Origin of the sequence: Pleomorphochaeta sp. DL1XJH-081, from assembly GCF_049310885.1 — a bacterium.
Taxonomy (GTDB): domain Bacteria; phylum Spirochaetota; class Spirochaetia; order Sphaerochaetales; family Sphaerochaetaceae; genus CAYZJV01.
Genome location: NZ_JBMDYO010000001.1, coordinates 517,277 through 574,361, shown reverse-complemented (window position 1 = coordinate 574,361; position 57,085 = coordinate 517,277). Strand labels below are relative to the sequence as shown.

At 47.1% G+C, this 57,085-nt stretch carries 57 protein-coding genes, 3 tRNA genes and 1 pseudogene (2 of these 61 cut by a window edge); 36 read left to right on the top strand and 25 right to left on the bottom strand.

From position 1 onward, the window contains the following. The 4 genes from ACODJP_RS02655 to ACODJP_RS02640 all read left to right on the top strand — a co-directional run. A protein-coding gene (locus ACODJP_RS02655) for a Fic family protein (protein ID WP_422478178.1) crosses the window boundary here: on the top strand, positions 1-17 show its final stretch. It extends 1,042 nt beyond the left edge of the window; the window shows 17 of its 1,059 coding nt (coding positions 1,043-1,059); the start codon falls outside the window, past its left edge; it ends in the stop codon at positions 15-17. 452 nt (positions 18-469) lie between these two features. Beyond that, entirely contained in the window at positions 470-1,429 is a 960-nt protein-coding gene (gene eda / locus ACODJP_RS02650) for a bifunctional 4-hydroxy-2-oxoglutarate aldolase/2-dehydro-3-deoxy-phosphogluconate aldolase (RefSeq protein ID WP_422478176.1), read from the top strand. An 11-nt stretch (positions 1,430-1,440) separates the two neighbouring features. After that, the gene (gene ilvD / locus ACODJP_RS02645) at positions 1,441-3,105 is read left to right on the top strand and encodes a dihydroxy-acid dehydratase (protein WP_422478174.1); all 1,665 of its coding nucleotides are present in this window, start codon (positions 1,441-1,443) and stop codon (positions 3,103-3,105) included. Between the two features lie 215 nt (positions 3,106-3,320). Next, positions 3,321-3,917, top strand: coding sequence for a Crp/Fnr family transcriptional regulator (locus ACODJP_RS02640; protein ID WP_422478172.1), 597 nt, complete (start codon positions 3,321-3,323; stop codon positions 3,915-3,917). Here ACODJP_RS02640 and ACODJP_RS02635 read toward each other — a convergent pair. Then, positions 3,877-4,557 carry a DUF4386 domain-containing protein gene (locus ACODJP_RS02635; RefSeq protein WP_422478170.1) on the bottom strand — a complete coding sequence of 227 codons (681 nt, stop codon included), beginning with the start codon at positions 4,555-4,557 and terminating at the stop codon, positions 3,877-3,879. The two genes, ACODJP_RS02640 and ACODJP_RS02635, sit on opposite strands and share 41 nt — an antisense overlap. 339 nt (positions 4,558-4,896) lie before the next feature. Between ACODJP_RS02635 and ACODJP_RS02630 the strand changes: the two genes are divergently transcribed. The 5 genes and pseudogenes from ACODJP_RS02630 to ACODJP_RS02610 all read left to right on the top strand — a co-directional run bounded on the left by ACODJP_RS02630 (position 4,897) and on the right by ACODJP_RS02610 (position 8,029). Next, positions 4,897-5,355 (top strand): hypothetical protein, encoded by a 459-nt coding sequence (locus tag ACODJP_RS02630; RefSeq protein WP_422478168.1) that lies wholly within the window; start codon positions 4,897-4,899, stop codon positions 5,353-5,355. Between the two features lie 62 nt (positions 5,356-5,417). Then, a pseudogene (locus tag ACODJP_RS02625) lies at positions 5,418-5,789 on the top strand (2-oxo acid dehydrogenase subunit E2); the annotation flags it as partial. 170 nt (positions 5,790-5,959) lie between these two features. Next, positions 5,960-6,211 carry a 2-oxo acid dehydrogenase subunit E2 gene (locus ACODJP_RS02620; RefSeq protein ID WP_422478841.1) on the top strand — a complete coding sequence of 84 codons (252 nt, stop codon included), beginning with the start codon at positions 5,960-5,962 and terminating at the stop codon, positions 6,209-6,211. A gap of 177 nt (positions 6,212-6,388) precedes the next feature. Then, entirely contained in the window at positions 6,389-7,516 is a 1,128-nt protein-coding gene (locus ACODJP_RS02615) for a hypothetical protein (RefSeq protein WP_422478166.1), read from the top strand. Positions 7,517-7,660: 144 nt separating this feature from the next. Further along, the gene (locus ACODJP_RS02610; protein ID WP_422478164.1) at positions 7,661-8,029 is read left to right on the top strand and encodes a YkvA family protein; all 369 of its coding nucleotides are present in this window, start codon (positions 7,661-7,663) and stop codon (positions 8,027-8,029) included. Positions 8,030-8,061: 32 nt separating this feature from the next. Here ACODJP_RS02610 and ACODJP_RS02605 read toward each other — a convergent pair whose 3' ends face one another. The 4 genes from ACODJP_RS02605 to ACODJP_RS02590 form a co-directional block, all read right to left on the bottom strand. Next, positions 8,062-9,336: an SLC13 family permease gene (locus ACODJP_RS02605; RefSeq protein WP_422478162.1), complete on the bottom strand. Its 1,275-nt coding sequence runs from the start codon at positions 9,334-9,336 to the stop codon at positions 8,062-8,064. Then, complete coding sequence (locus ACODJP_RS02600) at positions 9,336-10,238, bottom strand: PTS sugar transporter subunit IIA (RefSeq protein ID WP_422478160.1); 903 nt, start codon at positions 10,236-10,238, stop codon at positions 9,336-9,338. Before ACODJP_RS02600 ends, ACODJP_RS02605 begins: the two co-directional genes overlap by 1 nt. Further along, entirely contained in the window at positions 10,225-10,683 is a 459-nt protein-coding gene (locus ACODJP_RS02595; protein WP_422478158.1) for a hypothetical protein, read from the bottom strand. The genes ACODJP_RS02600 and ACODJP_RS02595 overlap by 14 nt, the downstream gene beginning before the upstream one ends. A 61-nt stretch (positions 10,684-10,744) precedes the next feature. Continuing rightward, entirely contained in the window at positions 10,745-11,107 is a 363-nt protein-coding gene (locus ACODJP_RS02590) for a hypothetical protein (RefSeq protein WP_422478156.1), read from the bottom strand. A gap of 66 nt (positions 11,108-11,173) precedes the next feature. On the opposite strand from ACODJP_RS02590, the gene ACODJP_RS02585 reads away from it, so the two are divergent. The 3 genes from ACODJP_RS02585 (at position 11,174) to ACODJP_RS02575 (ending at position 13,921) form a co-directional block, all read left to right on the top strand. After that, the gene (locus ACODJP_RS02585; protein WP_422478154.1) at positions 11,174-11,734 is read left to right on the top strand and encodes a hypothetical protein; all 561 of its coding nucleotides are present in this window, start codon (positions 11,174-11,176) and stop codon (positions 11,732-11,734) included. A 441-nt stretch (positions 11,735-12,175) separates the two neighbouring features. After that, complete coding sequence (gene trxA, locus ACODJP_RS02580) at positions 12,176-12,532, top strand: thioredoxin (RefSeq protein WP_422478152.1); 357 nt, start codon at positions 12,176-12,178, stop codon at positions 12,530-12,532. 840 nt (positions 12,533-13,372) lie between these two features. Next, positions 13,373-13,921 carry a hypothetical protein gene (locus tag ACODJP_RS02575; protein ID WP_422478150.1) on the top strand — a complete coding sequence of 183 codons (549 nt, stop codon included), beginning with the start codon at positions 13,373-13,375 and terminating at the stop codon, positions 13,919-13,921. A gap of 216 nt (positions 13,922-14,137) precedes the next feature. Here ACODJP_RS02575 and ACODJP_RS02570 read toward each other — a convergent pair whose 3' ends face one another. Both ACODJP_RS02570 and ACODJP_RS02565 read right to left on the bottom strand, forming a co-directional pair. Then, entirely contained in the window at positions 14,138-14,908 is a 771-nt protein-coding gene (locus ACODJP_RS02570; protein WP_422478148.1) for a hypothetical protein, read from the bottom strand. Between the two features lie 17 nt (positions 14,909-14,925). Then, on the bottom strand, positions 14,926-17,076 hold the full coding sequence (locus tag ACODJP_RS02565; RefSeq protein ID WP_422478146.1) for a sodium-translocating pyrophosphatase: 2,151 nt from the start codon (positions 17,074-17,076) through the stop codon (positions 14,926-14,928). 250 nt (positions 17,077-17,326) lie between these two features. On the opposite strand from ACODJP_RS02565, the gene ACODJP_RS02560 reads away from it, so the two are divergent. Both ACODJP_RS02560 and ACODJP_RS02555 read left to right on the top strand, forming a co-directional pair. Next, positions 17,327-17,806: a hypothetical protein gene (locus ACODJP_RS02560; RefSeq protein ID WP_422478144.1), complete on the top strand. Its 480-nt coding sequence runs from the start codon at positions 17,327-17,329 to the stop codon at positions 17,804-17,806. Positions 17,807-17,879: 73 nt separating this feature from the next. After that, complete coding sequence (locus ACODJP_RS02555; RefSeq protein WP_422478142.1) at positions 17,880-18,428, top strand: GNAT family N-acetyltransferase; 549 nt, start codon at positions 17,880-17,882, stop codon at positions 18,426-18,428. A gap of 126 nt (positions 18,429-18,554) precedes the next feature. Here the strand turns inward: ACODJP_RS02555 and ACODJP_RS02550 are convergent, their stop codons facing one another. Together ACODJP_RS02550 and ACODJP_RS02545 are read right to left on the bottom strand one after the other, a co-directional pair. Further along, on the bottom strand, positions 18,555-19,109 hold the full coding sequence (locus tag ACODJP_RS02550) for a GNAT family N-acetyltransferase (RefSeq protein ID WP_422478140.1): 555 nt from the start codon (positions 19,107-19,109) through the stop codon (positions 18,555-18,557). A 557-nt stretch (positions 19,110-19,666) separates the two neighbouring features. Then, positions 19,667-19,739 (bottom strand) — tRNA-Met (locus tag ACODJP_RS02545). A 438-nt stretch (positions 19,740-20,177) separates the two neighbouring features. Here ACODJP_RS02545 and ACODJP_RS02540 point away from each other — a divergent pair. The 4 genes from ACODJP_RS02540 (at position 20,178) to ACODJP_RS02525 (ending at position 23,480) form a co-directional block, all read left to right on the top strand. Then, positions 20,178-20,621, top strand: coding sequence for an Hsp20/alpha crystallin family protein (locus tag ACODJP_RS02540; protein ID WP_422478138.1), 444 nt, complete (start codon positions 20,178-20,180; stop codon positions 20,619-20,621). Between the two features lie 156 nt (positions 20,622-20,777). Beyond that, positions 20,778-21,119 carry an encapsulin-associated ferritin-like protein gene (locus tag ACODJP_RS02535; RefSeq protein ID WP_422478136.1) on the top strand — a complete coding sequence of 114 codons (342 nt, stop codon included), beginning with the start codon at positions 20,778-20,780 and terminating at the stop codon, positions 21,117-21,119. A 16-nt stretch (positions 21,120-21,135) separates the two neighbouring features. Next, the gene (locus ACODJP_RS02530; RefSeq protein WP_422478134.1) at positions 21,136-21,927 is read left to right on the top strand and encodes a family 1 encapsulin nanocompartment shell protein; all 792 of its coding nucleotides are present in this window, start codon (positions 21,136-21,138) and stop codon (positions 21,925-21,927) included. A gap of 113 nt (positions 21,928-22,040) precedes the next feature. Next, positions 22,041-23,480, top strand: coding sequence for an MATE family efflux transporter (locus ACODJP_RS02525; protein ID WP_422478132.1), 1,440 nt, complete (start codon positions 22,041-22,043; stop codon positions 23,478-23,480). On the opposite strand, the gene ACODJP_RS02520 is transcribed toward ACODJP_RS02525, so the two are convergent. Both ACODJP_RS02520 and ACODJP_RS02515 read right to left on the bottom strand, forming a co-directional pair. Next, entirely contained in the window at positions 23,467-23,808 is a 342-nt protein-coding gene (locus tag ACODJP_RS02520) for a cupin domain-containing protein (RefSeq protein ID WP_422478130.1), read from the bottom strand. The two genes, ACODJP_RS02525 and ACODJP_RS02520, sit on opposite strands and share 14 nt — an antisense overlap. Before the next feature lie 29 nt (positions 23,809-23,837). Beyond that, on the bottom strand, positions 23,838-24,608 hold the full coding sequence (locus ACODJP_RS02515; RefSeq protein WP_422478128.1) for a hypothetical protein: 771 nt from the start codon (positions 24,606-24,608) through the stop codon (positions 23,838-23,840). Positions 24,609-24,803: 195 nt separating this feature from the next. Here ACODJP_RS02515 and ACODJP_RS02510 point away from each other — a divergent pair, with 195 nt between their 5' ends. The 3 genes from ACODJP_RS02510 to ACODJP_RS02500 are packed head-to-tail and all read left to right on the top strand — an operon-like array spanning position 24,804 to position 27,666. Further along, entirely contained in the window at positions 24,804-25,652 is an 849-nt protein-coding gene (locus ACODJP_RS02510) for a sulfide/dihydroorotate dehydrogenase-like FAD/NAD-binding protein (protein WP_422478126.1), read from the top strand. After that, positions 25,649-27,154, top strand: coding sequence for an NADPH-dependent glutamate synthase (gene gltA, locus ACODJP_RS02505; protein ID WP_422478124.1), 1,506 nt, complete (start codon positions 25,649-25,651; stop codon positions 27,152-27,154). Before ACODJP_RS02510 ends, gltA begins: the two co-directional genes overlap by 4 nt. Further along, positions 27,151-27,666 carry a PTS sugar transporter subunit IIA gene (locus ACODJP_RS02500; RefSeq protein ID WP_422478122.1) on the top strand — a complete coding sequence of 172 codons (516 nt, stop codon included), beginning with the start codon at positions 27,151-27,153 and terminating at the stop codon, positions 27,664-27,666. Before gltA ends, ACODJP_RS02500 begins: the two co-directional genes overlap by 4 nt. Before the next feature lie 58 nt (positions 27,667-27,724). Here the strand turns inward: ACODJP_RS02500 and ACODJP_RS02495 are convergent, their stop codons facing one another. After that, positions 27,725-28,306: a 5-formyltetrahydrofolate cyclo-ligase gene (locus tag ACODJP_RS02495; protein WP_422478120.1), complete on the bottom strand. Its 582-nt coding sequence runs from the start codon at positions 28,304-28,306 to the stop codon at positions 27,725-27,727. 84 nt (positions 28,307-28,390) lie between these two features. Between ACODJP_RS02495 and ACODJP_RS02490 the strand changes: the two genes are divergently transcribed. Then, positions 28,391-29,284, top strand: coding sequence for a hypothetical protein (locus ACODJP_RS02490; protein ID WP_422478118.1), 894 nt, complete (start codon positions 28,391-28,393; stop codon positions 29,282-29,284). Here ACODJP_RS02490 and ACODJP_RS02485 read toward each other — a convergent pair. The 3 genes from ACODJP_RS02485 to ACODJP_RS02475 are packed head-to-tail and all read right to left on the bottom strand — an operon-like array spanning position 29,277 to position 31,322. After that, positions 29,277-29,990, bottom strand: a complete 714-nt coding sequence (locus ACODJP_RS02485; RefSeq protein WP_422478116.1) for an energy-coupling factor transporter transmembrane component T family protein — start codon at positions 29,988-29,990, stop codon at positions 29,277-29,279. The two genes, ACODJP_RS02490 and ACODJP_RS02485, sit on opposite strands and share 8 nt — an antisense overlap. Then, positions 29,978-30,736 carry an energy-coupling factor ABC transporter ATP-binding protein gene (locus ACODJP_RS02480; protein ID WP_422478114.1) on the bottom strand — a complete coding sequence of 253 codons (759 nt, stop codon included), beginning with the start codon at positions 30,734-30,736 and terminating at the stop codon, positions 29,978-29,980. Before ACODJP_RS02480 ends, ACODJP_RS02485 begins: the two co-directional genes overlap by 13 nt. Next, positions 30,720-31,322, bottom strand: coding sequence for a biotin transporter BioY (locus ACODJP_RS02475; RefSeq protein ID WP_422478112.1), 603 nt, complete (start codon positions 31,320-31,322; stop codon positions 30,720-30,722). Before ACODJP_RS02475 ends, ACODJP_RS02480 begins: the two co-directional genes overlap by 17 nt. Before the next feature lie 123 nt (positions 31,323-31,445). Between ACODJP_RS02475 and ACODJP_RS02470 the strand changes: the two genes are divergently transcribed. From ACODJP_RS02470 to ACODJP_RS02445, 6 genes are all read left to right on the top strand, one after another. Further along, complete coding sequence (locus ACODJP_RS02470) at positions 31,446-32,423, top strand: biotin--[acetyl-CoA-carboxylase] ligase (protein WP_422478110.1); 978 nt, start codon at positions 31,446-31,448, stop codon at positions 32,421-32,423. 70 nt (positions 32,424-32,493) lie between these two features. Further along, positions 32,494-32,566 (top strand) — tRNA-Phe (locus ACODJP_RS02465). Positions 32,567-32,776: 210 nt separating this feature from the next. Beyond that, positions 32,777-33,742 (top strand): DNA-processing protein DprA, encoded by a 966-nt coding sequence (locus tag ACODJP_RS02460; RefSeq protein WP_422478108.1) that lies wholly within the window; start codon positions 32,777-32,779, stop codon positions 33,740-33,742. Positions 33,743-33,775: 33 nt separating this feature from the next. Further along, positions 33,776-35,560: an alanine--tRNA ligase gene (locus ACODJP_RS02455; protein WP_422478106.1), complete on the top strand. Its 1,785-nt coding sequence runs from the start codon at positions 33,776-33,778 to the stop codon at positions 35,558-35,560. 404 nt (positions 35,561-35,964) lie between these two features. Beyond that, on the top strand, positions 35,965-37,122 hold the full coding sequence (locus tag ACODJP_RS02450; protein ID WP_422478104.1) for a vWA domain-containing protein: 1,158 nt from the start codon (positions 35,965-35,967) through the stop codon (positions 37,120-37,122). 208 nt (positions 37,123-37,330) lie between these two features. After that, positions 37,331-37,798, top strand: coding sequence for a hypothetical protein (locus ACODJP_RS02445; RefSeq protein WP_422478102.1), 468 nt, complete (start codon positions 37,331-37,333; stop codon positions 37,796-37,798). A gap of 9 nt (positions 37,799-37,807) precedes the next feature. Here ACODJP_RS02445 and ACODJP_RS02440 read toward each other — a convergent pair whose 3' ends face one another. The 3 genes from ACODJP_RS02440 to ACODJP_RS02430 are packed head-to-tail and all read right to left on the bottom strand — an operon-like array spanning position 37,808 to position 41,108. After that, entirely contained in the window at positions 37,808-38,404 is a 597-nt protein-coding gene (locus ACODJP_RS02440) for an NUDIX domain-containing protein (protein WP_422478839.1), read from the bottom strand. Then, on the bottom strand, positions 38,401-39,453 hold the full coding sequence (rlmN, locus tag ACODJP_RS02435; RefSeq protein ID WP_422478100.1) for a 23S rRNA (adenine(2503)-C(2))-methyltransferase RlmN: 1,053 nt from the start codon (positions 39,451-39,453) through the stop codon (positions 38,401-38,403). The genes ACODJP_RS02440 and rlmN overlap by 4 nt, the downstream gene beginning before the upstream one ends. A 26-nt stretch (positions 39,454-39,479) precedes the next feature. Next, complete coding sequence (locus ACODJP_RS02430; protein ID WP_422478098.1) at positions 39,480-41,108, bottom strand: OPT/YSL family transporter; 1,629 nt, start codon at positions 41,106-41,108, stop codon at positions 39,480-39,482. Positions 41,109-41,305: 197 nt separating this feature from the next. Between ACODJP_RS02430 and ACODJP_RS02425 the strand changes: the two genes are divergently transcribed. Beyond that, a complete protein-coding gene (locus ACODJP_RS02425) occupies positions 41,306-41,773 on the top strand; it encodes a hypothetical protein (protein ID WP_422478096.1) in 468 nt (155 codons plus the stop codon). 145 nt (positions 41,774-41,918) lie between these two features. After that, complete coding sequence (locus ACODJP_RS02420) at positions 41,919-42,749, top strand: FTR1 family iron permease (RefSeq protein ID WP_422478094.1); 831 nt, start codon at positions 41,919-41,921, stop codon at positions 42,747-42,749. 47 nt (positions 42,750-42,796) lie between these two features. Here the strand turns inward: ACODJP_RS02420 and hflX are convergent, their stop codons facing one another. Beyond that, positions 42,797-44,149, bottom strand: coding sequence for a GTPase HflX (gene hflX / locus ACODJP_RS02415; RefSeq protein WP_422478092.1), 1,353 nt, complete (start codon positions 44,147-44,149; stop codon positions 42,797-42,799). Positions 44,150-44,194: 45 nt separating this feature from the next. On the opposite strand from hflX, the gene ychF reads away from it, so the two are divergent. Beyond that, positions 44,195-45,301 carry a redox-regulated ATPase YchF gene (gene ychF, locus ACODJP_RS02410; protein WP_422478090.1) on the top strand — a complete coding sequence of 369 codons (1,107 nt, stop codon included), beginning with the start codon at positions 44,195-44,197 and terminating at the stop codon, positions 45,299-45,301. A 9-nt stretch (positions 45,302-45,310) separates the two neighbouring features. Here the strand turns inward: ychF and ACODJP_RS02405 are convergent, their stop codons facing one another. Genes ACODJP_RS02405 through ACODJP_RS02395 form a run of 3 tightly spaced genes read right to left on the bottom strand, consistent with a single transcriptional unit; the run spans position 45,311 to position 48,491 of the window. Continuing rightward, the gene (locus ACODJP_RS02405; RefSeq protein ID WP_422478088.1) at positions 45,311-46,042 is read right to left on the bottom strand and encodes a hypothetical protein; all 732 of its coding nucleotides are present in this window, start codon (positions 46,040-46,042) and stop codon (positions 45,311-45,313) included. 60 nt (positions 46,043-46,102) lie between these two features. Then, positions 46,103-47,698, bottom strand: coding sequence for a B12-binding domain-containing radical SAM protein (locus ACODJP_RS02400; protein WP_422478086.1), 1,596 nt, complete (start codon positions 47,696-47,698; stop codon positions 46,103-46,105). A 55-nt stretch (positions 47,699-47,753) separates the two neighbouring features. Then, a complete protein-coding gene (locus tag ACODJP_RS02395; protein WP_422478084.1) occupies positions 47,754-48,491 on the bottom strand; it encodes a LiaF transmembrane domain-containing protein in 738 nt (245 codons plus the stop codon). Positions 48,492-48,619: 128 nt separating this feature from the next. Between ACODJP_RS02395 and topA the strand changes: the two genes are divergently transcribed. Next, entirely contained in the window at positions 48,620-51,226 is a 2,607-nt protein-coding gene (topA, locus tag ACODJP_RS02390) for a type I DNA topoisomerase (protein ID WP_422478082.1), read from the top strand. A gap of 91 nt (positions 51,227-51,317) precedes the next feature. On the opposite strand, the gene ACODJP_RS02385 is transcribed toward topA, so the two are convergent. After that, a complete protein-coding gene (locus ACODJP_RS02385) occupies positions 51,318-52,223 on the bottom strand; it encodes a phosphatase PAP2 family protein (protein WP_422478080.1) in 906 nt (301 codons plus the stop codon). Positions 52,224-52,350: 127 nt separating this feature from the next. Between ACODJP_RS02385 and ACODJP_RS02380 the strand changes: the two genes are divergently transcribed. The 3 genes from ACODJP_RS02380 (at position 52,351) to nagB (ending at position 54,512) form a co-directional block, all read left to right on the top strand. Next, positions 52,351-52,424: transfer RNA gene (locus ACODJP_RS02380), tRNA-Asp, on the top strand. A 48-nt stretch (positions 52,425-52,472) separates the two neighbouring features. Beyond that, the gene (gene mnmA, locus ACODJP_RS02375) at positions 52,473-53,582 is read left to right on the top strand and encodes a tRNA 2-thiouridine(34) synthase MnmA (protein ID WP_422478078.1); all 1,110 of its coding nucleotides are present in this window, start codon (positions 52,473-52,475) and stop codon (positions 53,580-53,582) included. 102 nt (positions 53,583-53,684) lie between these two features. Further along, positions 53,685-54,512, top strand: a complete 828-nt coding sequence (nagB, locus tag ACODJP_RS02370) for a glucosamine-6-phosphate deaminase (RefSeq protein WP_422478076.1) — start codon at positions 53,685-53,687, stop codon at positions 54,510-54,512. Between the two features lie 12 nt (positions 54,513-54,524). Here nagB and ACODJP_RS02365 read toward each other — a convergent pair whose 3' ends face one another. Together ACODJP_RS02365 and ACODJP_RS02360 are read right to left on the bottom strand one after the other, a co-directional pair. Then, positions 54,525-55,331: a glycerophosphodiester phosphodiesterase gene (locus tag ACODJP_RS02365; protein ID WP_422478074.1), complete on the bottom strand. Its 807-nt coding sequence runs from the start codon at positions 55,329-55,331 to the stop codon at positions 54,525-54,527. A 9-nt stretch (positions 55,332-55,340) separates the two neighbouring features. After that, complete coding sequence (locus tag ACODJP_RS02360) at positions 55,341-56,087, bottom strand: RNA methyltransferase (RefSeq protein WP_422478072.1); 747 nt, start codon at positions 56,085-56,087, stop codon at positions 55,341-55,343. Between the two features lie 55 nt (positions 56,088-56,142). On the opposite strand from ACODJP_RS02360, the gene ACODJP_RS02355 reads away from it, so the two are divergent. Further along, positions 56,143-57,085 carry the 5' portion of an AI-2E family transporter gene (locus tag ACODJP_RS02355; RefSeq protein WP_422478070.1) on the top strand. 221 nt of this gene lie beyond the right edge of the window, so only the first 943 of its 1,164 coding nucleotides appear in the window; it begins with the start codon at positions 56,143-56,145; its stop codon lies beyond the right edge, outside the window.

The following is a 57,085-nucleotide window of genomic DNA, read 5'->3' as shown; positions in this document are numbered from 1 at the left end:
ATCCTGATCATACCTAATCTCCCACAGATATGATCGTGTGGGAGATTATTGAAGCTCGTGGGAGAAGCCATCAGGCACTAGACTCCATTACCCTGGGAAAATGTCCACTTCACCACGTTACCCTTGAATTTTAGGTACTACAGAGGCTATTTGTGTATATAGTCCGGCAACATGCTCCCACGTGAAGCTGCGATTCACGGCATTTTATGGGGACGTTCTTCGTCTTGATCCTATCGGTACCTCAGCGCCAGTTTCCCTACTCCTATATTGGCGCTGAAACCGCAGGAATGGCCGCATCACGTGGGAATACGAAACACAGCGAAACACATGAATGCCCTCTTCAGGTACTTCATCTGCAGACCAACGTGGTGAAGTGGCAATTCTCCCAGGGAGATATAAATTTTCGGAATATTGTTTCACTTTTTCTCCGACAAGTGCTATAATTTTTGCCATAGGTAAGGAGGCAGCCATGGCTACTGCACAAGAAAAGATTCAATCGGTTGGGGTGGTTCCCGTCATCACCATAGATTCACCGGAACAAGCTCTTCCCTTGGGGAAAGCCCTGCTAGCGGGAGGACTTCCCATCGCAGAGGTGACATTCAGGACCGCAGCGGGAGAAGCAGCGATCCGTATCATGCGGAAAGAATTGGATGACCTGCTCGTTGGAGCGGGAACGATCATAGATGTCGACGGTGCCAAACGCGCGAAGGCAGCCGGAGCACAGTTCATCGTATCACCCGGGTATGATGATGCCGTTGTGGCCTATTGCCAGGAAGAAGGCATGCCGATTTTCCCCGGAGTAAATAGTCCATCACAAATACAAGAGGCATTGCGGAGAGGCCTCTCCATCCTGAAATTCTTCCCGGCTGAAGCATCTGGTGGAATCCCTATGCTCAAAGCCTTGAGTGCACCATTTCCAACAGTGAAGTTCATGCCAACCGGAGGCATCGGCTTGGGAAACTTGGGCAACTATCTACAGGAATCGTGCGTGATCGCCTGCGGTGGAAGCTGGATGGTACCGAAAGCCCTCATTTCCCAAGGCAAGTGGGACGAGATAACACGCCTATGTAAAGAAGCGGTGCATGCGGTCCATGGATTCACGTTCGCCCACTTGGGAATCAACGAAAATTCCAACGAAGAGGCAGCCGCCACAGCAAAGGCTCTTTCCCATCTGTTGCCCCCCATGTCAGAAAAGACCAATTCATATTTTGCCGCCGATGATATTGAAGTGATGAAAGAACCCAATCATGGTACCCATGGTCATATCGGAATTAAAACACGCAATGTGGAACGGGCTTTGCAATACCTGAAACTATTCGGATTCGAGCGGATTCCAGGTTCTGAACGCTATGCGGACAATGGATCGTTGAAATTCATCTATCTCTCCCCGGAAGTCGGTGGGTTTGCCATACATATTATGCAAGGTTAAGGGGGTAGGTTATGATCCGGACATGGAACGAAGAGTCTCTCGACCATAGGAACGCCCTGCTGTATGCAATGGGAATTACTGAGGATGATGCTAAAAGACCGGTAATCGGCATCATGAATGCATGGAATGAGATGAATCCAGGACATTTTCCATTCAAAGATGTCATTGATGAGCTAAAGCAGGAAATCTACGATGCGGGAGCGCTCGCGCTGGAACTCCCCGTGTCGGGTATCTGTGATGGAATTTGTTCCAACACCCCCGGTGACCGTTATACCCTTCCTTCACGGGATCTGGTCGCCTCCGAGATCGAAACCCTCGCAGAGCTGAATATGCTCGAGGGAATGTTGCTCCTCTCTACCTGCGATAAGGTGGTGCCGGGCATGCTCATGGGAGCTATGAGAGTCAATATCCCTACCGTAATGTTCACTGGAGGGTACATGGCGAAGGGTGAACTCGATGGGAAAATGCTCACATTGACGCACACCAAGCAAGCCTATGCAGCCTACCAGGGCGGACAGATATCCCGTCAGGAGTATAAAGCTGTGGTAAGGAATGCTTGTCCGACACCTGGAGCATGTCCCTTTATGGGGACGGCAAATACGATGTGCGCTACCGCCGAGATACTCGGTTTGTCTCCTTTCGGAAACGCGAGTGTACGTAGTCAGACCGAACGGTGGCATGAGTTGGGGAAACAGGCAGCCCGACAGTTGGTTGACTGCGTGAAGCAGGAAATCCGCCCCCTCGATCTGATCACGAAGGACAATTTTGAGAACGTGGTACGCTATATGATGGCAACCGGAGGGTCGACCAATTCCATACTTCATATTCCTGCAATCGCTAGGATGGCCGGTATCGATATCGATCCCGAATTCTTCGACAAGATCAGTAGTGAAGTCCCTTGGATTAGTGCTATTTATCCCAACCATCCCACCTATACGATGGAAGAGTTCGAACACGCCGGTGGTCTGAATGCGGTCGTTGGAGAGATGCTCCGGGAGAACAAGATCATCGGTACGGCGAAAGGGGTGTTCGGTACGACAGAAGAGATGGCTCTTGGAAAGCGATCGAAGGATCCAGAGGTTATCCGAAGCTGCGCCGATCCGATCAATCCCCATGGAGGCTTGGCGGTCCTCAAAGGCAATATTGCTCCCGAAAGCTGTATCGTGAAATTTGCTGCCATTCCCCGCGGACTCTGGAGTTTCAGTGGTCCGGCCAAGGTATATGAATCACAGGATGATGCGTGGCATGCGATGCTCTCTGATGAGATCGTAAGTGGCGATGTGGTAGTGATCAGGTACGAGGGACCGAAGGGTTCTCCAGGTATGCCTCACATGGAGACCTTCATGGCTGCTGTTCTGGGCAAGAATATGGGCTCCGAGATCGCTTTGGTCTCAGATGGTCGTTTCTCGGGTGCTACCGGCGGTCTCGCGATTGGGCATGTCAGCCCCGAGGCTTATGATGGAGGTCCCATAGCGTTCATCCAAAATGGGGACATGATCCACATCGATATCGAGAACAGGTCTTTAATGGTGGATATCGACGAGCAGGAATTTGAGAAGCGCAGGAAGGGGTGGAAGCCGGTCGATAAGCCAGCCCGAGGATATCTTGGTCTGTATAGGAAAATGACTTCCACCACCCACCGTGGTGCATCGATCTATTGGGATCTCTGGGAGTAGGGCAACCGGATAATAAAGTAAAAACTCATGATTTGGTAGGGCAGGGGAAGGTCTTCCCCTCGGCCCTATCGCCTTATCGGCACCTTGTTCCTTGCTCCCATACTGTACGCAAGCCGGTGCCTGCCGATGCGGGCCTACCCCTTCAAATATCATATAGTCAGGTTGACAGAAATCGCCACCGCAGATGATATTATGGGAAAAGGAGATAGGCTACCATGGTCAATAACTTTGTAGTGGAGTTGCTTGAGAAGGTTGAGGGGCTAACGGATGTAGAGAAAGAAACTCTTGCCGAAAATCTTCCTGTAAGGACATTTGAGAAAGGGTATCATCTTCTTCGGCAAGGAGCACCTTATCGTGAATGTTTCCATATCTTCAAAGGATGTGTGAGACAGTACTTCCTAGATGACGAAGGTAATGAGAAGACAGTCGCATTCTTCACAGAAGGCGATACGGCAGCACTCCTTGATACTGCGTATCTGAAAAAACCTTCTCCTTACTTTTGGGAGTGTACTGAAGAGACTACGGTTCTTGTAGGGGATCTTGCCAGTGAATCGGATATTCTTGAACAGTATCCCGCCCTCCAAAAATTGATCAGAGACATGCTCGAAGAGAATTTGGGGAAATCACAGGCGTCCCTTTCTACGTATATATCCTCATCCCCCGAACAACGGTACCTGAATTTGGTTCGTACCCGAGCAGACCTACTTGAGAGAGTTCCCCAGTATCAGATTGCGAGCTTTCTTGGCATAACTGCAGAATCGCTGAGTCGTATCAGGAAACGGCTTTCTTCTTCATTTTCCCTCCCCGAATAATCATCCAGAGTGCGAATATCATCTCTCCTAAGGTCATGGGAATAGTAAGGATCGCTTCTAGACGGGTAGTAAGATCAGAGAACTGGGGAAGAAAATTCTCCATGGTATGTACAAGGAAGTAGGAGGCACCTGCTGCAAGCAGAAGGATGCCAATAATCTTGTTTTCATACCGGAACGATGCAATAGACAGAAAAACCAGATGGATGCCGAATAGCATGAGTCCGAAAGACCATAGTCGGTCGAAACGAGCTAGAAGTAATATGACTTTCTGTGTATTTCCAATCTGGACAGAGGAAGAGACGGCTACGAGTTGGGAAACGGCAACAGTCAAAATCAATGTATAGATCACTCTGAGCCAAGCTGTAATTGCTGAGAGTCTGGAGTTGTCATTCCTAAAATAGTAGAATACTCCCCAACTGACTAACAGATCGGTTATGATGATCACTATCCAGAATACGATTTCGATGTACCATCGTACGCTGTTCGCCCGAAGGTTGTTCATGGTTTGTTCTGCTTGGGACATATCGATGAGCGATGAATGGATCGCCCCGAATGCAATTGCCGCAGCTACAGCCATTATGAACAGCGAAATGCCGATTACGAGAGCATTCATTCGTTTATTTTCTTTATTGAATATCATTTCTAGATCTCCTTCCATTCTCATTATAGGTGACGGCAAGAATTGGTTCATTGACTTTCGTCAATGGATCAGGGAAATTTGAAAAAATCGATCTGTGACTCGATGAGTTCCTCCATGGATACAGAAGTCTTGTAAATCTACACCTATTTGTTATTCAGATAATTACAAAAATATCATCAATCCAATAGTTGGCATTCTCCTAGGCAAAAATTTCCTGATTTTTTCAAATTTTGGCATGTTCGGGTGATGCAATTCCCAGACATGCTTTATAGAATCCGAGGTGATGTGCTTTCAATTTTTCCATCCATCGTAACCTTTGATACAGGAGGAAATAGTATCATGAAATATGTGAAGGTGCTTCTATTCGTATTGCATGTGGTAATCGGAGTTGGAGCCTTAGGCGGTGGGTATGCTTGCATAGTGGAACCTATGGCTCCTCTAGGAGCTCCACTTTCAATGTTGGAAGGTTCTCCTTTCGGTTCCTTCTTCATACCAGGAGTGGTCCTCTTTGGACTTTTTGGCATTGGCAACATCGTTGGGGCAGTGCTATTGGCTAGAAGATTCAAGTGGCATGGATATATCGCTGGAGTACTCGGAGGAGGTATGGTGCTATGGATCGTAATCCAAGTCCTTATCATCAAGACAATCGCATTTTTGCATATTCTGTTCTTCTTTATCGGGATCGTTGAGGCTTCCATAGGGTTTGCCATGTTACTGCAAGCGAATATGTTCCCTGCTCCTCTCCTGCGAAGAATCGTGTCGAGACTGTTTGTGCCCTCGCAAGCTGGACGAGGATGACAATCTTATCTGGATAAAAAATTTATGCTGTCATATCATGTACGAGATATGCAGATGTATATATGGATTTGCGAATGAAACAGGATAAGACACCTATTACCAGAAAACTCTCCATGTACGGATTCGATCTCGTTGCAGGAGCACACACGTACCATGCATTGCTCGATTTCGATATCACGGATCTCAGGTCGATCCTTCGGCAACGCCGAAGGAGTGGAGAGGCGGGATCGCTCCTGTCTTTCTTGTTGAAAGTCATAGGGAGATGCCTGAAAGATGTTCCCGAACTCAATGCCATGATCAATTACCGGAAAATCACCCGGTTCGATAGTGTTGATATCAATATTCCTATAGAGGTTGAATACAGGGGTGAGCTCATACCTAAACAACTTATCATACGCGACATCAACAACAAAACGATGGGGGAGGTCGATGCTATCATCCATGCCTCCAAGCACGACGACCAGGAGACTAGCGGTTATATCTCCTCATCGGCAGCACGTTGGCTACTAGACAAACTACCGAAATGGTTGGTCCTCTTCCTACTTAGGAGAATCCTGGCTAACTACAAGAGAGTCCGTAGGCTCTCAGGGACCGTGTTTGTTACATCGGTAAGTATGTTCTCGAATATTCCAGGCTATGCAGTGCCCTATGCAGGAGGCCCGAATGCTGTCTCTTTTGCGTTTGGCAGCACGGTACGCAAACCAGTGGTGTGGACAATGAAGTGGTAATACGGGAAATCATGCACATCTCGGTGAGCTTCAACCATGATCTGGTTGATGGAGCTCCCGCAGCGCGGTTTCTCAATCGATTCAGGTATTATGTGGAAAAATTTCCACAGATGGTCATGGACGATTGAGATGGTTACAGAAGGTCATTTTGATCTAGACCGCAAGGTTTAAGAAAGTATACCGCCACATTCCAAGTGAGGCGAAAGCTTTACGATTGCCTGTAGTCATTGTAGACTTACCGTATGGTCATGTTCCTTCTACAGGGCAATTCCTCCTAATCCACCTCCTTTTAGGAGGCATTATCTATGAAAAACGCAATACCTATGTCCACCGGCTACGAATGGAGGGAATGCAAATCCTTGAGGGATCTGGCGAATTTTTTGGTGAATGACGTCAATCTGGAAGGGAGGGAAATCGTATCACATGGTCAATCTACCATCGCTTCGGAATTGGTCTTTTCACAAGATAGGCGGTTCAAAGATTATTGGAAAAGTATTCAATGGTCACATAATAAGTGGACGTGTGTCACATGGTTACACATCGATAGAGGCATACTGCTCGTACGATGGCCACCAGGGCTGAATTTTTACCAATTTGTGTGGAACAAGCCATCGGTACTTTGGATTCCCGATATACGGAATGACGACTCACCCTTGGTCGAAGCTTGGCTACGGAGTCTCGATGATGCACAGATCGGTAGGATAACTCAGAGTCGCTATTTCATATCCATCAAACAGGAAGTTGGTCTTATTGTGGATTCGATCTCGCTGCTGCAGGATGATTACAGTCTGTATGCCTTTCCTCTTCGAAAGATTCCTCCGGAGCATCTCCTTGATGACTTGGAGTCAGAAAAGCTCCATGCAGTGGGTATCGATTTTTTTGAGAAGGACTATACCGGTTATCTGGATTTGTACCGTTGTGACCTGTTTGTCCAAGGCCCGTTGTGGCAATTCAGCTGGTTCCCTTGGTTGAAAAGGGAACCAGCGCTAGCTACGATCCCCTATGCCTATGTGCTGCTTGTAGCAGGTAAAGAGATGATGCCTCTTGAGTGTGATGGGAGCGAAACACGTGAATGTTTGTTTTGTGGGGAGTATGAAGGAGCAGTAAGTGATGCGATACATCGATTTATATTCCGCGCCGCATGTTTCAGTGATTGGACAAATGACCCATTTTTCAATCCCCGCGAAGTATGGGACAAGGCCATGGTGGATTGGCGGGTCTTCCTAGCCCATGATGATTGGGAAAGCTTGTTCGAAACACTATGTAGACCGGACTACGAGAACCATACGGTGGATTCGTTTTGGCTTTCTCTGATTAATAAGTCTAACAAGGCAGATTACTGGATGATAAAGCAGGCTCTCCGCTATGTGTACGATTGGGTGGAGTGGATAGTAAAGACTGAGGAGGGCATAACAGTTTATACTTTGTATTAAGGAATAGAGTGAATGTAGAGAATTAGGACAACCAATCCCAACAATCAAGGCGAGTGCACTTGAACTGCGTAAAATGGACTATTATATTCATTGAATAGATATGCAGAAGAAGTTGTGAAGAATGGATATGAAGGGAAAGCGTCCATGAATCTTAAAGAAAGATCGATCAGGCTGAAGAGGGACATTCCAGCCATATATCTTGCATTGAAGAAAAAAGAGACTCCGTTATTGGCAAAGATCTGTGCTTGGGCAACCATCGCATATGCCTTGTCCCCCATTGATCTTATTCCCGACTTCATACCCGTATTAGGCTATTTGGACGATCTGATCATGTTGCCCTTGATGGTGATTTTGACGGTGAAGTTGATACCAAGCGATATCTTCGAGCAATGTAGGCTTGAATCTGAGGGATTTTGGCAAAATGGAAAGCCCGGGAGGTGGTTCTATGCTTTGCCCATTGTTTCAATCTGGCTCTTGGTACTGATTGTCATTGTCAGGGCAATCCGGTTCTAACAGTTTGAGCAATGGGCATGTACGGTGTCTTATCAATAGTACCGCAGGGAGACGTATATATACGAGAGGACCAAGGTAAGCAATGTCAAAGGAATTCCGTATGCCAGATAGCCCTTGAAACTGAGTGGTATGTTGTTTTTCCTCGCAAAACCGAACATGATCACATTCGCTGAGGCCCCTACCAATGTTCCGTTTCCACCGAGACACGAGCCGAGTGCGAGGCTCCACCAGATTGGTTGTATCGCATCGACTGAAGTGGCCTCCCCGATTATCTTGACAACAGGAATGAACGTCGCGACCAGAGGGATATTGTCGAGGATTCCCGACAGGAATCCCGAACCGAACAGCAGTACGGTGCTTGTCTTTTGGAGATTCCCCTTGGTCATGTTTGTCATCAACGCGGCCAGTTTGTCGATAACTCCCGTGAATTGCAGTACACCGACCATGATAAACAGACCGACGAAGAATAAGATCGTATCCCATTCGACTTTTTTCAAGACATCCTCAAGATCCTCTTTTGTCCATAGAACCAATGAAAATGCACCTGCTAGAGCAATCACACTTGGTTCAGTTTCGAGTATTCCGTTGAGAAGGAAGCCAGTGATCACGGCTCCGATAACGATAAGGGATTTCTTCATGAGTTTCGGATTACTGATCATCATCTTCTCGTCCATGGCCATGATACGCTTCTTGTTTAGATCCGACACGACAAGCTGTTTTTTGAACAGGAGAATCAGGATACTCATTGTGATTACCGAGATGACAAGGATAGCCGGAGCAAGATTCACGAGAAAATCCATGAAGCTCAGCCCCGCAGCCGAACCGATCATAATGTTCGGTGGATCTCCGATAAGGGTCGCCGTTCCCCCGATATTCGAGGAGAGAATCACGGTTATCACGAAGGGCAGTGCTCCAATCTCCATCTGTGTGGCGAGCAGGAGAGTGATCGGTGAAATCAACAATACAGTGGTCACATTGTCCAGCGTTGCCGAGAAGAACGCAGTGATTACAAACAATACGGCAAGAAATGCAATGGGATCGGCTTTCACCATCTTGGCACTCTTGATCGCTATGTATTCGAACACACCGCTTTGTTCTGTAATTTTAACTACCATCATCATCCCGATCAGCAGGAAAATTACATTCATATCTATATGCTCGACAGCATTGTCGAATGGAATAAAATGGAACAACAGGTAGAGACAGGCTCCAAGGACAACCGCTACGGCCTTGTTCATCCGTTCTGTGATCAGTAGTGTATATACGACTACAAACACAACTATTGAAATTACCATATATAACGTCATCACGGCCTCAACATCTTGTTGATGATCTCGTTGGGATTGATTACCCCGATCATCTCTCCGTTTTCATCCACTACCAGCAAGTGGCGCCGATTGCCCTTTATCATCATGAAGAAAATTTCTGGATAGGTGATGGAATCCCGGATCAGGTATGAACGATAGTCCCTGAGGTAGGTACCTATCTTCAAGTTGGCTTCATTCTTCCAAAAATAATCGACCGGTTGGAAATCCTTCAACATGGCTAGGTTGTTCAATCTGAACACATATTCGGGAAACCCTGCCTTCAGAAGGTCGAGCAAGTCCAGAACTCCGCAAATCTTGCCATCTTGAGCACTAAACACTGGCAAGAAGTAGATGTTATGCCGTTTCATCTGATCGACTGCAACCGAGAGCGTGTCTGTATCCTTTGCCCTTGGCCAGTAGCGGGCGAGGTCGGCGGCAGTGAGGGGTGCTCCCATGTTGGGACTCGAATCGCTGAGGATATCAAGCACTTCAGCGGAGGTCTGGCAGCTATCCAGTTCTTTCGAACGTTTTCCGATTACCTTTCCTATCCCTTGTAGTATCCCAAGATACAAATCCTGGTTCGATCCCGAAGTCAGGATCGAAAATATGTACTTGACCTGGTTGCCGTCCTCGAGTACAAGCGGGGTATCACATCTGATGAAAATCATTGACACGCCTTTTATTTCAGGACTGTGATTGTGGGGTAACAATGTGCTGTGGCCGATCCATGTCGAACTCAGCTTTTCCCGCTCTTCAAGTAGCTCAAGGACCCGTTCTCGTCCGATTCCCAAATTCTTATTTTTCGAGAATTCTTCGGACAGGAATTCAAGAACCTCCTTCACGGTCTTGAATTCATGGTCTAGGAAGATGCTGTCCTCCGATACATACTTACGAAACTGCATACTCGTTCTCCCTTCCCTGTCGGGGCAGTTTTTTTAACACTTGGGTGTAGCTCATCTCTTGTACCAATCCAAGGTTGTCGTCGATGGATGACTTTTTCGAAAACTTGGATCTGAAGAAACGGGAAATGATATTCGGTAGATCCTGACACAAGGATACATTCGGGTAGCTATCGTGCGCAAGCTTTTTCAGTGGTACGGTCCCTACCGTCGCCAATAGCTGTTCCCATGCGTCTCCATCAGTAAAGAGTATATAGGGAGTAAGGAATTCAAGCACGTCTTGAAGAGTAACAATGCCTTGTACCGTTCCTTTTTCATCAGTAAGGCAATAATGTCCGGCAGTCTCACCATCGTGGACACGATCTATAAGAGATGCAATAGTAGCCTCGTTGTCAATTGCGACACCGCATAGTCGCATGGTATCGAATGTTGAATTTGAATCAATCATAATTTTTCCTTTCTAATTGTATGGATTTCGGGATTTTTCCCGATCATCTGAGCCCAGCTTGTCAGATCAGGACGGGTGGGGCTTTGTTGAAAGGAATAGCGAATTGTGCGTATGTCGAGGTATTGGGAATTTCTCTGTGGTCGAATTGAAAAGCCTGTAGGAATTCGGGTGATGTCGTGACGATTATAGCTGGATTTTCTTTTTGTTCACCATCAGTTCGTTCTTCACGCTTTTCTTCCCGTTTGGAGTTCTCTTGAATCTGTAGATCGCAGGAATTTGATGACGAATCCTCTGAGTTCAAGGAGCTGAAATTCTTCGCACCCCCACCATCGATGTTCCATGGAGAGATATCTGATACCAACTCCATGGGGCCTGCAAAGAGGATCGGCAGGGAGAGCAATAGTATCAACAGAGATTTCTTCATAGCTGGAGTCTAGGTTGAAATTTGGAATTATTCAAGATGGTATATTGGTCTAGTAGAATTACTCACTTGAAATCAATGGCGACGTATGACGTAACGCTCGAAAAATATTTTATTGGAGATCACTTTTATGTATGTTTTCTCAAAAATAACAGTTATATAATCAATCATCTCTACCACTCATGCTCAAAAGGAGAGAATTCCAAAATAAAGAACAAGCTTGTGCTGACTTTGGCTTTGGTTGTTATGCTTACAGCTTTCACAGGATGTGAGCCCCAATTATCCCCACCTGAACTGACCATCAACGAAAGGATGACGATTGTAAAAGGGTACAACGATGAGATCTTTACCTTGATGACATCGACCTTGGATGACTCTTCGCCGTCAGATTTTTCGGAGGGCGATTCCATTCTAGAGGATGAGGAAGGTCTCACCTGTATCGTGACTGCTGCGGATTTGGACGAGATAAACTTGTTCATGAGCTTTGATGGGTGGGTTGCTGACGATGGAGCGGAAATCAATGGGAACATGATTTTGGATGTCGAATACTATACTTCTCCTGTATCATTCAATAGTATCAGGACGGGTATACCTGCCTCTCTCTATTTCGATCGCAGTTCGGTAATTTAGGTAGCGTCGTTCCTCGACGATGATAGTGTTGAAACCACATTCGTCACTGACCTCGAGTATTTTTTCTGCACTTCGTTTATAGCGGATGGAGAAATTCTCATCCTGAATATGTATTTCTAAGAAATTTTGTCTGGTGATTGGTAACTCTCTTCAATTTCACTGACAGAAGGATGTTCCTCTTGTCTGAAGTATCGTTATGTATTTCCATGACGAGGTGATCATTGAAGCTCCGAAAGCAATGGAGTTCGACGAAGTTGGTAGGATCAGGAGCATCGTGCCATCATGGTCTGATAGCTTGATTCTGAATGCGGCGGGGTATGAGGCGGAGTTTTATATAAAGGACAAAGGCAATCAAATAGATCAGACCTTCCGGATGCATTGTGACTTTGTTCCTTTATTATTTTCTTCATCATCCCTATGCTTGGTTTTAAGGAGTTATTGATGGAACTATTAACAAACGAATCATTTAAAGAGAAAGTATTCAACTGGGAAGAGACTCAGGAATGGAAATTCAGAGGTGAACTGCCCTGTATCATAGATTTTTATGCCGACTGGTGTGGTCCCTGCAAAATGGTTGCTCCGATTCTCGAGCAGCTTTCAAAAGAGTATGAGGGGAAGATCAATATCTATAAAGTAGATACCGAAGACCAGCAGGAACTTGCAGGCATGTTCGGTATTCAGAGTATTCCTTCTATTCTTTTCTGCCCCGTGGAAGGTCAGCCTCAGATGGCTATGGGAGCTTTGCCGAAGGCTTCCTTTGAGAGTGCCATCTCGGATGTGCTGAAAGTAACGAAATAACTAAAGAGAACTATCAACCGGACACATCAGCTTCAGCTGGTGTGTCGGAGATTGTCAGGAACGTACACAGACAATGAGTGATACAGATGTATCACTGTGTTTGTGTGAACTCATGTCTCTTATCCCGATTGCGTCACCTATGAGGGTGTGGGATCTACGAAGAAGTGTGAACGCATCGATACATTTTCTGGAAAATTGGTCGAGAATGTTGTGCAGGCGATCAGCCGTGACCTTCTGTGCCATTAGCAAACCGCATCAAAGCTTCCAAAATGTAGAAAACTATTAATTAAAAGTTTGCAAATATTTGGAAGCTATTTGACTTGGACTTGATAGAGAAAACCTTCGACAACCTCAAAAATAGACTGAATATGAAACGGACGTTGGTATCGACTGTGATTAACCTAGAAGGCAAATTCTTCATCCAGTACCTTGCCTTGCACTCGTTTACTTTTCTCAATTTTTTCCTAAAACTTGGTATAATTTTTCGGGAGTTCAGTATTCATTACCGGTGAAGCAAATCTCTATCTACGGTGTTGACAAGAGGAAAGAGGAGAAAACACAGATTTTTCACGATTGTCTTTGGGATATTCCTCTCCGGATAGATGGGGAGAGAAATCGTACTCCCAGTTATTTGGTTATTGGGGAAAAACAATCATAGACCACCTAAAGTAAGGTGTATGTTGCATCCATAAAGACATTATGTATACGAATTATTTAACAAAATCACATATTTATAAGATTAATAATGTATATAAATTTACTTTTAACTTTATTTTGATTAATTATGGGTATATAATGAATCATTAAATCCACATATGCTCATAAGGAGATCATTTCAAAATGAAGAAATCACTAGTGCTCATTCTAGCTTTGGTTGTCATGCTCGTATCTTTCTCGAGTTGTGAATCCGAGCCCTCCCATTCCGAACTAACCATTCCTCAAAGATTGACTACCGTGAAAGCCTATAATAGTGAAATATTTGACTTGGTGGCGTCAAGCTTAGATGGTTCTAGATCGACAAGAGTTGCTACAAGCGAACCAGTAGCGCTTGATGTGGGACTCACCTCTACTACGACCTATATTTATGAGAACAGGGAAAACTTATTCTTGACCTTTGATGAGTGGGTGGCAGCTGACGGCACAGAAATCAGTGGTTACATGGAAATTACTGTCGAGTATTATTCTACTACGCGAGAATCCATAAACATAATCAGGACAAACGACCCCGCTATCCTGTACTTCGACAGTAGCTCGGTTAGTTATGTGGCAGAATCCACCGATAATGATAGTTCGGATTCTGAATTCATCTCTGGGTCCGATAATTTCTTACTCCTTTCTTTGATTGTTGATGGAAAACTCTTAGTGAACAACCCAATAGGATATAAATAGATCGGTGATCGAATATTCTGATACGAACATTTTTGATCGATTTATAAAATAAGTGAGGAAGGATTTTCCTAAATGGTAAATCCTTCCTGCATTCCAGTGATCATAGTTTTTATTCAATGATAGGGTAGAAGATGTTTACCTCTCTACTTTACAAGTGTGATTCCGATATAAGTATCGCATAACTTAACTACTTCACACCCAACAGATTAATTGTGTCTAGAAGAAATTAGCACTCCTTCCCCAATCATAATCTATCTCTTTCAGTTGTTCGGAGGATAGCATGGGATAGAAGAGTATTCCTTTTCCTTTGGCAATATAGAAGCCATTATCAATAATTTGATATGAAAACTTCGTATCAAAAGAACGATCCACGGTTTTGGTAATTTTACCTTTATGGTTTTGCACAACGGAAATACAATCTTTCAAGTGATCAAGGTCCCGTTCATACATGCTACCAATATTGCCAGTATCTTCTTTCTCATTAAAATCGATAATACGTATATCATTGAATATGATTGCAGGAACGGTGATTTTCTTAGTTGCATCATTAATAATATAGTTTGCTAACATATTTGGTTCCAAAGAACTCACTACAAATGGGTGAACAGGACACTGTTCTTTATAGAGTCCGTATCCTCTCCAGTTACTAGGTGTTTTATAAGGAGCCGGTTCCAAACATAGCGTAGAACCATCTTTGTTTACTAAGTAGATATTCTTATAACGATCAAGAGGAATGTGCTCAATCACGCGATAAATCGATAAGTAGAGAGAGTGTTTCACCTCTCCACTTGCATGGGTCACACAGTTTTCTTTTGCATACTCCCAATCGAAATAATCACCAAATCCACCCTCTACCTCCGCAAACATGAGGCGTTCTGCAGAGCCCTTCTTTGATCCTCTGGCCATGTAAGCCCCAAATGCTTTCGGTTCTAACTGACTAGCGATGAGAGCTTCAATCGGTGAGAAGACTACATAGTAAAAATTCATACATACACCCCTTTTGTTTAGTTCCTGAGAAGTGAGAACAAGTTGAACTTACTAAAGATTGATACAGCTATTAAGGAAACAATTGCCATTATCTTAATGAGAATATCGAGAGAAGGGCCGACTGTATCCTTTAGAGGATCTCCTACAGTATCACCAACAACAGCAGCTTTATGAGCATCGGAACCTTTACCGCCGAAGTGTCCTTTCTCTACATATTTCTTTCCGTTATCCCATGCTCCACCGGCATTTGCTGTATAAAGAGCAAGCATTACTGAAGAAAGCGTTGTTCCAATTAATAATCCCCCAACAAATTCAGCGCCGAAGAGAAATCCTGAGAAGAGGGGAGTAAGAACGGCAATAAGAGCGGGAACTTTCATTTCAGCTAGAGCCCCTGCGCTACTGATACTTATACACGTTTTATAATCTGGAAGACTTGTTCCACCTATAATACCAGGATCTGCTTTAAACTGTCTTCTTACCTCTTGAACCATCTTTCGTGCAGCATTCGCGACCGCTCTGATCAAAATTCCACTGAATAGATAGGGAAGAGCTCCACCGACTAAAGCACCAACGAGGGTAAGAGGATTTACCATATTCAAAATCATGTCTGCACCATGAACAGCATTTTCACCTGCTTGTGCATAAAGGTAAGACGAGAAGAGAGAAAGAGCTGCAAGAGTTGCAGATCCGATAGCAAATCCTTTTCCAATAGCTGCAGTTGTATTTCCAACAGCATCTAACTCGTCAGTAATACCACGAACATCTGGATGAAGTTTTGCCATCTCACTGATACCGCCAGCATTGTCAGCAATCGGTCCGTATGTATCAACAGACACGGTAACAGTCACAAAACTGAGCATGCCGATCGCTGCCATGGCTACACCATAAAGGCCAGCTGTAATATTTGCTGCAATAATCGCAACTCCTAAGACCATCACCGGACCAATAACAGAAATCATCCCAACACTCATTCCTTCTGTAATGGTAAGTGCGGCACCTTCTGCGCTACTCGCAGCAATTCTTTGTGTTGGTTTGAAATCATAACTTGTGAAATACTCAGCCATTTGTCCAATAACAATACCACTTACAATCCCAAGAACTGCACATACCCAGGGAGAAAATGCACCAAGGGCGAATCCTATGGTATCCAGAGCTTCATCCGTAAAAATGAAATACGAGATCAACCCAGAAGAGATAATAGTTAATCCAGCGCCAACGAATGTAGCAGTATTAAGTTCTTTATGAGGGTTGGAAGATACTTTCTTTACGAGTAAGTAGAGGATTCCTACCATTGAAGATAGGATCCCTGCAGCGGCAACAAGGAGAGGCACATAAATAAGTTTAGCAACAAGGCTTGCATCTATTCCTCCCCTGGAGAAATAGATATAAGCTGCTAGGATCATTGCCGACACTAATGCTCCCACGTAACTTTCCAACAAGTCAGAACCGAGACCAGCGACATCTCCAACGTTATCTCCAACGTTATCGGCGATAGTGGCTGGGTTTCTTGGGTCATCTTCAGGTATTCCTGCTTCAGTTTTTCCTACTAAGTCAGCTCCCATGTCGGCAGCCTTAGTATAGATTCCACCTCCAACACGGTTAAACATTGCAATGATCGAACAACCTAAAGCATAGGCGCTAATTGTCATAGTAAAAGGAATATCACTAATGCCAAGCCAGTTGGTATGGAATTTAAGGTTTTCAGGAGCAACCTGTTTCAAGAGAACTCCAAATATCAGGTAAACAAGAGCAAGTCCTAGAAGGGCAAACCCACCAACAGAGAGCCCCATGACAGAGCCTCCTCTAAAAGCAACGCGCAATGTTTTTCCTAGACTTTTAGTGTTGCGAGCTTCATTGGAGACTCGTACGTTACTAATTGTTGCAATATTCATACCAATCCACCCTGCACTGGCACTCATTAAAGCACCAAATACAAATGCGATTGCACTCGTGGGAGATACAACTATACCAAGAAGGATCGCAATAAAAATCACAACTTTTAAAATTACAGAATATTCAAGCACTAAGAAAGCTCTCGCCCCTTCCTGAATTGCAGCTGCAATTTGCTGCATTTCCGGTGTCCCTGGATCCTTTCTTTTTACTCCATAATAGTTAATTACAGCAAAGGCTAAAGCAGCGATAGCTGCAATGATGATAAATCCTACCATATGACTCCCTCTTAGAAATAAGTGTAATCTACAATGTACTAGATATCAAAGAAGATATTTTTTACATACTAACCCAAAATACGTCCGTATACCAATATGATGGGGCGAAGGAGAATGTATAAATTCTCTCCCGGTAAAAAATCAAGCTTCACAATCCCAAAGGAACCTACCCCGTATTGATCTCGAAGAAACGGATATAAAAAGGAAACACTTTGTTTCACTAAACTGAAGGAGGAATATGTAAGGTTAGATGTTTGTAGCCTATTTCGGAGGCCTTCAGGATGTCCTTCTTTATCCAAAATACTTTCTAACTGTTCCCTTCAGCACAGCGTGCAAAACTTACTTCAAAATATTGTGCAAGGTAACATCAGGCAGACGGCTCGCATATGTGAAGCCCCGGATCGGTATGAATGCATTCGGTAGTGCTTGTGTCACCTACGAGGGGGTGGGGGGAACCAAGAAATGGGAGCGCATCGAAACCTGTGGTCCAAAAGTGGTGGAAAATCTTTGCCAGAGCATCAGCCGCGACCTATTGTGCCATGCCATGCAGCAGTTAGAGTCCGCGGGGTGTCGCATCGTGATGCACATCCATGACGAGGTGGTCATTGAAGCACCGAAGGCAATGGAGGTCGACGAAGTTGGCAGGATCATGAGCATCGTGCCGTCATGGGCTGATGGCTTGAGGCTGAGTGCAGCGGGGTACGAGGCGGAGTTTTACATGAAGGATTGACTTTGCTATTAAAAGGATTGATTGCAACCAAATAGATCTGGTTGTGAATTGAAATTTGTGAGAAACTTGCTACATGAAGAAAAATCCTCGATTACACCAACTCAAAGACACGAGCGAATTGGTTATACGTTCGCTTGAAAAATCAGATGCTCCCTCAGTAGTTTCTTACATGGCTTCCATTTTTACTGAATCTCCCTTTCTTACCCGCTATAGTGATGAGTGGAAGACTACCATTGAAGATGAAGCAAAAATTTTAGAGACTGCAGAAACGGCCGAAAACAGGCTGATGCTTGGGGGATTCCACGAACAGGATCTGGTGGCTCTGTGTGATTTCGCCCCCTTGGGATCCGTCAACAAGATTGCCCACCGATGCCAAATGGGGATTTCAGTAAGGAAAATACAACAAGGCAAGGGCATAGCATCTGTAATGATGGAAAGTCTGCTCTCGTCAGCAATGCAGGCAGGATTTTATCAGATGGAACTGGAAGTGGTTTCAAGCAACAATCCGGCACTCAAGCTTTACGAAAAGTTTGGGTTTCAACAAATTGGTACAATCCCGCACGGGTTCCAGTATAAAGAAGGGTATCATGAAGACTTGTTGTTAATGATGAAGAGACTCTAATACTCATGATATCTCTACTATAAAAATCCTGGTATTAATTCGGATGCCATACAACCGAGGCGTTGGGGGAAACTAAGGAATTGCCCATCAGTGCAACTGGTGATTTGAACCAGAAACGAGTATCTCTCAGATGTGATTTTGGGAAAGGTTTTGATGGTGTATCAGAGTGCGCATGACCAGACCGTCCCACTGGTTCCCATCACTGGTGGTGAAGAAGTTCTGTATGCGTTGGGTCTCTTCAAATCCCCACCGGGTGTAGATGGCTCTGGCGGCTTTCCATTGTTCCGACACCAGGAGGATGGATGATGTTATTTCATGGGCGACAATGGTGTGATTGATCATTTTTGCAAATGCCCTTTTGCCTCTGATATGCTTTCGAAACTTCGGATCAACTGCGAAACTCGAGATGTAGAGTTCTTTTCCCTGTGGGTCATGATAGGCTTTGGGACTATGTGAAAGCTTGAACCGATCAAATCCGTACTGTGTCTCATAGTGCCATAGCTCGCACCAAAGGAAACCAGCCAAGTCATCACCTGAAAAGATGCCCAAGTTGCCGTTCGGAAAGCTATAAAGACGTTCTTCATATATCGATGCGCTTTCCCATACCGCTTTGTCGAAACAAGCATGCTCGATCTCCATGACACGTGGCAAATGGCTGGTTTCCAAAGGTTTTATCTGCATGGCAAGAGTATCCCATGTGTTGCGGGAAAGCTCAATAGGGTTGGCTATTGCATCATTGGGCAGAATAAAGCCCCTACTTATATGTACAACAGATGGTATCGTAAAATGATACGGCAGGAAGGGAAAGGTAGAACATGCATGGACTACTGGTTCCTGCCTACGAGGGATGAGTTTTTCAGATATACCTACACCTGAAGGATAGGCTGGCAGGCAGTTTTATGAACAGGTATTACTGGAGTTCCTCGGGGAAGTATTTTCGGAACCAGGTTCGGTTTCCACATTTTCCAACATAGTTGTGGATTTAGGTGCTGGAAGCATGATTTCGTGATTTCGAGTGCCAGGAACGGAATCCAAAATATCCCTATTGTTCTTTAGTCTCTCATGGTTTGGTCATTAAGGTTTCGTTAGTGGAAACCCCTTTCAAGATGACAAAAGCACTCTTAGGAGACACTATTTGATCCTTCTCCGTTAATCCGCAACTTGATGAAAGTGCGAAGTGAAGGGTAAAACACAAAACAGCCCACCGTTTGGTGGGCTGGATGACTGATAAGTAAGTATAGCAGGGACAGGACTCGAACCTGCGACCTCCGGGTTATGAGCCCGACGAGCTGCCAACTGCTCTACCCTGCGTCGACAAGAACACACTATATCGAGGTAGGGGAAAAGAGTCAACAGCCTAGAGGATGATTCCTGCAATCTTACTTATGGGACAAATTGACCCATGTGGTATGGAGATTGTATGGGAAGAGTAACGGCATGGGACAAGATTCATCAGAATATAAGACATTTGGATTTAGTTGGGACAAAATGACACATTTAGCAAGAAAAACGGTCAAATTTATAGGAATTATGTAGGTTTTAAAGTGACTGGATTGTAGGGTTTTGTGGAGCTTGGTTTGTTCTAATATAGTCAAAGGATCGTCTAAAAACATATAATAAAAGTAAATATAAATAATTTAAAATTTTTTGGAATTTTTGCGAAAAAACTTGGCACGGTTGTTGCATGTATATGAGTGTCCGGTAAAGGACGAGAGAGAAAAAAGCAATAAAAATTACGGAGGTGTGATTATGAAATACATCGTTAACAGAAACCCAAACAATTTGAGCGTGGCTCGCGATTTTGACAGCTTGTTCAACAGCTTGTGGAACAACTGGGGCATTCCCTCGGCGAAGGTTCCCTCGGTAGATATCTGGGAAGACAAAAAGGCCTACGTGGTTGAAGCTGAACTTCCTGGCTACAGCGAGAAGGATGTTGATGTCCACATTGACAAGCACGTGCTGAAGATCTCTTCATTGTGCGAAGCGGAGACCGAGACCAAGAACGACAAGGAAGAGCCGAACTATCTTATCAGAGAACGTTCTTGCAGGGGCTTCGAGCGGAGCTTCACCCTCCCAGAGGGGATCGATGAGGACAACATCGAAGGTGAATTCAAAAATGGTGTTCTGACCATCACCATTCCGAAAGTACCTGAGAAGCAACCAAAGAAGATCGACGTGAAATTCAAGAAATAATTAAGGGTACATCCACCCCTAAGGCCGCCAGCGATGGCGGCCGATTCTATTTTACTATCTGTTTGCCACAACTAACATTTGCCTGGAAGCCGATGTCTTGGTATACTTGGGGAGAACACAATTGGTATACAAACCAACTATTCAGTAGGAGGAAACATGGCATATTCAGAACCGTATGATGCATTGGACGAAAAGACGCGGGATATTTCACGCGCCATCACCAGTCTCCGCGAGGAGCTCGAAGCCATCGATTGGTACAATCAGCGGGTAGCCACATCCAAGGATGCCTCACTGAAAGAAGTCATGGCGCACAATAGGGATGAAGAAATCGAACATGCAGCTATGACCATCGAATGGTTGAGACGCAATATGGACAAATGGGACGATGAGTTGCGTGACTATCTATTTACCTCCGGTTCATTTATTGCGGTAGAAGAGGGTGGCGCATCCGAAGCAACCGATGAATCGTCCCTCTCCATCGGAACCATGAAATCATAGGAAGGAGTACAACACTATGGATATCTTAAAAAGAGAATTGGCACCACTTTCCACCCATGTGTGGGAAGAGATAGAGAGCCGAGCTGCGGAAATTCTCCGCTCTAGGCTGAGCGCTAGGAAAGTTGTACGGGTCGAAGGTCCGAAAGGCTGGAACTTCACTGCAGTACCAGAAGGACGATTGGATCTGGTTGAAGAATCTGGCGATGTGAAAGCTGGCGTGTATCGCGTGGCACCGTTGTCGGAGGCAAGGGTACGTTTTACCCTCAATCGATGGGAGATGGACAATCTCAATAGGGGAGCGAAGGATATCGATCTCGATTCTCTAGATGCAGCTGCCGAAAAGATTGCCGACTTCGAGGAGAAGGCAATCTACCATGGCTTCAAAGCTGGTGGTATCGTGGGGCTGGCTGAGGCCTCATCCCACAAGCCGGTAGCATTCGGCAAGGATGGATCTTCTATCATGGAATCTATCAGTGTGGCATTGGTGACATTGCGCGCTAGCCATGCCCAAGGTCCCGTTTCTTTAGTAGTAGGTACCAAAGGCTGGCTTGCATTGAACAAAGAGGTTCAGGGAATTCCATTGGTCGAACGTATTGAACGTCTGATCGGGGGGAAAGTAATTCATAGCCTCGCTATCGACCATGCCTACCTGTTACCTTACGATGACGAGAATCTCGAGTTGACTATTGGTCAGGATTTCGCTATTGGGTATGAATCCCACGACACCAAGGATGTGACCTTGTTCATCACAGAATCGTTCACCTTCAGGGTGTTGGATCCGAACCTCATCGTACCCTTTACTGTATAGTACGACGAAGTTCTCTATTCCAGAAAAAACGGGCGTCTTTCGGTATACCGAAGGACGCCTTGTTGCGTTCTCAAGGGTTGCCTACACATAGTACTTGGTGGTAGATTGAGCACATGCAAAACAGCACCCCGAAACAACCTCGACTGAATAAAATGGGCGTGAAACCCGTGGGCTCCCTCCTTTTCTCCATGGGACTGCCAATCATGATCTCCATGATGGTACAAGCACTCTATAATGTTGTCGATTCCATATTCATTGCTCGTATTGGAGAAGAGGCTCTTACTGCCATCTCCTTGGCTTTTCCCCTCCAAATACTCATGATCAGCATGGGTGTAGGGACGAGTATCGGTGTGAATGCACTGCTATCTAGGCGATTAGGCCAACAACGGCATGAAGCGGCCTCTGCGGTAGCTATGCAAGGTCTTTTTCTCGCAGTGGTCATATGGATCTTGTTTGCGCTATTGGGATCGATCCTGTCGATCTTTTTCTTCCAGCTGTTTACCGACAATCCCGCGATTGTATCCATGGGACAGATCTACCTGATCATCACCACAACGTTGTCGTTGGGAATATTCGGTCAGTTCGTATGTGAAAGGATCATGCAGGGTACCGGTGATACCATCCATCCCATGATAACGCAAGCCTCGGGGGCTATCATCAATATCATCCTGGATCCGATCATGATATTCGGATTGTTTGGATTCCCCCGGATGGGAATGGCTGGAGCCGCAGTGGCTACGGTTATTGGACAAATGTCGGCAATGGGAATGGCTCTCTTCTTCATGATCCACAAGACCCATGACCTGAGCTTTAAATTCAAGGGTTTCAGGCCCGATTTTTCTATAATCAAAGAAATCTATAGGGTGGGGTTGCCTTCGATCATTATGCAATCGATCGGTTCGGTTATGACCATAGGGATGAACACGATTCTCATAACATTCTCAGCTACCGCAGTTGCGGTCTTTGGTGTCTACTTCCGTTTGCAAAGTTTCATCTTCATGCCAATATTCGGTCTTGCGACGGCCATGATATCGATAGTTGCATACAACTATGGAGCGAGGAATCGTCATCGGATAACCGGAACTATCCGTTTTGCCGTTCTGATATCGGCTTCGATTATGACCATGGGTCTGCTCATATTCCAATTGGTTCCGCAGGTCTTGCTGGGAATGTTCGATGCATCGCCAGATATGATGCAAATTGGCATGAAAGCGCTACGGATCATCAGTCTCATGTTCCCCTTGGCGGGGGTGGCTATCATACTCAGTTCATCGTTCCAGGCTATGGGCAGGGGGTCATACAGCCTCTTACTCTCGATAACTCGCCAGTTGGTGTTCTTGCTCCCTGCTGCTTATCTGCTTTCGATTATCGGAGGATTAGATACCGTTTGGTATGCTTTCTTGGTATCGGAAGCATCTTCCATCGTCATGAGTCTTGTTTTGTACCATAGAATCTACCATAACAAGATCAAGCATCTGGAGCCGGATGGTGTTATCCAGACTCCAGATGGCAGTACTGAAATGAAACTCGCCAAGGGAATCAGTCGAGAATAATCAAAGCCAAGAATACCAATGGCTCGCTCTTCTCATTTCGAATTGCGTGGCTTGCGCCGTTACCGGTGATCACTAGGTCACCTTTCTTTACGATTTTCTCACCATCGGCTTCGGTCACAATCCCTTCTCCACTAATGATCCAATAGTACTCGGTCTCATTCTCGTGGTTGTGTTCCCCGATCGATGTTCCCTGTTTCATTGTAATGGTACTGAACAGGCGGCAGTGTTTCATCTCTTCTGGCATGAGGAAGTCGAGCGTTTGGCAGAGGCCATCGCCACCGCGCATCTGGCGCTCCCTATAGAGCATTTCATCGGCATGTTTGATCATACGTTTCGGTCTCCTTGTCTTATGGTGCATCAATAGAAATTGGCCGAACGACCCCATTCATAATGATGTTCTCTTATCTCATCCCGGTCAGGCATGGGATAGAAGACGATTCCGTCCTTATACCTAGCAAAATAGATGCCATCGGCAATACTTCGGTAGGTGAAGTGGATATCGGCAGAACGATCGATTGTCTTCGACCGTTTCCCCGGTCCCTTGCGTACCTCGTCGAAACATGAACGCAAGTGTTCCCTCCCCCTATAATCGTACAAATCTTCTCCATTATCCGAGTGTCCAGGATTGTCCAAGTCTATGATTTTTACATCGGCAAAGACAATAGCCGGAACAGAGATATGGTTCGTGGAATCGAGTAGATAACGTGAGAAGGGTTCGGGGGGAAGGCTACTGGCCACGAGCGGGGTAACTGGACACAACTCCTTGTAGAGGGCATAGCCCCTCCAGTGTTCCGGATGTGGTCTATCTCCTGGGGAGAGCTGTAAACTCCTCCCATCCTTAGCCACCAGGAATAGATTGCCCAGATGGGAGAGTGGAACTCGCTCCAATACCCGATAGACGCTCAGATACACCGAGTGCTTGGGCGAGCCGTCGGGATGCGCTCTACATGCCCTATGGGCGTAATCCCAATCGAAATCGCTACCGAATTCTCCAGTGAGTTCAGCGAATATGAGTTGTTCAGAAGTGGTTTTTCGCGGTCCGGTCGCCATATAGGACGCAAAATCGCTACTATCCAACATGGAAGCTATCAAGGCTTCGGTAGGCGACACCATCATATAATAATGCATTGGAGGCCTCCTTCGCACGCTTGTGCACAGAAATTGTACCACATCCTTGACAACTATCAATGGATATGGCAATAGCCCTTACAGGAATTGCCCAAAAGAGGCACATCTGGTACGGTAGAGATATTCGCACGCAGGAAGCTTCACCCGGGATCGTTCGGTTGCTTCATGCATGCCCACAACGGGTAGGAGGTCTGCATGTTTACTATTCTGGATAAGAAGAAACTCTCGGCCGAGGTCTTCAAGATGAAAATCAAGGCTCCAAATATCGCTCGTGAACGGAAAGCCGGTCAATTCATCATCCTTCAACAGGGAGGTGTCTACGCCGAACGTATTCCGCTGACTATCGCCGATGCGGATTCCGACGAAGGATCTATAACCATTGTTTTCCAGGCTGTCGGTGATGCTACACATCGTCTAGGATCACTCGAAATCGGAGATGCCATCGAAAACGTCCTCGGTCCATTGGGGCAACCTACTCATATCGAGAAGTATGGTAAGGTTGTTTGTGTTGGTGGAGGGGTTGGCGTGGCTCCTATGCATCCCATAGCCCAGGCTATGAAACAAGCTGGTAATGAGGTGAAGATCATCATCGGAGCAAGGAACAAGGAACTTGTTATTCTTGAAGAAGAGATGAATAAAATTGCCGATGAATTGATTATCTGTACCGACGATGGAAGCTATGGGCGAAAAGCGCTGGTGACCGAACCTCTTAAAGACTTATGTGAAAATTGGAAACCAGATCTGGTAGTCGCGATCGGTCCTCCGATCATGATGAAATTCTGTACGCTTACTACAAAACCATTCAATGTTCCTACGATCGTTTCATTGAATACTATCATGATTGATGGAACCGGCATGTGCGGGGGATGTAGGGTGAGTATTAACGGTGAGACAAAATTTGTGTGTGTCGATGGTCCGGAATTTGATGCTTTTGCTGTCGACTGGGACAATCTGCTGATGCGTTTGGGAACCTATAAGCCTCAGGAGCAGGAGGCTCACCATCGCTGTCATATTGGTTTGAAGATAAACGAGGGGGAAGCATGATAGCTCATCCAGATAAAGCTGAATTGGACAAGGTGGCCGTAGAGCTGCTTCAGGTATATGGTAACAGGGAACTGAAAGCAAAGGAGCGCCTCGCGATTCCTCCACAGGAGATGCCTTCCCAGGATCCCCATGTACGAGTTTCGAATATGGATGAGGTCGCCACCGGTTATACCGAAGCCCAGGTAAAAGTGGAAGCTCTGCGTTGTCTGCAATGCGCTAACGCTCCCTGTGTGAAGGGTTGCCCGGTAGGTATCGACATTCCCCGTTTCATAGCGAAAGCAGCCGAAGGCGACTATGCCAGTTCGGTCGCTGTGATCAAAGAAAGTTCGATGCTGCCTGCAATTTGTGGTAGGGTCTGTCCCCAAGAGTCGCAGTGCCAACTTCTCTGTACCGTAGGAAAATCACTCAAGAGTATCGACAAGGCGGTCAACATCGGTCGCATAGAACGCTATGTCGCCGATTGGGAATCCCGTGCCGGCAAAAGGAAGAATCCGGAAATTGCTGCATCCACAGGAAAGAAAGTTGGTGTGGTCGGAAGCGGGCCTGCTTCTATGACCGCTGCAGCCGACCTGCGAAGAGCTGGTCACGATGTCGTGATGTTCGAAGCCCTACACAAAGCTGGAGGTGTTTTGGTCTACGGTATTCCCGAGTTCCGTCTGCCAAAAAGTATCGTCCAAGAAGAGCTCGATGCCCTTTCCGCAATGGGAGTCAAGATAGAACATAATTTCCTAGTAGGCAGGACTGCGAAGTTGCATGATCTCATGGAGAGGGAAGGTTTTGATGCCCTCTTTTTGGGGACTGGAGCGGGTCTGCCCAAATTCTTGAATATTGCTGGAGAAAATCTGGTAGGTGTGTTCAGTGCGAACGAATATCTGACCAGAAGCAATCTGATGCGGGCTTATGATCGTCATAAGGCTGGAACTCCTTTGTACAATTCAAAGAAGGTGGCTGTTTTCGGTGGAGGTAATGTTGCCATGGACGCAGCTCGTACCGCTAAGCGGTTGGGTGCGGATGAAGTTACCATTGTGTATCGCCGAACCGATGAAGAAATGCCAGCGAGACGGGAAGAGATTGCCCATGCTAAGGAGGAGGGGGTGAAATTCCTCTACCTGCATGCGCCCCTGCGAATTGTTGGTGATGAGAAGGGAATGGTGAAACAGGTTGAATTGATCACCTGTGAATTAGGAGAGCCCGATGCATCGGGAAGACGTTCTCCTGTAGAGATTCCAGGATCTGAGGCGATGCACGATTTCGATACCGTGATCGTCGCTATCGGTAATGCCTCCAATCCTTTGATCGAGAAGACCACCAAAGGCCTTGACGTAAACAGAAGAGGGAATATCATAGTTGATGAAGAGACCTGCGCCACGAGCATGAAGGGTGTGTATGCGGGAGGCGATATCGTACTCGGAGCTGCAACCGTTATTCTTGCCATGGGACAGGGAAGGCGTGCCGCCAAGGCGATGAACGCTTATCTGGCAGGAACGGGGGAGGTAGAGTGAGCACTCCAATCGATTACGATTCGGTGATCTGCCATATCCAGGCAACCTCCAAAAAGGAGGCGATCGACGAAGTCATCGACAAGTGTTCAATCTTCAGATCCTTGCCCGATTTGAACCGCTTCAGAAGGGCTGTTCACAATCGGGAGGCCATAGAGACCACCGGAATCGGCCATGGTATAGCGATTGCACATGGGAAGATCCGTAACCTTTCCCACGTACAGGTTGCCTTGGGACTGTCCGAGTGTGGTGTGGAGTACGATGCCAAGGACGGCTTGCCGGTCCATTTTCTCTTTGTGATAGCAAGCTGTCCTACAAGACAATTCGAGTATATACGGACCCTCAGCGCATTACTCAGGACGGTACGTAGTCCAGAGGTGAGGGGAGAATTGCTGCAATTAGATGATAATTATGAGTGTCCGGATCCTCTCTCTTCCCAAGGAGATTCACTGATGAAGATGTTGGCGGATCAACATTTCTCTTGGTTATGGAAAGACCAGGAAATGCAGGTTTAAGTTCCAAATGAAGCGAGTGCTGCAAACGAAAGCTTGCTTGCAAATCATGCATTAACTTCTAGTAAAGTGCTGTCTCAGTTACGACCAAATTGACCGATAGGTCATGCTCTTCAGTCGGGAGTTTCGACTCGATTTGCACAGAAAAACAAACACCTACATAGGTTCCACTAGATTTTAGTCTTGACAGATACTGGTCATAGAATCCACCACCTCGGCCTAGACGCCTTCTGTGGGGAGTGTAAGCTAGGGCAGGTACCAATACGAGTATTCGTTCATCTTTGGAAGGGGTGACGATCGATGTACAGTTCGAGTCGGGCTCTCCTACATGAAACTTGTTCATGATGATATGGTCTCGCCAATCAGTGGGCATACGGTAGAATTCCATGGTTGATGTTTCAATGCAACGGGGCAACGCCACAGTTTTACCCATCTCCAATGCCCTGTCATACAACACAGAGAGATCAGGCTCTGTGGCTAACGGCACGAATCCCATGACTATGGTGGCCATCTCGAAGCTAGCTAGCGAGAGAATTCTATTCACGATTGCCGTAGAGTACTCTTTTCGCATCGTAGCGGGGATACCTCCAAGTCGGGTACGCATCGCTTCTCTGGTATGCTGTTTTAATTGGACAATTGTCATAACATTGACTATAGCAAGTGGAGAGACTCTCCATCAAGAGTTTTTTATGACATCCGCTCTATTCGGTATGGTATAGTATTGCCCATGGAGCCGTTGAACCCTTCACCACCAGTGCCATTTCGGCGGATAGAACTGAGAGCTCTCCTGCAGGAACACAAGGGCACTATTGCAAAATTCGTTCCCCGTTGGTTACTCATGTCCTTAGAACGGTTGTTACACCTTCAGGAGATCAATGATCTATTGGAGAAGCACTTTGGAGATGACCCGCTTACCTTTATTCGTTCAGTGAACGAGCTTTTCCAACTGTCACCGGTGATCCATGGCAAAGATCGTCTTGTGTCATCGCTCGATAAGCGTCCTATCATCGTTGCAAACCACCCCCTAGGGGGACCCGAATCATTGGTTCTCATGGAGGTAGTGGGTAACGTGACCAACGATGTCCGTATGGTTGCCAAGGAGGTTTTGACAGCCTTGAAACCTTTAGCACCAGTGCTCACGCCAATTCCGAACCCCAAGAAACGCCAATCCTGTGCAGCCTTCAAACGTGACTTTGCTACAGATATTCCTATTATCGTATTTCCTGCGGGCTATTGTTCACGACCACTCTCCAATGGAACGTTGTTCGACTACCAGTGGTACCCTACGTTTGTAAAGATGGCACGACGTAGTGGGAGGCCTATTCTACCAATCCATATTGATGGCGAGAACTCTAAACGATTCTATCGACTGAGCTCCCTGCGCAGGAATCTCCACGTCAAAACCAGTCTGGAGTCTTTGTTCCTGCCGGACGAGATGTTCAGGCAAAGGGGAAAAGTGATCACTCTTACGGTTGGGGAGTTGATACAAACAGAACTATTGCCCCAGACAAAGAGTGATTGGCATTGGGCAGATATGATCCGTAACCATGTATTTGCCTTGGGTTCATCCTTGGATATGGTGTTCGACCCACACGCCACGGCAATTCTACCACTCAAGTAACGAGGAATAGAAAGCCCAAGAGGGCGAAGGTCACACCGAGTATTACCACATCTACAGTACGATACCCGAATGAACCTCTGTCAGCATCGGGGTTGTAGAGTCGGGCAGTGAGGGCTGCTTCCAGATACTCCGCCCGCTCCAAGAGGAGGGCAAATACGGTCGACCCGAGCGATACGATCTTCGGGATGGGATTACGCCAATACGCTTCACCACGAGCACGTCTTGCCTGCGAGACTTGAAGCGATGCGTCGAAGAGCAGGGGAATGGTAGAAACCGTTAGTTCCAATGTAGCTCCGATCCGGTATCCTTTTACCCCCGGAATCCTTTCCAGGAGAGAGCCGACAGAACGTGCAATATCGTCGGGAGAGCTGGTGTCGGCAAACAGCATTCCCATCGATACGATGGTAGCAAATCGTATGACAGAGAGCGCTATCTGGTCCCATTGCTCTGCTGAGCTCCATCTTGCGAGGGCTATGATGGTTGCCATGAGTATGAAAAACCGCAATTCCCTTCTATACCTGCCAATAGGCAAACGGATAGCAGTAGCAATGATAATGAAAAACAGACTGAGTACCGATGTCTGAAGCAACGTTGTGCGGATCAAAGCGGTAGATATCATCAGCATCGCGATAATTTTACTTATGGGGTTTGCCCTATGGAGAAAGGTATTCCTGTCGTGGTAATGGAAAAGATTTACTTCAACCATGTGAGCTCCCCCACCTCAATGGGAGTGCCCTTGAAGTGTGGCCTACGGATACCATAATCGCCCACAACATCCAAAACCATGGCTGGATTGCCTTGAGCGGCTATGACTCCCTGATCCAAGAGCATCAACGAATCGGCGTGCGCAAGGACCTTCTCTATCTCGTGTGTTGCCACCAAAATCGTGATTCCCTGTTCCTTTAGGGCAACAAGGGATTCGAGAACACTCACAATACCAGGATAGTCGAGGTTAGCGAACGGTTCATCCAACATTAATACATGGGGTTTCATAACCAATACCCCCGCTATCGCCAGTCTCCGGCGTTCTCCTCCAGAGAGGGTTCTTGGTCGTTGGTGTAAGACCGATTGGAGTCCCAAAAGGGAAACCGTGTCGTCTAACCTCGCCGAACGCTCTTGACCGGTTATACCTAGATTGTCCAAACCAAAGAGTATATCGCGTTCTACAGTCTGGCCAACTACTTGGGCATCGGCATCCTGAAATACGAGTCCTACTGAACGGTTACGGGTTTTCGGTTTGCGACTGAGATCCACACCATCTATGAAAATCGTTCCTCCGGAGGGCTGCAATAGGCCTTTAATGATACGCATGAGCATACTCTTCCCTGTTCCATTACGTCCTCCGAGTACGACGAACTCCCCCTTTCCGATACTGAAGGTGATATCCTTGAGAATATGGTGTTCTTTTCCTATGGAGAAAGATAGGTTGTGTAGGTCAAGAGCCGGTTTCATCGGTAAAAGATTCCTCCTGTGGTGCTTTGGTGAGGAATTGGCGCACCCTGAGGGAAAACAGGTTCCCAAGTAGTACGGTAGCCACAAGTTTGAGCAAATCGCCCGGCAGGAATGGAATCAGGCCAATTGCCAAGCTCTTTCCCCAGGAAATGTCGAGCACCGTCTTCAGGTATGGAATACCAATTGCATAGAGTACGATAGTCGCTACTGTAGCTCCAAGGATGATCCACAGGAGCTGACCTTTGGTTACCTTGTCGTCTTGATTTGCTTTCCTGAATCCGATATCGGTACATAATCCTGCAAGGGGAGCCGCAATGAGCCAACTGAGAAGGAACCCTCCCGTGGGACCCGCGAAATGGCCGAATCCACCAACGCCACCACTGAATACTGGAAGCCCGATGGCTCCCAAGGCAAGATAGACGGCGACCGAGGCTGCCCCGATACGTCTTCCCCCGAGTATCCCGGCAAGGAGGACGAACATCGTCTGAAGGGTAATGGGCACCGGTCCAACCGGTATAGCAATATAGGCTCCTGCTACCATGAGGGCTGAGAAGAGCGCAATGATGATGATACGTCGTAGGTCCATGTATTCCTCCACGTCTGTAGCTATATCATAATCGGCATCTTATTGTAAACCATTTTAGATTTCATGTTTACAATTAAGTGGTCATTGGGTACACTAGAGACAGAGGCGCGGGGAGGTGGATATATGGCTTCACGACAGCAGGTATTGTCACTTTTGGAACAGCATAAGGGATCCTTCGTCTCCGGAGAGGAGATAGCCCGCCATGTGCAGATAACGCGAGCTGCCGTATGGAGGGCGATCAGTGATCTACGCTCGGACGGATATGAGATCGAAGCCTCCACGAGAGTCGGGTATCGGTTGGCACAGCATAGCGATAAAATTTCCGCCGAGGGAATACAAATGGCACTCGATCCATCGCTGGTTTTGGATATCCACTATTTCGATGAGATCGATTCTACTAATCGGGAAGCAAAACGGTTGGCAATGGATGGTGCTCCCCAAGGGACCGTGGTTGTCGCAGGGAGGCAGTCCGGTGGTAGAGGTCGGCTAGGGCGCTCATTCTACTCACCCGAATCAAGCGGAATCTATATGAGTATCATCCTCAAACCCGATATGGATAGCTCCCTTGCCTTACGGATCACGAGTGCCGCAGCAGTAGCTGTATGTCGTACGATTGAGCAGTTGTCCGACAGAAAAGCGAAAATAAAATGGGTAAACGATATCTACCTTGATGACTTGAAGGTCTGCGGCATACTTACCGAAGGTATCAGTGGATTCGAAAGCGGCAAGATCGAGAGTGTCATTGTTGGTATCGGGTTGAACCACTCGGTTCCTGAGGAAGGTTTTCCTTCCGATTTGGCTGGAATTGCCGGTGCAGTCTTTCCTGCAGGCGCTCCGGTTGAGGTTCCCAGAAATCGGATGGCTGCTGTCATGCTTGAAAATCTGTTCAATCTGTTTTCCCATGTCCAGGATGTTGCTATCATGAATGAGTATCGGGATAGGAGTCTCGTTCTTGGCCGACAGGTGAAGGTGATTCAAGGAGATTCAAGCTATGAAGCCGATGCAGTCACTATCGCAAATGATGGCTCTTTGGTAGTCCGTCTGTCCGATGGAAGGCAGCAGATCTTGAGCTCGGGAGAGATTTCCATACGGTTGCGCTGACAAAGTTCAGGATTGTTCCGGACAGGGGTTGACAACTACCATTTTTAAAGGGTATAAAAGTGGACGTTGCGCCGCTTTAGCTCAGTTGGTAGAGCAAAGGACTGAAAATCCTTGTGTCCTCGGTTCGATTCCGAGAGGCGGCAAAAACAGAGGCACTTATCCAAAAAAACGGTAGGTGCTTATCTTTTGTCCGAGCTCGGTTCCCACGGGCACGAAGGGCAGTAGCGGGGCATTCCCCGATTTCAATATATTCCCCAAAAGGCGCACGCTCGGTGCGCCTTTGTTGTCTCTTTGCCGGTAAGTTGGGCTATAGACCACTTGCTCCATATGACTGACAAGGATACACTATTTCCATGGACAATCTGGAGCGTACGTTACGCAATATCCAAGAGGCCATCAACTTTGAAACTCTTCTGGCGTGTACTAGACGGTCGCAGTCTTTCGTTGAGCCGTTATTCGATCGAATTGGAGAAGTCGTACCGCTGAAAGACCCCATGACGTTGCATCCCAACACCTATTCTGAGGCTATCGGTATCGACACAAGGGAGATGTTGGATACCCATTCCTTTGTTAAATCAAGGTTCTTCCGATTGGATCATACAGATTTTGTGATAAAGCGGGGCGATCGGTTTTATCCACAGCACGCAGCCGACGTTCAGGACTCTCCCCGTTTTCTTTATGGGCGAGGTAATGTCGAGCTGCTGGGGGAAAAGTGTGTCTGTATAGTCGGGACTCGTAATCCCAGTAATGAAGGGAAGGAGTATGCCAAGAAGACCGTGGAGACGTTAGGTTCCCATGGTGTTGTCATCGTCTCTGGCCTGGCCTTGGGGATAGACGGTATTGCCCATATCTCTGCTTTGGCGACTAAGACACCAACCGTGGCGGTCTTGGGAACTCCGTTGATCGACGTATACCCTCCTGAGCATCGGAATCTGCAGAAGGTCATTGCAGAACACGGATTGGTGATTACCCGATTCTCTCCAGCCGTACAGACCCAAAAATGGCACTTTTTGCTGAGAAACCGGCTGATGAGTTCCCTAGCCGTAGGCAGCGTGGTTGTCGAGGACCGCGATGGGGGTGGAGCCGTAAAGCAAGCAATATATGCTTTGGAACAACAGCGACGCGTCGTCATTTTCCAACATGTGTTGGACAACCGATCACTGCTCTGGCCACGAAGGCTCTCATTGAAGCCTGGGGTGATGGTCGTAAAACAACCCGAATATATCCACGCCCGCCTGTTTGCGAGGCCTAGGGCAGGGGGAGAAGATCCTTCGAAAGTAGCGGCTCCTACCCAGCTTTCGCTATTCGACTTGGCTTGACAATGAGTTGCTCCTTGCATAGTATTCAACCCTATGAAAGCACACGAACTACGCGACAAATACATAGAATTTTTTGTGTCCAAGGACCATACCCAGATATCAGGGGCTTCCCTGATTCCCGAGAACGATCCGACGGTATTGTTCACCACAGCCGGCATGCATCCTCTCGTTCCGTACATCTTAGGACAGGAACATCCTGCTGGGACACGGCTGGTTGACTACCAGAAGTGTATCCGAACCGGTGATATCGATGCTGTGGGAGATCCTCATCACCTCACCTTCTTCGAGATGTTGGGGAATTGGTCATTAGGTGACTATTTCAAGGATGAGGCGATCCATTATAGTTACGAATTTCTCACCAAGTGGTTGGATATCGACCCGGAAAAGCTCTCGGTGACGGTGTTTGCAGGGGATGATGCTGTTCCCAGGGATGACGAGTCGGCCGCTGTCTGGCGCAGCTTAGGCATACCCGATGAACGTATCTATTTCCTTCCCCGCAAGGATAACTGGTGGGGGCCGGCCGGAGAAGCCGGTCCATGTGGTCCCGATACCGAGATGTTCATAGACACCGGACGCGATTCGTGTGGTCCAGACTGCCGTCCTGGCTGCAGTTGTGGTAAATACTTCGAGATATGGAACGATGTCTTTATGGGCTACCGAAAGACCCTCGAGGGAGACTATGTACCTTTGGAACGCAAATGTGTCGATACCGGTATGGGTATCGAAAGGACCATTGCCGTCCTCCAGGGGAAGAAATCGGTCTATGAGACCGAAGTGTTCTCTCAAACCATCGCCGAAATCGAGAATTTGTGCACAGTCGTCTACGGAGATGATGAGGATAAGGATGTGTCGGTACGGATCATCGCCGACCATGTGCGTACCAGTGTCTTCATCCTTGGAGACCAGCGGGGAGTGAAGCCCTCGAATGTCGGCCAAGGGTATATCCTGCGACGACTGATTCGCAGGGCTGTACGACATGGCCGGAAGTTGGGCATTGAGGGTAAATTCCTCTCAGCTTTGGCTGTCGGGGTTATAGGAATGTATAAAGGTGCGTATCCTGAACTCGAGGCAAACCGCGATTTCATTATCACCGAATTGGGCTTGGAAGAGGAGAAGTTCTCCACGACCCTCCAAAAGGGTGAGCACGAATTCGAGAAGATGCTTCCCAACCTCATGAAGGGTAAAAGTAGAGAGATCAATGGAAGGATTGCCTTCAAACTCTACGATACCTACGGATTTCCCATTGAATTGACTGAGGAGTTGGCTGCCGAGCATGGTTTTACTGTCGATAAGAAGGGCTTCGATGCTGCGTTCGAAAAGCACCAGGAGATCTCTCGTGCGGGTGCCGAACAGCAGTTCAAGGGCGGTCTGGCTGACCACAGTGAGCTCACTACAGCCTTGCACACTGCGACCCATCTGCTTCACCAGGCTCTGCGTACCGTACTTGGTGATCATGTAGGACAGAAGGGGTCGAATATCACTGTTGAGCGTCTCAGGTTCGACTTTACCCATGATGCACCTATGACTAAGGAAGAATTACAGCGAGTAGAGGACATGGTGAACGATGTCATCAAGCGTGATCTTCCTGTCTCATTCGAGACCATGACGGTTGAGGAGGCGAAAGCCCAAGGAGCGATCGCCTTCTTCGAGAGCAAATATGGTGAGCAGGTGAAAGTCTATAGTGTCGGAGACTTCTCCAAGGAGGTCTGTGGAGGTCCCCATGTGGAGCGTACCGGGACCATGGGGCATTTCCGGATCAAGAAAGAGCAATCCTCTTCGGCCGGTGTCCGCCGTATCAAGGCTGTGTTGGAAAAATAGCTGGTAGTCATTCACCTCTGAAACGAGAAGTATTGAGATAAGTCCCTGGATGAAAAAGTCCGGGGATTTTTTTGTTGTGTGGTTCGTGTTTCGCACACAAGGTGCATTTAGGTGCCAAAAGTAATAAATATATATTAATTGTTTGGCCTTCTTTTCTTGTCATGTCATTTTTTGATATAACAATATAAATTATTAAATTATCCGCTTAAAAATGACATAAAATTAAATAAATAGGTTGTAAAATTGTATTGTTGGGATGATAATTAAGATGGCAATACGGTAAAGGGAACTTCTTCGATCTACAGCTTGCCGCATGGTTAATTGGGTTTAGCGATGGTCCATCCGGAGGGGGTGGATCGTGTTGGAAGCCAGACCATCTGGATGATGGCGGCTGAGGAGGTTCTATGAAACATAAAAGGATTCTGCTTCTTATTTTGGTGATCGCAATCGTGCTTACTTCATTCGGTTGCGATCTTGTCTCCAGTACAGTGGAGTCATTGTTCGATGGAGGATTCGTCCTTCCGCCGGATATAGCGACAAACACGATCGATTTCGAGATTACCGGTGTGGGAACGGGCTTACGTGGGTATGATAATTTCCCGTCGATAACACTCTACGCGTCACCACGCATAAAAGATACCGATACGGTAATCACTGGGCTTGTACAAGCAGACTTCTTCGACGTTATCGATGATAACGGTGAAGCTCGACCTATTGAAGTGAATCCACCGAAAGAAGTTGCTACGGAAGGAGAGAAGCAAGCTGATATTGTGTTCGTAATCGATACGACTGGCAGCATGTATTCATACCTTGATACAATGGTTGCAAAAGCACAGGATTTTGCCGATACACTTGCTTCTTCAAATATTGATTACCGTGTGGGATATGTTACCTTTGGTGATGATATCCGTAAGGGGACCGATGAGCGGTTGGCTCCAACAAGTGATATTGACACATTCAAGACGAAGATTGCAACGCTAACTGCAACTGGTGGGGCAGATGGTCCTGAGAATCAGATAGATGCCCTTGACTACGCCCGTGCAGGAACTACCGAATTGACGAGCAATCCTGCCGGTTCATTCCAAAATGATATGGGATTTAGTTATCGGATTGATGCTGCGAAAGTATTTATTTTGATAACTGATATCGGATTCCATACCCCTGAATCACCGGGAGATGTTTTGGATTACTATTCTGGTGTCTACAACACGGTTTCTGAAGAAATTGCCAAGTTGATAGATTCCGATGTCAATTGTTATGTTGTAGCTCCGACAGGAATTGCAGGATACGAAAGGATTGCCGATGAGACTGGTGGAAAGTATTATCCGTCAGGATCTGATTTTGATGAAATCCTACTCGACATCGGAACAGAAATCACATACTTGTACGATTATCAGATCACATTCATGACCAACGATTTCACACCGAGTAAGCTTCACACCCTCCGCTTGGCTGTCCATACGAGTGTTGGAGATGCCGAGGCCACAGTTACCTATACCTCTCCAGCAGTAGTGAACTACGATAGGGCAATGGAGATCTACGAAAGGGGTCTGGGCCAATAGTCGATTCATAGTTTGTATGTCAGAAATGTTCTGCAGCCACCCCTGAATGGGGTGGTTGTTGCATACTCTGCGATAAATAAGCGTTTTTCTGGTGAGAAAGATAAATATTTAGCACCTGTTGTAATTTTTTCTTGACAATTTGTCATGCCAACATGAAAATAGTGACAAAGGAAAAAAATGCCGTTTACTGCGGTTTCCAGGGGGTACTATGAGAAAGGTCTTATGTTTGGTAGTTGTTCTTCTATTGTTGTCGTCTGTAGCCGCATTTGCAGCCCAGCCGCGTGAGGGTATCGGTGTCGGAGGAATAACAGGTCTTCCCTTCCATATAGGAGCCGCCGCCGAATACAATTTCGGTGCAGCATCGGCAAACGCATCGTTGGGATATTTACGCTATGGAACAAATTACTTCCAGATAAAACTCGGTGGTGACTACAACTTTCCCGATCCATTCGTCCAGTCGGCATGGGATATGGATTTGTATTTGAGTGTGGGGGGTCAATTTGCCATAGATATCGGTCCTGTGGCAGTTTTTAGTTTGGGAATTCCCGTCACGTGGTCTTTCTTCATGGAAAATATGCCACTCAAAGTTTTCGTCAAGGCTGGTCCGGAGCTCTATTTTGGCTGGGGTACTTCCCTCGGTTTCTCTGGTTCGGCGGGAGCCTACTACCTCTTATAGCAGCGTAGGTCAATCTACGACTACTGAAATCGCATGTGGTTGGCATCTGCTAGCAATAGCAGGTGCATAATCCCAACCTAGGATAGCGGAAATTCCCAAGAGTTCACGCATATGGCAGTTGCCAATTGCCCTTTGAACATGCTCTAACTGTTGTTCATGTGCCATGAGGTGTGCAGTTGTCCCAAGAAGGGTCTGTTGGACCTTGTCCAAGGGAATCCAGGCCTCGGTTATACCTAAACCATCCTCTTCCTCGGTATGTTCGGTGACGGTACGGTTATTGGACAATGTACCCGATACATACAGGTTCTCGAACCTGAGTATCCCATTATAGAACTCACGCACAATTGCGATTGGAGCACTAGCAGTAATCACAAGCCCCAGCTCCTCACGACATTCGCGTTCTGCACAGGCTTGGACGGTCTCTCCAGGATCGATTCCCCCACCGGGAAGGACGTACTGGTCCCTGTTGGCCATAAAAGAAAAGACGAGCTTCCCCTCATGTACTACCACAGCACGTACAGTCCGCCTGTACCATGGGATAAGGGCCTTTTGTGATTGTATGGGTATGGAGTCTTGTATTGTGAACCGTTTGATAGGAGACCTCACAAATTGGTATCGCAAGCCTTCAGTTCTACCGCCAGTTGTCCACAAGCACCATTTACACCTCTCCCTCGTGAGAAACGTCGTGTATAGGGTACTCCGAGAAGATCGAGTTCCCTGGTAAAGCTGTCGATCTCTCTCCTACCCGGAGTCTCCCAAGGTAGTTCGGCTGCAGGGTTCCAAGGAATGAGATTAACCATAACATCCAAACCCCGAATGAAATTGGCGAGCTTCTTAGCCGATGGTCCATCGGTATTCTGGTCATGGAGCATCACATATTCCAAGGTGAAGCGTTTTCCCACGACATGTTGGTATCTCAGAAGTGCTTTCTTGAGTTCATCGAGCGGGTAGGCTTTGTTGACCGGCATGATCTCTGTCCGTTGCCGGTTATCGGCAGTCACAAGCGATACAGCGAGTTTCACCGGAAGATTCAATTCAGCCAGTTTGAGGATCCCGGGAATGACACCGCTGGTACTGATCGTAATACGACGAAGTCCGATATCGAAACCGTCCGGGTCATGTAGGTATGTGATAGCCTGGATGACTTCAGCGAAGTTTGCCATCGGCTCTCCCATTCCCATGAAAACGATATGTGAGGTATCTGGGGCAATTCTCCGTAGATGTACGAACTGTTCGATAATCTCGAATGCCTGTAGATTTCGGATAAGTCCCATAGTTCCGGTACGGCAGAAGGTACAACCCATGGCGCAACCGACTTGGCTCGAGAGACAGGCTGTCTTCCTATTCTCCTTATCGGTAAGAAGGACACACTCGACGATCGCTCCATCGTGTAGCTCAATTCCAAGTTTGGTAGCTCCAGAGGAGTCGGTCTGTTCATCGATCACGTTACTGGAAGTAAGAGACGGCATGGCCGATGCGAATTCTTCACGTAATGCTTTGGGTAGATCGGTCATCTCTTCAAAACCTGCGACGCACCGTACAAGCCACTGGTAGACCTGTTTGCCCTGGTAGGCTCGCGATAACCCTAAGGCTCCAAGAATTTCATTCGGCTTCATGCCATAGAGGCTCTTGGGCATTTTCTTCAACTCTTCCATCTGTATCGACTCCTTGCTCACACAGTCTATGCGAACATGGCGATTATGGCCAGTAGTACACCGGTGATACCTTCTCCCCCGAGGAATCCACTGGCGACCAGACTAGTCTTTTCGGTTGTCTGAGTAGTGCGATCTTTTCCGATTACCTTCTTTATTCCCATGAGCACTAATGCACCGAATCCCATGATCATGGAGATGCTGATGGGAAGATAAATACCAAGACCGAGCGTTGCTGCAGGGATGTTCACCACATACAGGACAATACCGACGATAGCACCGAGAGTGAATGCCGGAATATGACCCAAACCTCCTACCATGGCCGTTACTGCACGCGCCTGAGGAGCCGGGAGCATTTCGGAGCCGAAACCTCCGAAGGAATCCTTGAGAACGAAAAGGGCAACAACCGCTACAGCTGATCCCATAACTCCGCCGATACCTTCTGCTATCACTTGTGAAGATGGTCTCGTTCCCACCAGATGCCCCGACTTCATGTCATTCATCATATCACCGGTCAAACCACAGGCTACTGCGGTTACCCCCGCGATGGAGAACGCAGCTATGGTCGAAGGGTTCCAGACGATCTGGATTGCCAGGAGGACCAGGATGCCGAATATCTCCATGGGATTTATTCCCGTCTGTCCGGTAAGCATTGCCGCCAATTGTGTGGTGAGGTAGATTCCGATGATGGTAATGACTGCTTGTAGGAATGAGATCTCGGTACCTGCACTGAGCAGTACCAATACACCAATTACCACAGACAATGCTACCCAACGACTCTTTCCCTGGGGAATAGCGAAAATCGAGATCCCGCTGGCAGGCTTTTTGTCTCCATCTTTAAACTGTCTGATCTTCTGCCAGGCAGTTTTTACCAGAATACCGATTCCCGTACCAACCATGAGTCCGATACCGAGATTCTGTCTGAATAGATCAGCTGCCGCCATATCGGCAAAAAGTCCAGATGCGATTCCAATGGGAGTGAGCAGGAGGTAGCCGAAAACTGCACCGCCAAGCCAGACTAATGAGAGCACCGGTCCAATTATCGCACCAATACCTGCTGCCATGGGAGAGACCCAGATGGATACGGCTGGTATGAGCGCGTTTCCTGCGAAAAGGACCATTACTGCGGGAATCAAAGGGATCCCATCCCTGAATATGGTGAAGAGTGCACTCGCTGCCATACAAGTGAACAACAGAGGAGCTCCCTTTCCTTTTGTCGTGCTGGCTATCAATGTGTTGTAGGCGGCTTGACCCATGGGATAGGGGAGCTTCTCCTCAACGATATACCGTTGACGGGCAATAATGGTGAAAAGTGTTCCCAGTAACGCACCTGAAAGGGTGATAATGAAAATACTCAACGGTGAGACTGTCGCATCGGCATTGAGCATCCAAATCCCGGGAAGGGTGAATGCGAGACCTCCCGCGACCATCGCTCCTGAGCTCATCATGGTGTGTGTGACATTGATTTCTTGAAGGGTAGAGTTCTTGAAGCGCCGTAGGATAGCCATGCTTACGACCGTGACGAATACGGTCGGCCACGGCAATGCTCCCATCCTGAGGGCTACATAAAGTGAGCTGCTCGTAATCACCAAGAGTCCGAGCAGGCCGATGATCACACCTCTTACGGTTAATTGCCTTGTGTTATGTGTACTTTCCATACGACTCCTCCCTAGGTTGCACAGAAGCATATCAGATTGACGAATCTTGGTTAAGTGTCCAGATAATCATGTCCTGTGTGTAACTTTTAAAGCATAAATTGGTTTAATCCATAATTGATGTGGATTCATTAGCATAATTGCAGTATTATGCACTTAGAAACTTACTCAGGGATACGTTCCCAAAGGAGAAAAAACGTATGAAGAAAGTATTATTGGTAATTGCTCTCGTGCTTGTGATTGCACTTCCGTTGACTGCGGCAAGTTACTCCAAGACCAATGGAGTTGGTGTTGGAATAAGTCTCGGATATCCAAGCAATGGTGTTGCGTTTAAGTATGGAATGGACGATTTTAGATTGGTAGGTACTCTTGGTTGGAATTTGAGCGGCAACACACTTATAGATCTTGAAGTCGGTGCACAGTATGATTGGTTGGAGTTTGATATTGAAGGTGTTCCATTCTACGTCAATGCTGGTATCACCGGTGCCATTGGTGTGGCTGGAGATGACTCCTTTTCATTGTCTGCAGCAGTACCCGTGGGAGTTTCTTATTTCTTTGAGGAGTTGCCCATCGAAGCTTTCCTGAAACTTGGTCCGGTTATCAAGATCATTCCTGCAGTTGGAGTTGGATTCAGTGGAGCAATCGGCGGACTCTGGTACTTCGAGTAGTCTGACAGACTATCCCATTCGGGAGACAATCGGTCACGGTGGATGCATTTTCTGCCGTGATTTTTTTGTTTTCATAGAGTTAGCCTAGACAAACTTTCTAGTATATGATATATCAACCCTGAAATAGTACTAATTAGGAGTTTTTATGGCGCAAATCATACCCGGCTTTATTGTGGGGCTACGTGAAGGACTTGAAGCCTTTCTTATAGTGACTCTCATCCTCGAGTATCTTAACAAACTTGGGAAGAAGGAATTGCATGGTTCTGTGACGAGAGGCATGTTCACGGGACTTGGAATCTCGGTGGTCTTTGGTATCTTGCTCTGGTTGTTAGCTCTAACCGTTGCGAGTGGGAGTGATGCGGTTGGTAAGTTGTGGGAGGCGGGGGCTTCACTTGTAGCAGTGCTCTTCATTACCTACTTCATCTACTGGATGATCCAACATGGCAAGTCGCTCGTGCAGGATGTACGTGATTCGGTTGATGCAAACCTTTCAGCGAGAGGACTATTTCTCTTGGCTACTGTAGCAGTAGCTCGTGAGGGAGCCGAGATTGCACTATTTGCATTCACTGCCGAAGACAAGGTCATCTATCTTACAGGAACCATCTCAGGAATACTCGTGGCAGCGATTCTAGCTTTACTCATCTACAAATCACTGGTTCGAGTCGATATTGGATTGATTTTTCGGATCACCCTGGTCTATTTGATTCTCCAGGCAGGCTATTTATTTGGTTATGCCATCCATGAATTGCTTTCGGCTTTGCAGTCGATTGGTATGCTCAGTGCCGATGCTGCGATATATGCAAAACTCTATAATCTTGGTGGTACAGTACTGGATCATAAAACAGGTGTAATTGGAATACCGCTTAATGTCCTTGTCGGATGGTATTCCAAACCAGAAATCATCCAGGCAATAATCCAACTGGTCTATATCGGAATTCTGGGGAATATCTGGAGAAGGAAAAATTCCATCAAATAATATCCCGATTTTCACATAATCGAAGCATGGAACCTCCCGTGGAAGCCCTATTCGAGGATTTCCCCAGTACCATCACTGATATACGGTACCAGGTTCTTTTCGAGGAAACGGGGAATACGGGCGCGGATCTTCACTCCCTCATCCACATAATCGATATGGAGTACCGTACCATTGTTGCGGATCATAGCAACTAGATCCCCCCTTGAATGGGGGATCGTAAAGGCATACTCCGGATGGGCGATATGGGCTAAGCGTTCAACCGAAAGCAGCAATTCGCCGATACCTTCATTTTCCTTCACAGAGCCCGTGATGGTTCCAGGATGGTCGGCTATGATCTTGGCAACCGAAAATTCATCATTCTGGGCATCCATCTTATTGATGAAGATCACCATGGGCTTTCCTTCACAACCCAAGGATGCCAAAACTTCCATAGTCGTCTCATAGCACTGGAGCATATCGGGGTGCGAGGCATCTACGACATGGATGATGAAGTCGGCATACTTGGCCTCCTCAAGGGTGGATTTGAATGCATCTACTAATTGGTGGGGTAGGTTGCTGACGAATCCCACTGTATCAGAGACCAGTAGTTCTCCACCTCGAGGTAATGGAATCTTACGCGTAGTCGGGTCCAACGTGGCGAAAAGTTTATTCTCCACCAAGACATCGCTTCTTGAGATCAAATTGAGTAGTGAGGATTTCCCCGCATTGGTGTACCCGACTATCGCAGCAGTAGGGATCGTCCCTTCCGAGCGACTCTTGCGTTGGATACTTCTCTGCCCTTCAACCTTTTGTAGTTCACGCTTGAGTTGTGCTATACGGTTCATGACGATACGGCGGTCAATCTCCAACTGAGTCTCACCTTCCCCACGAGTACCTTTCATACCACCGCGCTGACGCGAGAGATGGGTCCATTTCCGCGTGAGCCGGGGAAGAGAGTATTCCTGCCTCGCCAATGCGACTTGGAGAACAGCTTCCTTCGTGGCAGCACGGTCACTGAAAATCTGAAGGATAACCTCTTGCCGGTCAATTACGGCGATTTCAAATGCCTGTTCCAGATTCCGTTGCACCCTTGGCGGGAGGTCTTGTTCGAATACCACACAATCTGCCTGTGCTTCTTCTACCAATACTTGCAGTTCTGCGACTTTTCCCGATCCTATCAGTGTCGCAGAATTAGTATTTCTCAATGGGATAACCAACGATCCTACGATATCGGCACCCATCGTCTTGACCAAGCTCTGCAGCTCATCGAGACGGGCTTCCGATCGTCGGTTCTCTTCTCCCTGGGGGCGAAGTACCACGAGATACGCTTTAGTCTGAGGACTATCAATGGTAATGAATTTGTTTTCAGTAATGGAAAGACTCCTTGGGGTGCTGTACAAGACAGTGACCTTCGTGATCATTATATGCTATACTCAGCGCGCATTACAAGCTAACAAGGGGTTCCCATGGGTCTTAATTGCGGTATCGTAGGATTGCCGAACGTCGGTAAATCCACCATTTTCTCAGCACTCTCTTCGGCACCCGCCGAAGCAGCTAATTATCCGTTCTGTACCATTGATCCGAATGTCGGAATGGTCAGTGTTCCCGATAAACGTCTGGACAGAATCGTCGAACTCATTCCAACAAAAAAGGTAGTTCCTGCTACTGTGGAATTTGTCGATATCGCAGGTTTGGTGGCCGGAGCTTCGAAAGGAGAGGGCTTGGGGAACCGTTTTCTGGCATCGATTCGTGAAGTAGGTGTTTTGGTTCATGTCGTTCGTTGTTTCGAAAATCCCGATATCGTTCACGTCGCGAACCGTATCGACCCAGCTAGTGATATAGAGACAATCAATATCGAACTGGCTTTGGCAGACTTGGAAACCGTTGACAAGCGGTACCAGAAAGTCTCAAAGATGACCCGTCTGGACAAAGAGACTGCCAAACAGGCAGCTGCAATATTACCCATACTGGAGAAACTTCGAGAGTCGTTGGGAAATGGAGTCGCAGCAAGAAGCCTTGGACTGGATGACGAGCAATTGAAACTTATTTACGATTTGCATCTCATTACACTCAAACCTATGATCTATGTATGCAATGTCGATGAAGAGAGCATAGATAGTGAGAATTCCTATGTTGATATCGTAAGGAAAATCGCGAGCGAAGAAGGTGCACAGACCGTTGTGATATGCGGAAAGATAGAGGCCGAGATCGCAGCATTGGACACCCCAGAAGATCGGGCAGAGTTCCTAGAGGCCGTGGGATTGGAGGAGTCGGGGCTCAACCAACTCATCCATACTGGGTACCAGACTCTCGGGCTTAGGACCTTCTTCACCGCTGGAAGTGATGAAGACCGTGCATGGACCTTCCATAGCGGAGACAAGGCGCCACAGGCAGCTGGAGTAATTCACACCGATTTCGAGAAGGGATTCATCAAAGCCGAGGTCTACCACTGTGAAGACCTGTTTACCTATGGCAGCGAGCAAAAGGTGAAAGAGGCTGGAAAATTGAGAATTGAGGGAAAAGAGTACGAAGTACGTGATGGCGATATCATGCACTTCAGGTTCAATCTCTAGAATCTCCCACTACCAGGTAGCACTGAATTCAATGGGCTCTGCCAAGAGAAGGAACTCGATCAGGGGTATGTCGAAGCGGATGGAATTCGAGCTTTCACGTATCCCTCCGTTTTGGGATTTGATGCTCGAGGGAGTGGTAAGCCGCAAGGAGATCACACTATTGGTGATCGATGGTGGTCCATCTTCTCCCAAGATGTAACTGATCATATCGAGATACTCGGCCTCACTCATTCCCTCATTGTATAGAGGCCCGAACGTCTCAAAATTTTCATCGGCTAAGAATGGGATTATCCTAGTCAGTTGGGGATAATTTTCTAAATCGAGATAGAATCGGAGCGTGGTATCCTTACCCTTCGTTCGTACCGTGACAATACTTTGCGGTTCCCTTTTGTTCAAATCACTGAGTAAGTCTTCCAGGCTGGAATAGGTGAAGTCGATAAAATAACCATTGTCGCCAATTTTTGAGGATGCGATATTCGTTGCGCTGTTCGTACCATGCAACTGGGTAACAAAATCCTCAACACTTGCATCCATGATCGATATTTCTCGTTCTTCCGGGGTGAAAGGTTCGAAATCTTCCAGTACTGTGAGGAAAAAGTCGTAGACATAGAGGTCTGTAGTTGCCCAACCGGAGCGACTATTGGACATGCTCAATCCTTGTTGCATCACACAACCGCCCAACAAAGCCATAGTCATCACCAATCCGATCAGAAACATCAGCCGTATACGTTTGCACATCATTTCAGGGCACCTCTTTCGCCTACTATAATCCACCGGATCGAGCTCTAGCAACCCAAACCTTCACCCCTGCATCGGTTCTATGTAGAGGACATCATCTTCCATGAATACCCAATGGGGTATCTCCTCTTCGAACGGGACATGGGTATCGATGAATCGAGAAAGCTCCATCGAATCCAAAAGTGCCAGATCATCGGGTGGATAGGAGAGGTAGACCATCGGGTCTTCCCCGCTATCTTGCAAATGGGCGATTCCCTGATGCAATTCCATGTAACTGAGCATGGCTGGCAGCAGGTGTTCCAAACCTTGTTCGCCGAATTGTCTTCTCACGAATGTATCCTGGATGGAGAAGATATCTTCCTCATCCGGATTTTCACAAGTATCGAGAAAATCGGCGAAATGGTACAGCCACTGCGATGGCGACATCCCTATAGCCTTACAGGCGGCATGTATCCACATGACTGCCCTTCCTTTCGTATAGAACAGGTCACAAGCTTCCTTGAGCCGCAAGGCCTCGGCAATGTCCTTCTCGTCCATCGTTGGACTGTGTTGCAATAGGTAGGGGCTCTCGACCAGATGGGAGAGTTGGAGCATCCCAGCATCTTGTGCAAGCTGGGTTCCGGGGAGGAGGGCAAGCAGGAATATGTCGAGATTACTCGGTTTACAGGAAATCGCGAAATCCAAACTCTTTCGGAATGAGTCCAAAGTATCTCCGGGCAGCCCTATGATCAGATCGAGTCCGAATACCACCCCATGGGCATTTAAAAGAGATATCTTTTCAGCGAACAACGTTGGATTGAAATTCCGACCTATCGACTCCAATACCGTAGGATTACTGCTTTGTAATCCGATTTGGAGTGAACAATGGAATTGTCCGAATAGGGCAGCGGTAGCTTCATCAAGCAGTTCGGCTCTGATTTCAAACGTAAAATGCATATCTGCGGACGCTGTATCCCTAATCAAAGTCAATAACTGGATTGTTCTTTCACGTTTCATATTGAAGGTCGGATCGAGTACGAATACATGTTTTACATCATGCTCTACCAAAAGTTCCAACTCCGCTTGCAACCGCTCTATCGGATAGGTCCTGACCGATCGGTTTCCCCGTGATTCGAAACAGAAGGCGCAGTGGTAGGGACAACCGCGAGTCATCTCCCAGAGGACTCCTTCATAGGAATCCACGTTTGCGACTCCCGTGAGAAGGGGGGAGGGCAATACAGCTAAGTTCGAAGGATATCTGGGAATAGGAATATCGGCTATTGAGGTCTGGATTCCCCGTCCCTCTACGTTTTCTCCTCTCATGAGTTGTTGGACCATATCGCACACGGTCTCTTCGCCCTCACCCAAAACAAGGATATCGATCCCAGAATCGAGGAGGATCTTGGGGTCCGCCATGGTCTCCGGACCACCGGCGAAAATCGTTATATGGGGTTTTAGCTTACGTAGGTGAGCAAGAAACTCATTGAACCAGTCCCTATTGTAGAGGTAGAGGGAGAGACCAAGAAGGTCGATATCATATTGGGCAGTGTGTTCTGCTGCTTCAATGGGATCGTCCTGGTCGGAAATGAAATGGGAAAGTTCTACCTCAATCGAGTCTTTAAGCATCTCATGCGAAACAAGAGCCGTCTGGATACAAAGCGCTCCCAATGGATAAGCCATGGGGGACTGTTGGGGAGAACATGCTATGAGACGTATAGTAAAGTGTTTCTGCATATTAGGTGATATCAATACCACCGAATGCTGCAAGACAGCGCACGGTGACCGTGGGAGCCTCCAACGATCGCGGAGGCCTGCTCTTATTATCCACACCGCCAAATAGCGGGGTGGCTTTGGTGATAACGCGTACATTGGAGGGGAACATAAGATCGATTCCCCCAAAAACAGCCGAAGCGTCAATAATGATATCGTGGTCTATGCGTGCATCCCGGAAGTCGACACTCAAACCACCGAAGAGGGCGAAGAGTGTCGAACCATCGAGGTTTTCCGTTGAATTACGGATATCCTGGCCAGAGAAGATGGCGGTATAGCTGGGAAGACTGTCTGTGTCACGCTGGGCACGTGTAGTACTGCGCTGTCGTGGCGTTTCCCTTTGATGAGATTGCCGTGGTCTATCAGATTGCTCTTGAGGTGTTTGTTCTTCTTTGCGGGGATTGAATATGAAGAGGAGTCCAAATCCTATCACTGCAGCGCCGATAACATAGGCACCATTGAACCACTGGGGTATCCAATTACGTTGGTTAGCTAACAACCAGCTGCCTATGAGCAGCAGCGCAAAGTTGCCCGGACCGATTCCTCCACTGCTCATGGATACAATAGCTACAATGATGATGGGAAGGGTCCACCAACCCTCGAAAAAGAGAGTGAACTCTATACCGGCGGCCTTCAATATGATGCCGATTCCGACCACCACGATAATCAGGCCTATGAAGTATTTGGCTGCATTCTGTTTCATGCCGCCATTGTGGCCGCAATAGGAGTGGCTGTCAATCGTCGTTGACAAAACCCCTTACACTTCCTATAACTGTAGTTCCTGCGTGGTCGCACTCCGTTTTGCTGGCGGCGCTCGATAAGGACATATCCATGGCGAATAAACAGAACACGGATGGCAAGACGCTCATCGTAGTTGAGTCTCCCACTAAAGCAAGAACTATTAAGAAATTCCTACCCGAACACTGTACGGTTATAGCATGCAATGGGCATGTTCGTGATCTTCCGGTGGACGACATGTCAATCGATGTGGAAAACGGCTATACCCCGAAATATGTGGTTGCCAAGGGTAAGGATAAAATCATTAAATCTATAAAAAGCGAGCTTGCAACCAGCAGCGAGTTGTTGCTTGCTACTGATGAAGACCGTGAAGGTGAGAGTATCTCATGGCACTTGTTGGAACTTCTCAAGCCGAAGGTTCCCTATCGGAGAATGGTATTTCATGAAATAACCAAGAGGGCGATCACCCACGCGATGGAGCATGGTCGAAAGCTCGATATGGATCTCGTGAATGCACAAGAGGCCAGACGGATTCTAGATCGGTTGTTCGGATATTCTATATCCCCTGTTCTCTGGAAAAAACTTTCCCAACGAAAACTCTCGGCTGGAAGGGTTCAGTCTCCAGGTTTGCGAATGGTTGTTGAACGCGAGAGACAGAGACTAAAATTCAAGACTGCCTCCTATTGGGATATCAAAGCCAATCTTCATAGAGAAGATGAGGACTCCAGCCAACAGTTTGAAGCCAAATTAGAATCGATCAGTGGCAGACGTATTGCCAATGGAAAGGATTTCCTTGCCGAAACAGGAGAATTAGCACCCCATAAGAAGGTGTTGCTTCTCGATGAGGGTATGGCTAAAGATTTGGTTTCGCGGTTGCAGGATAAATCTTGGCAAGTGCTCTCTGTTGAAGAGAAGGAGAAAAAGCAACGTCCAGCTCCTCCATTTATTACTTCCACTCTCCAACAGGAGGGGTCCAGGAAATTGCGATTGAGTGCAAAAGATACCATGCGGATAGCCCAAAAGCTCTATGAAAGCGGACTCATTACCTATATGCGAACCGACTCTCCCTCTTTGAGTCAGGAGGGGATAAAGGGTGCCAGAGATGCCGCAGGATCATTATATGGTTTGGATTACCTTTCGCCTTCTCCACGACAATATGCTACCAAGAGTTCCTCAGCACAAGAAGCCCATGAAGCGATCCGCCCTGCCGGCGAGGTTTTCGTCCACCCCGATAAAAGTGGTTTACATGGACTTGAGAGAGCCCTATATGAGCTCATTTGGAAGAGAACGTTGGCAAGTCAGATGGCAGAGGCTATAAAAGCTTCCACTTCGGTCAAAATCGGTGTGGACGATGCACAATTTTCCGCAACGGGAAATAGGATTGTTTTCCCTGGATTCATTCGGGTCTATGTGGAGGGAAAAGATGATCCCGAGGCAGCTTTAGAGGATTCAGAGAGACTGTTACCCCACCTCGTTGTCGGAAACTTGCTTCAAGCGTTAGCAATCGAACCGGTAGGACATGAAACAAAACCTCCTGCCCGTTATACCGAAGCTACGTTGGTTCAGGAACTCGAAAAACAGGGAATAGGACGACCATCCACCTATGCTACTATTATCGATAAGTTGTTCGAGAAATCGTATGTGGAAAAAGATGGCTCTGCCTTGGTTCCTACTTTTATTGGATTTGCGGTTGTCCAATTCCTGGAGAATCACTTTACCCATTTTGTAGACTATGCATTCACTTCCAAGATGGAAGATCTGCTCGATGGGATTGCGGAAAATAAGGTCGATCAGCTCGACTTCCTAAAGACCTTCTATGAGGGGGACGAGGGGTTGAAGGTGCAGATCGACAGGAAGATGAAGGCGGTCAGTCCCTCCGAAGCCAAGAATATCGCATTACCGCATATCAGCGATTCCTATCAAGTGCTGATAGGAAAATTTGGGCCTTATATCGCAATGAAGGACGATGATGGTGAGAATACCGCATCGGTCTCTATCCCTCAACATATATATCCGGGAACTATTTCTGAAGAGGATATCAAACAGCTGTTGGAATTAAAGATGAACGGTAGTGATGAACCTAAACCAATCTGTGAAGATCCAAAGACAAAGCTCCCCATCTATCTGTTGACAGGAAGATTCGGCCCTTACTTCCAATTGGGGATGAAGTCAGAAGACAATCCAAAACCAAAGCGTCTTGGTGTTCCAAAAGGAAGAGACGCTGCCGAAATGACGTGTGACGAAATTCTGAAATACCTCTCCCTCCCAAGAGAACTGGGGAAACACCCTGAGTCCAAGAAACCAGTCATTGCTCACTTAGGCCCCTACGGCCCGTATGTCGGTTGTGACAAAGTATTCCGTTCCCTTTCCACTCAGGAGGAGATTTTCAGTGTAACTCTAGAGGAAGCTTTGGCTTTGTTGGCCGCGCCGAAACCCGCCAAGGGGGCAAGGGGTGGTGCTAAGAACGGATCCTCTCAGGAGCCTGTAGTCAGCTTCGGAGAACATGAAGGGAAACCGCTAGGGGTTTTTACAGGCCGTTATGGTTTCTATGGCAAGATCGGGGATCTCAATTTTCAATTGCCCAAGGAGATGAAGCAAAACGAAGAGGCTCTCAAAGAATTGACCAAAGAGACCATGATTGAGTTGTCCAAATCCGCCAAGCCGCCAAAGCGTGCGAAGAAGGGTAAGGCCAAGAAGTAATATACTGGAACAACTATGAACCTAAGAACATCATGAAGGCAGGAGTATCAATGACCATCTCTCCTGCCTGTCATCTGTAGATACCGTTATGCTACTGAACAGCAAACAATCGCGAATTTCCTATCCTGATCTTGGTACCAAGGTACGGATACAGAGCGGTGATCCACAAACCGGTGGCGACATACCGGAAGAGACCGGATGCCATGTGGTCCGGGAGGACCACCTTTAATGCTTGGATCACCAAAACCACGAAGATTCCCAAAAGTAGCCTCAATACCTTTATTCCTCTAGTTCCACCAGTGGTGTAACGGATATGTTTTTGATCCCAAGCGAATCCCAAGTACCCTCCAGCTGCCAAACTGAATAATTTCATAGGGTCGGTGAAGCCAACCGGATCGGCTACTCCCGCTTCTATGAGAATGGTAAGAAGAACTGCAAAGAATGCCGATGTAGCACCAGCGATAGTAGAAAATCTGATTAGTCTTTCGGTATCGTCAAAGATTCTGGAGAACCAACCATAGGTGACGAAAGTTACGGTGATTCCAAGAGCCAAACCACCGAAGACATCGATTGGCCAATGGACTCCCAAGTACATCCGAGAGAATCCCACGAGCAGTATGGCGACTGCACAAAGTATCGAGACCTGTCGTTTTCGGAATGTAAGTGCCAACGCGCTATAGAAAGATGCGGCACCGGTCGTGTGGCCGCTGGGAAATGAATACCCGGTTGCTGTTGCCACCCGCTTGCCTTTGATCTCTTCTATCACTTGGAATGGTCTCGGGGCTCTGATTACTGCTTTCAACACGCTCATCCCGATGAGCGATGTGAATAGGGTCGAAAGGATAACGAAGCCCTGTTTTTTCGATGATAACCAAAGGAATAGGGCTACTGCCACGATAAAGACAGTCTCCTCTCCCAACATGGTCATGAGTTCTACGATCGTATCGAGAGCAGGGGAAGCCATTCCCTGAAAGAATTCCATGATTGTTAACTGCATACGATACCCCCTTGTGTCGTTGCAGTATAAACAAGCGGATATGGTATGACAATCTAAAATGCGAAAAAATTTGGAAAGGGGTGTTGACAAAAATCGATGTACGTTGTAGTTTCTCCTTGCTAACGATGAGGGTGTAGCGAAGCTGGTTATCGCGACGGCCTGTCACGCCGTAGATCGCGGGTTCGAGTCCCGTCACTCTCGCTTAAGACCGCTCTGGATAATCCGGGGCGGTCTTGTTGTTTCTACCTGTTGGTAGAAGAATCGTTTTTAATTGGCGCTATGCGCCTGGAGGAATATATGAGAGTTTTGGTAGGCATGAGCGGGGGAATAGACTCCTCAGTCGCTGCACTGCTACTGAAGGAGGCCGGCCATGAGGTTGTGGGTGTCACCATGTCCATCTGGAGTAAGGGGAACCCTTTCTCCGGTGAACTGAAGAAGAATGCCTGTTTCGGCCCCAATGAAGAAGAGGACATTGCTGAAGCACGTAGAGTGAGTGGGATGTTAGGTATAGAGTATCATGTCCTCGACTGTGCAAAACAATACGAGCAGATTGTCATAGAGGATTTCAAGAGTGAATATATGGCAGGTCGGACTCCGAATCCATGTGTATGGTGCAACAGTCTTATCAAGTTCGGTGCACTGCCGAAGATTGCCCGGGAATCGGGAATTGAGTTCGATGCTTTCGCAACCGGTCATTATGCCCAAGTAGGCAAAAATGGTGATCGATGGAATCTTATGCGTGCAAAGGACTTGCGAAAAGATCAGACCTACTTCCTTTATAGATTGACACAAAAACAACTCTCGGAAGTCATGTTTCCACTGGGAAAGGCAACCAAAGAGGAGGCACGACGCCTCTGTATTGAGCATGGTTTCTTTACCGAGGATAAGGATGAGAGCCAGGATTTTTATAGCGGTGACTATAGCGATTTGTTACAGACAGAACCCAAGATGGGTAATATCGTCGATAAAAAAGGAACCGTACTTGGTCAGCATGAGGGATATTGGAAATACACGATCGGACAGAGGCGTGGTTTGAAGATTTCCAGTGAGCGTCCGCTCTATGTAATCCGTTTGGATGCCCAGGAGAACGAAGTTGTGGTGGGACACGAAGAGGATACCTTCGGCGATGCCTTGATCGCAGAAAATCTCAATTGGATTGCAGTAGAGAGCCTGGATACCAGTATCGAGGTCCAGGCTAAGATCCGATCAACCGGATCTCCGAAGGCAGCTTTGGTAGAGACACGAGAGGATGGTACCGTGTCAGTTCGTTTCGCTGAGCCACAGAAAGCTGTCACTCCTGGACAATCTGTAGTCTTCTACCAGGACGATGTAGTTCTTGGCGGGGGTGTCATCCGTTAACTTTTCCTGCATTTCCTTGTATCGAGAGCTGAATCGTGGTTTAATCTTTCTAGTGGTCGTGAAGACCACTAGAGACCTATTATCAATCATAGGAGGATTGCCATGCGCCTTATCATTGAACCAGATTACGAAAAGCTCTCCTGTTGGGCTGCAAATTATATAGCCAAAGCCATAAAAGACTTCGGTCCGACCGCTGAGAAACCATTTGTCCTCGGTTTGCCAACCGGATCTTCTCCAGTTGGTACCTACAAGCAGTTGGTTGCCATGCACCAGAGGGGTGATTTATCATTCAAGCATGTGGTCACCTTCAATATGGACGAGTATATTGGACTGCCCGAAGATCATCCGCAAAGTTACCATGCCTTCATGTGGGACCATCTGTTCAGTCATATCGATATTCCTAAAGACCAAGTCCATATTCCGAATGGCAATGCAGAGGATATTGTCGCGGAATGTGCTTTATACGAACATAAGATAGAGGATTTCGGTGGTATTCGATTATTTCTCGGTGGAATCGGAGCCGATGGTCATATTGCTTTCAATGAACCATTCTCCTCGCTCCAGTCGGTTACCCGGGTTAAATCGCTCACCCACGATACGAAGGTGATGAATTCACGCTTCTTCGGTAACGATATCTCCAAGGTTCCCTCTACGGCAATTACTGTCGGGGTAAAGACAGTAATGGATGCACAGGAAGTGTTGTTGTTGGTCAATGGGTATGCAAAGGCACGTGCCTTACAGGCAGTTGTTGAAGGTCCGGTAGGTCATGGGTGGACCGCCAGTGCTTTGCAAATGCATCCAAAGGCGATAATCGTATGCGATGAAGCGTCTACGGTGGAATTGAAGGTTGGCACCTATAACTATTTCAAGGATATAGAGGCTGAGCATCTTCCACCGGAATGTCTTCTCATTCCTGACGAAGCCGACTGAGCGGTAATTCCGTTAGCGTAATCCCAACTCCTCGGCGACCCGGATAACTGTGCCCGGGTCATCGGTCATGATGGAATCTACCCCCATGGAGAACAATGAACGCATGAGGGTACTGTCATTGATCGTCCAAACCTGGATGATCGCCCCACGCTTGTGAAAAGCTTCGATGAAATCGGGAGTGATTACTTGGATTCCCCACTGCTTGACCGGTACCTGGAATACCAAAGTCCTATCCATGCCTAAGTTCTTTGGCAAGATGCCCAGCTTCTGACGAAACAAGAGCGGGACAACTTCCATTGTCGTGACACTGGTGAGGATTCGGGGATTCAGCTTCCTCATGAGTCTAAGGTTGTTCATATGGAAACTAGCACAGAGAACCCTGTCTTCTGCACCATGTTCGGTTATAATTTTATTGAAGGCATGAACTATTTCAGGGTTCTTGCTTTTCAGATCAACATTGAACCGCTGTCCGGGGCATGCCTCCAAAGCCTCAGCCAATGTTGCCATGCAGATACCTTTTCCACGGAATGGGAAGGTTGATCCCCCATCCTGTGTGAATGTGAAGCCTGCATCGAGTCTTTTCAACGCCTCGAGTGTGTGGTCCTCTACCTTTCCAGTTCCATCGGTATTCCTATCGAGAGTAGGATCGTGCCAGATAACCACGTGCCCATCTCGGGTGAGATGCACATCGGTTTCAATGACATCGATTCCCATCTTAACTGCACTGGTGAAAGCTTCGATCGTATTTTCTGGATAGTGATGGCTGTCTCCACGGTGGGCTACCACACGGGGAGTGGGGGTTAAAAATGGTTCCTTCATACGATAAGTCTACTGGCCTCTTGTGTCCTTGTCCATGTTTTTGTGGATTCGTATGCGAGCCATTTTTATGAACATCTTCTCCAGCCGTTTGGCCTCACCCTCACTCAAAGTTGCACGTGCGAATATATCACGAAAGAACCGCTCGACTTCTGATTTTTCATCCTGTTTAAAAAAATCGATTTTCTCGAACGACTCTCCGACTGTCTGAGATAGTTTTTGCAATCGTGATTCGACAATGGGTTCAAAGCCAGCGGTCGATGTGAGTTCTCGAAAGAGGGTATAGGTGATAACCTGTACAGCTTGGGAGAGATTGAGGCTGGGGAATGCATCGCTTGTGGGAATGCGGACACCCATATGGCAAAGGTTGAGTTCGGCATCAGTCAATCCATCGGCTTCACGGCCGAAGACGATGGAAACCCTACCTTCTCCAGTAGCGTCGATTCGTTTTGCCATCTGTTCCGGGAGCAAGGCAAAATACTTGCGGTTCTTTCCTCTCCTTCGAGAGGCTCCTACCGAAAGTACACTGTCAGAAAGGGCCTCTGCTAGATTTGCATATCGGCTATGGTTCTCATAGAGATCGTAAGCATGCAGAGCCAAGGTCCTGACCCTATTCTCATCGTATTGCCGATCGCCGGTAATGGCCAGATCATGGATACCCATGGTCTTCATTGCCCTGCAGACCGAGCCGATATTGGCACCATCTTGCGGTTCGACCAATACTATTCTGATTCTATCCAGATTGGAGTTCTTTTCCATAGGCCATGTAATAACAGATATTGCAGTATTATCCAAGCTGGCATATAGTGGGAACATGTTGGAGAACACCAAAACCCCCAGAGATGCGGGCAAATCGGCTTTGCTCATTATCGCTGTCATCCTTGTTGCTGCAGCGATGAAGATAGCTTCAGCGGTTACATTACCTCTGTTCATCTCTGTCTTTCTGTTCCTCCTTTTCAATCCTTTCCTCAATAGACTCGAAAAAATGAAGATTCCTCGCTGGCTTGGAGTCATGATCGCAATGCTCCTATTGCTTATCATACTCTTGTTCGCTGGATGGTTCTTCTTCTTTACGATCGATCGACTGGTCCAACGATTGCCCATGTATATCAGACGATTCACGGTCATAGATGCATGGCTCGCCGAATTGCTCGATCTTGAGACTGGATCGAGTTTCCTTGCCTATATCAATTTCGATTGGCAGGGATTGATCCTCAGTTCCCTCTCTTCTGTCAGTGAGAAAGCTATCAGCGTGGTATCGATGGCATCGCTTATCTATATTTTCGTTCTCTTCCTATTATTGGAGAGGCAGTCGCTTATCCCAAAGCTCAAAATCGCAGCTCCCCAAGGAAAGGGAATGAGGATCGCGGTATTGTTTGAACGGGTAAACCGACAGATCTCCAAGTATCTCCTGCTGAAATCGCTTATCAGTATTGCCACAGGAGTCCTGTTCTATCTGGCATGTTTAGCTACAGGCTTGGATTTTGCGATCATGTGGGGTGTCTTGGCTTTCATTCTGAATTTCATACCCAGCATAGGATCAATCATCATAACCGTAATGACCATTACCATGGCACTTCTCCAGTTCTTCCCCAACTGGGCTAATATCATATATGTTGCCGTTCTGATGATCTCTATCCAGACTGTATTGGGTAATATCCTTGATCCCCGTATACAAGGGGTGCAACTCAATCTCAGTCCCTTCGTTATTCTCGTATCGCTCTCCTTGTGGGGTTTCATCTGGGGTGTGGCAGGCA

Bases quoted from the DNA above. Each gene is read 5' to 3' on its own strand.
- eda (WP_422478176.1), top strand. From the start codon at position 470: ATGGCTACTGCACAAGAAAAGATTCAATCGGTTGGGGTGGTTCCCGTC.
- ilvD (WP_422478174.1), top strand. From the start codon at position 1,441: ATGATCCGGACATGGAACGAAGAGTCTCTCGACCATAGGAACGCCCTG.
- ACODJP_RS02640 (WP_422478172.1), top strand. From the start codon at position 3,321: ATGGTCAATAACTTTGTAGTGGAGTTGCTTGAGAAGGTTGAGGGGCTA.
- ACODJP_RS02635 (WP_422478170.1), bottom strand. From the start codon at position 4,557: ATGATATTCAATAAAGAAAATAAACGAATGAATGCTCTCGTAATCGGC.
- ACODJP_RS02630 (WP_422478168.1), top strand. From the start codon at position 4,897: ATGAAATATGTGAAGGTGCTTCTATTCGTATTGCATGTGGTAATCGGA.
- ACODJP_RS02615 (WP_422478166.1), top strand. From the start codon at position 6,389: ATGAAAAACGCAATACCTATGTCCACCGGCTACGAATGGAGGGAATGC.
- ACODJP_RS02610 (WP_422478164.1), top strand. From the start codon at position 7,661: ATGAATCTTAAAGAAAGATCGATCAGGCTGAAGAGGGACATTCCAGCC.
- ACODJP_RS02605 (WP_422478162.1), bottom strand. From the start codon at position 9,336: ATGACGTTATATATGGTAATTTCAATAGTTGTGTTTGTAGTCGTATAT.
- ACODJP_RS02600 (WP_422478160.1), bottom strand. From the start codon at position 10,238: ATGCAGTTTCGTAAGTATGTATCGGAGGACAGCATCTTCCTAGACCAT.
- ACODJP_RS02595 (WP_422478158.1), bottom strand. From the start codon at position 10,683: ATGATTGATTCAAATTCAACATTCGATACCATGCGACTATGCGGTGTC.
- ACODJP_RS02590 (WP_422478156.1), bottom strand. From the start codon at position 11,107: ATGAAGAAATCTCTGTTGATACTATTGCTCTCCCTGCCGATCCTCTTT.
- trxA (WP_422478152.1), top strand. From the start codon at position 12,176: ATGGAACTATTAACAAACGAATCATTTAAAGAGAAAGTATTCAACTGG.
- ACODJP_RS02575 (WP_422478150.1), top strand. From the start codon at position 13,373: ATGAAGAAATCACTAGTGCTCATTCTAGCTTTGGTTGTCATGCTCGTA.
- ACODJP_RS02570 (WP_422478148.1), bottom strand. From the start codon at position 14,908: ATGAATTTTTACTATGTAGTCTTCTCACCGATTGAAGCTCTCATCGCT.
- ACODJP_RS02565 (WP_422478146.1), bottom strand. From the start codon at position 17,076: ATGGTAGGATTTATCATCATTGCAGCTATCGCTGCTTTAGCCTTTGCT.
- ACODJP_RS02560 (WP_422478144.1), top strand. From the start codon at position 17,327: ATGTTTGTAGCCTATTTCGGAGGCCTTCAGGATGTCCTTCTTTATCCA.
- ACODJP_RS02555 (WP_422478142.1), top strand. From the start codon at position 17,880: ATGAAGAAAAATCCTCGATTACACCAACTCAAAGACACGAGCGAATTG.
- ACODJP_RS02550 (WP_422478140.1), bottom strand. From the start codon at position 19,109: ATGCAGATAAAACCTTTGGAAACCAGCCATTTGCCACGTGTCATGGAG.
- ACODJP_RS02540 (WP_422478138.1), top strand. From the start codon at position 20,178: ATGAAATACATCGTTAACAGAAACCCAAACAATTTGAGCGTGGCTCGC.
- ACODJP_RS02535 (WP_422478136.1), top strand. From the start codon at position 20,778: ATGGCATATTCAGAACCGTATGATGCATTGGACGAAAAGACGCGGGAT.
- ACODJP_RS02530 (WP_422478134.1), top strand. From the start codon at position 21,136: ATGGATATCTTAAAAAGAGAATTGGCACCACTTTCCACCCATGTGTGG.
- ACODJP_RS02525 (WP_422478132.1), top strand. From the start codon at position 22,041: ATGCAAAACAGCACCCCGAAACAACCTCGACTGAATAAAATGGGCGTG.
- ACODJP_RS02520 (WP_422478130.1), bottom strand. From the start codon at position 23,808: ATGATCAAACATGCCGATGAAATGCTCTATAGGGAGCGCCAGATGCGC.
- ACODJP_RS02515 (WP_422478128.1), bottom strand. From the start codon at position 24,608: ATGCATTATTATATGATGGTGTCGCCTACCGAAGCCTTGATAGCTTCC.
- ACODJP_RS02510 (WP_422478126.1), top strand. From the start codon at position 24,804: ATGTTTACTATTCTGGATAAGAAGAAACTCTCGGCCGAGGTCTTCAAG.
- gltA (WP_422478124.1), top strand. From the start codon at position 25,649: ATGATAGCTCATCCAGATAAAGCTGAATTGGACAAGGTGGCCGTAGAG.
- ACODJP_RS02495 (WP_422478120.1), bottom strand. From the start codon at position 28,306: ATGACAATTGTCCAATTAAAACAGCATACCAGAGAAGCGATGCGTACC.
- ACODJP_RS02490 (WP_422478118.1), top strand. From the start codon at position 28,391: ATGGAGCCGTTGAACCCTTCACCACCAGTGCCATTTCGGCGGATAGAA.
- ACODJP_RS02485 (WP_422478116.1), bottom strand. From the start codon at position 29,990: ATGGTTGAAGTAAATCTTTTCCATTACCACGACAGGAATACCTTTCTC.
- ACODJP_RS02480 (WP_422478114.1), bottom strand. From the start codon at position 30,736: ATGAAACCGGCTCTTGACCTACACAACCTATCTTTCTCCATAGGAAAA.
- ACODJP_RS02475 (WP_422478112.1), bottom strand. From the start codon at position 31,322: ATGGACCTACGACGTATCATCATCATTGCGCTCTTCTCAGCCCTCATG.
- ACODJP_RS02470 (WP_422478110.1), top strand. From the start codon at position 31,446: ATGGCTTCACGACAGCAGGTATTGTCACTTTTGGAACAGCATAAGGGA.
- ACODJP_RS02460 (WP_422478108.1), top strand. From the start codon at position 32,777: ATGGACAATCTGGAGCGTACGTTACGCAATATCCAAGAGGCCATCAAC.
- ACODJP_RS02455 (WP_422478106.1), top strand. From the start codon at position 33,776: ATGAAAGCACACGAACTACGCGACAAATACATAGAATTTTTTGTGTCC.
- ACODJP_RS02450 (WP_422478104.1), top strand. From the start codon at position 35,965: ATGAAACATAAAAGGATTCTGCTTCTTATTTTGGTGATCGCAATCGTG.
- ACODJP_RS02445 (WP_422478102.1), top strand. From the start codon at position 37,331: ATGAGAAAGGTCTTATGTTTGGTAGTTGTTCTTCTATTGTTGTCGTCT.
- rlmN (WP_422478100.1), bottom strand. From the start codon at position 39,453: ATGGAAGAGTTGAAGAAAATGCCCAAGAGCCTCTATGGCATGAAGCCG.
- ACODJP_RS02430 (WP_422478098.1), bottom strand. From the start codon at position 41,108: ATGGAAAGTACACATAACACAAGGCAATTAACCGTAAGAGGTGTGATC.
- ACODJP_RS02425 (WP_422478096.1), top strand. From the start codon at position 41,306: ATGAAGAAAGTATTATTGGTAATTGCTCTCGTGCTTGTGATTGCACTT.
- ACODJP_RS02420 (WP_422478094.1), top strand. From the start codon at position 41,919: ATGGCGCAAATCATACCCGGCTTTATTGTGGGGCTACGTGAAGGACTT.
- hflX (WP_422478092.1), bottom strand. From the start codon at position 44,149: ATGATCACGAAGGTCACTGTCTTGTACAGCACCCCAAGGAGTCTTTCC.
- ychF (WP_422478090.1), top strand. From the start codon at position 44,195: ATGGGTCTTAATTGCGGTATCGTAGGATTGCCGAACGTCGGTAAATCC.
- ACODJP_RS02405 (WP_422478088.1), bottom strand. From the start codon at position 46,042: ATGATGTGCAAACGTATACGGCTGATGTTTCTGATCGGATTGGTGATG.
- ACODJP_RS02400 (WP_422478086.1), bottom strand. From the start codon at position 47,698: ATGGCTTATCCATTGGGAGCGCTTTGTATCCAGACGGCTCTTGTTTCG.
- ACODJP_RS02395 (WP_422478084.1), bottom strand. From the start codon at position 48,491: ATGAAACAGAATGCAGCCAAATACTTCATAGGCCTGATTATCGTGGTG.
- topA (WP_422478082.1), top strand. From the start codon at position 48,620: ATGGCGAATAAACAGAACACGGATGGCAAGACGCTCATCGTAGTTGAG.
- ACODJP_RS02385 (WP_422478080.1), bottom strand. From the start codon at position 52,223: ATGCAGTTAACAATCATGGAATTCTTTCAGGGAATGGCTTCCCCTGCT.
- nagB (WP_422478076.1), top strand. From the start codon at position 53,685: ATGCGCCTTATCATTGAACCAGATTACGAAAAGCTCTCCTGTTGGGCT.
- ACODJP_RS02365 (WP_422478074.1), bottom strand. From the start codon at position 55,331: ATGAAGGAACCATTTTTAACCCCCACTCCCCGTGTGGTAGCCCACCGT.
- ACODJP_RS02360 (WP_422478072.1), bottom strand. From the start codon at position 56,087: ATGGAAAAGAACTCCAATCTGGATAGAATCAGAATAGTATTGGTCGAA.